At 64.6% G+C, this 45,011-nt stretch carries 50 protein-coding genes and 1 tRNA gene; 19 read left to right on the forward strand and 32 right to left on the reverse strand.

The annotated features are described in order from the left end of the window. The 3 genes from MSZK_RS11735 to MSZK_RS11745 form a co-directional block, all read right to left on the reverse strand. On the reverse strand, positions 1-434 hold a 434-nt coding region (locus tag MSZK_RS11735), incomplete at its 3' end, for an MlaD family protein (RefSeq protein WP_142389912.1). A gap of 2 nt (positions 435-436) precedes the next feature. Continuing rightward, a complete protein-coding gene (locus MSZK_RS11740) occupies positions 437-1,291 on the reverse strand; it encodes an ABC transporter permease (protein ID WP_099247953.1) in 855 nt (284 codons plus the stop codon). A 10-nt stretch (positions 1,292-1,301) separates the two neighbouring features. Then, entirely contained in the window at positions 1,302-2,015 is a 714-nt protein-coding gene (locus tag MSZK_RS11745; protein ID WP_099248019.1) for an ABC transporter permease, read from the reverse strand. Positions 2,016-2,495: 480 nt separating this feature from the next. Here MSZK_RS11745 and MSZK_RS11750 point away from each other — a divergent pair, with 480 nt between their 5' ends. Continuing rightward, positions 2,496-3,626 carry a LuxR C-terminal-related transcriptional regulator gene (locus MSZK_RS11750; protein ID WP_233211243.1) on the forward strand — a complete coding sequence of 377 codons (1,131 nt, stop codon included), beginning with the start codon at positions 2,496-2,498 and terminating at the stop codon, positions 3,624-3,626. Between the two features lie 10 nt (positions 3,627-3,636). On the opposite strand, the gene MSZK_RS11755 is transcribed toward MSZK_RS11750, so the two are convergent. The 8 genes from MSZK_RS11755 to MSZK_RS11790 form a co-directional block, all read right to left on the reverse strand. Continuing rightward, positions 3,637-3,843 carry a ferredoxin gene (locus MSZK_RS11755; protein ID WP_099247954.1) on the reverse strand — a complete coding sequence of 69 codons (207 nt, stop codon included), beginning with the start codon at positions 3,841-3,843 and terminating at the stop codon, positions 3,637-3,639. Continuing rightward, complete coding sequence (locus tag MSZK_RS11760) at positions 3,840-5,192, reverse strand: cytochrome P450 (RefSeq protein WP_099247955.1); 1,353 nt, start codon at positions 5,190-5,192, stop codon at positions 3,840-3,842. The genes MSZK_RS11755 and MSZK_RS11760 overlap by 4 nt, the downstream gene beginning before the upstream one ends. Before the next feature lie 49 nt (positions 5,193-5,241). Next, positions 5,242-6,300, reverse strand: coding sequence for an alcohol dehydrogenase catalytic domain-containing protein (locus tag MSZK_RS11765; protein WP_233211244.1), 1,059 nt, complete (start codon positions 6,298-6,300; stop codon positions 5,242-5,244). Next, a complete protein-coding gene (locus MSZK_RS11770) occupies positions 6,293-6,694 on the reverse strand; it encodes an SCP2 sterol-binding domain-containing protein (protein ID WP_099247957.1) in 402 nt (133 codons plus the stop codon). Before MSZK_RS11770 ends, MSZK_RS11765 begins: the two co-directional genes overlap by 8 nt. Before the next feature lie 118 nt (positions 6,695-6,812). Further along, positions 6,813-7,262, reverse strand: coding sequence for a response regulator (locus MSZK_RS11775; RefSeq protein ID WP_099247959.1), 450 nt, complete (start codon positions 7,260-7,262; stop codon positions 6,813-6,815). Then, the gene (locus tag MSZK_RS11780) at positions 7,259-8,848 is read right to left on the reverse strand and encodes a CHASE3 domain-containing protein (protein ID WP_099247961.1); all 1,590 of its coding nucleotides are present in this window, start codon (positions 8,846-8,848) and stop codon (positions 7,259-7,261) included. The genes MSZK_RS11775 and MSZK_RS11780 overlap by 4 nt, the downstream gene beginning before the upstream one ends. Beyond that, complete coding sequence (locus MSZK_RS11785) at positions 8,845-10,056, reverse strand: PP2C family protein-serine/threonine phosphatase (protein WP_099247963.1); 1,212 nt, start codon at positions 10,054-10,056, stop codon at positions 8,845-8,847. Before MSZK_RS11785 ends, MSZK_RS11780 begins: the two co-directional genes overlap by 4 nt. 116 nt (positions 10,057-10,172) lie before the next feature. Continuing rightward, positions 10,173-10,685 carry a hypothetical protein gene (locus tag MSZK_RS11790; RefSeq protein ID WP_099248023.1) on the reverse strand — a complete coding sequence of 171 codons (513 nt, stop codon included), beginning with the start codon at positions 10,683-10,685 and terminating at the stop codon, positions 10,173-10,175. 48 nt (positions 10,686-10,733) lie between these two features. Between MSZK_RS11790 and MSZK_RS32305 the strand changes: the two genes are divergently transcribed. Then, positions 10,734-11,081, forward strand: coding sequence for a hypothetical protein (locus MSZK_RS32305; RefSeq protein WP_158230570.1), 348 nt, complete (start codon positions 10,734-10,736; stop codon positions 11,079-11,081). 10 nt (positions 11,082-11,091) lie between these two features. On the opposite strand, the gene MSZK_RS11800 is transcribed toward MSZK_RS32305, so the two are convergent. Beyond that, complete coding sequence (locus MSZK_RS11800) at positions 11,092-11,283, reverse strand: hypothetical protein (RefSeq protein ID WP_099247965.1); 192 nt, start codon at positions 11,281-11,283, stop codon at positions 11,092-11,094. A gap of 210 nt (positions 11,284-11,493) precedes the next feature. On the opposite strand from MSZK_RS11800, the gene MSZK_RS11805 reads away from it, so the two are divergent. Both MSZK_RS11805 and MSZK_RS11810 read left to right on the forward strand, forming a co-directional pair. After that, positions 11,494-11,877, forward strand: coding sequence for a hypothetical protein (locus MSZK_RS11805; protein ID WP_371411328.1), 384 nt, complete (start codon positions 11,494-11,496; stop codon positions 11,875-11,877). Between the two features lie 11 nt (positions 11,878-11,888). After that, positions 11,889-12,221 (forward strand): cupin domain-containing protein, encoded by a 333-nt coding sequence (locus MSZK_RS11810; protein WP_099248025.1) that lies wholly within the window; start codon positions 11,889-11,891, stop codon positions 12,219-12,221. Here MSZK_RS11810 and MSZK_RS11815 read toward each other — a convergent pair. The 3 genes from MSZK_RS11815 to crcB (MSZK_RS11825) are packed head-to-tail and all read right to left on the reverse strand — an operon-like array spanning position 12,218 to position 14,042. Next, positions 12,218-13,285 carry a DUF190 domain-containing protein gene (locus MSZK_RS11815; protein WP_099247969.1) on the reverse strand — a complete coding sequence of 356 codons (1,068 nt, stop codon included), beginning with the start codon at positions 13,283-13,285 and terminating at the stop codon, positions 12,218-12,220. The genes MSZK_RS11810 and MSZK_RS11815 overlap by 4 nt on opposite strands. Further along, positions 13,282-13,647, reverse strand: a complete 366-nt coding sequence (crcB, locus tag MSZK_RS11820; protein ID WP_099247971.1) for a fluoride efflux transporter CrcB — start codon at positions 13,645-13,647, stop codon at positions 13,282-13,284. Before crcB (MSZK_RS11820) ends, MSZK_RS11815 begins: the two co-directional genes overlap by 4 nt. Further along, positions 13,644-14,042 (reverse strand): fluoride efflux transporter CrcB, encoded by a 399-nt coding sequence (gene crcB / locus MSZK_RS11825; protein WP_099247973.1) that lies wholly within the window; start codon positions 14,040-14,042, stop codon positions 13,644-13,646. Before crcB (MSZK_RS11825) ends, crcB (MSZK_RS11820) begins: the two co-directional genes overlap by 4 nt. A 68-nt stretch (positions 14,043-14,110) precedes the next feature. Between crcB (MSZK_RS11825) and pgm the strand changes: the two genes are divergently transcribed. The 7 genes from pgm to MSZK_RS32030 all read left to right on the forward strand — a co-directional run bounded on the left by pgm (position 14,111) and on the right by MSZK_RS32030 (position 20,008). After that, positions 14,111-15,745: a phosphoglucomutase (alpha-D-glucose-1,6-bisphosphate-dependent) gene (gene pgm / locus MSZK_RS11830; RefSeq protein ID WP_099247975.1), complete on the forward strand. Its 1,635-nt coding sequence runs from the start codon at positions 14,111-14,113 to the stop codon at positions 15,743-15,745. Beyond that, on the forward strand, positions 15,742-17,004 hold the full coding sequence (locus MSZK_RS11835) for an MFS transporter (RefSeq protein WP_099247977.1): 1,263 nt from the start codon (positions 15,742-15,744) through the stop codon (positions 17,002-17,004). The genes pgm and MSZK_RS11835 overlap by 4 nt, the downstream gene beginning before the upstream one ends. Positions 17,005-17,148: 144 nt before the next feature. Then, positions 17,149-17,224: transfer RNA gene (locus MSZK_RS11840), tRNA-Ala, on the forward strand. Between the two features lie 497 nt (positions 17,225-17,721). Further along, complete coding sequence (locus tag MSZK_RS11845) at positions 17,722-18,720, forward strand: ABC-three component system protein (RefSeq protein ID WP_051659898.1); 999 nt, start codon at positions 17,722-17,724, stop codon at positions 18,718-18,720. Continuing rightward, positions 18,713-19,264, forward strand: a complete 552-nt coding sequence (locus MSZK_RS11850; protein WP_051659897.1) for an ABC-three component system middle component 2 — start codon at positions 18,713-18,715, stop codon at positions 19,262-19,264. Before MSZK_RS11845 ends, MSZK_RS11850 begins: the two co-directional genes overlap by 8 nt. After that, positions 19,248-19,634: an ATP-binding protein gene (locus tag MSZK_RS33575; RefSeq protein WP_036339737.1), complete on the forward strand. Its 387-nt coding sequence runs from the start codon at positions 19,248-19,250 to the stop codon at positions 19,632-19,634. Before MSZK_RS11850 ends, MSZK_RS33575 begins: the two co-directional genes overlap by 17 nt. Then, on the forward strand, positions 19,538-20,008 hold the full coding sequence (locus MSZK_RS32030; RefSeq protein WP_125477408.1) for a hypothetical protein: 471 nt from the start codon (positions 19,538-19,540) through the stop codon (positions 20,006-20,008). Before MSZK_RS33575 ends, MSZK_RS32030 begins: the two co-directional genes overlap by 97 nt. A 128-nt stretch (positions 20,009-20,136) precedes the next feature. Here the strand turns inward: MSZK_RS32030 and MSZK_RS11860 are convergent, their stop codons facing one another. The 5 genes from MSZK_RS11860 to MSZK_RS11875 all read right to left on the reverse strand — a co-directional run bounded on the left by MSZK_RS11860 (position 20,137) and on the right by MSZK_RS11875 (position 25,145). Next, positions 20,137-21,402, reverse strand: coding sequence for a site-specific integrase (locus tag MSZK_RS11860; RefSeq protein WP_036345900.1), 1,266 nt, complete (start codon positions 21,400-21,402; stop codon positions 20,137-20,139). After that, positions 21,402-21,593: an excisionase family DNA-binding protein gene (locus MSZK_RS11865; protein ID WP_036339733.1), complete on the reverse strand. Its 192-nt coding sequence runs from the start codon at positions 21,591-21,593 to the stop codon at positions 21,402-21,404. The genes MSZK_RS11860 and MSZK_RS11865 overlap by 1 nt, the downstream gene beginning before the upstream one ends. 151 nt (positions 21,594-21,744) lie before the next feature. Next, entirely contained in the window at positions 21,745-23,226 is a 1,482-nt protein-coding gene (locus MSZK_RS32035; protein ID WP_047329668.1) for a replication initiator, read from the reverse strand. Next, a complete protein-coding gene (locus tag MSZK_RS11870; protein ID WP_233211245.1) occupies positions 23,223-24,524 on the reverse strand; it encodes an FtsK/SpoIIIE domain-containing protein in 1,302 nt (433 codons plus the stop codon). Before MSZK_RS11870 ends, MSZK_RS32035 begins: the two co-directional genes overlap by 4 nt. A gap of 237 nt (positions 24,525-24,761) precedes the next feature. Beyond that, positions 24,762-25,145, reverse strand: coding sequence for a hypothetical protein (locus MSZK_RS11875; RefSeq protein WP_036339731.1), 384 nt, complete (start codon positions 25,143-25,145; stop codon positions 24,762-24,764). A 243-nt stretch (positions 25,146-25,388) separates the two neighbouring features. Here MSZK_RS11875 and MSZK_RS11880 point away from each other — a divergent pair, with 243 nt between their 5' ends. Both MSZK_RS11880 and MSZK_RS11885 read left to right on the forward strand, forming a co-directional pair. Beyond that, entirely contained in the window at positions 25,389-26,108 is a 720-nt protein-coding gene (locus MSZK_RS11880) for a helix-turn-helix domain-containing protein (RefSeq protein ID WP_047329669.1), read from the forward strand. A gap of 20 nt (positions 26,109-26,128) precedes the next feature. Further along, positions 26,129-26,599 (forward strand): NUDIX hydrolase, encoded by a 471-nt coding sequence (locus MSZK_RS11885; protein ID WP_036339726.1) that lies wholly within the window; start codon positions 26,129-26,131, stop codon positions 26,597-26,599. A 16-nt stretch (positions 26,600-26,615) separates the two neighbouring features. Here MSZK_RS11885 and MSZK_RS11890 read toward each other — a convergent pair whose 3' ends face one another. From MSZK_RS11890 to MSZK_RS11900, 4 genes are all read right to left on the reverse strand, one after another. After that, positions 26,616-27,158 carry an HD domain-containing protein gene (locus MSZK_RS11890; RefSeq protein ID WP_036339723.1) on the reverse strand — a complete coding sequence of 181 codons (543 nt, stop codon included), beginning with the start codon at positions 27,156-27,158 and terminating at the stop codon, positions 26,616-26,618. Positions 27,159-27,323: 165 nt separating this feature from the next. Further along, positions 27,324-27,608, reverse strand: a complete 285-nt coding sequence (locus MSZK_RS32910) for a hypothetical protein (protein ID WP_225509175.1) — start codon at positions 27,606-27,608, stop codon at positions 27,324-27,326. Then, positions 27,544-27,951, reverse strand: a complete 408-nt coding sequence (locus MSZK_RS32915; RefSeq protein ID WP_225933665.1) for a TetR/AcrR family transcriptional regulator — start codon at positions 27,949-27,951, stop codon at positions 27,544-27,546. The genes MSZK_RS32910 and MSZK_RS32915 overlap by 65 nt, the downstream gene beginning before the upstream one ends. 16 nt (positions 27,952-27,967) lie before the next feature. After that, on the reverse strand, positions 27,968-28,489 hold the full coding sequence (locus MSZK_RS11900; RefSeq protein ID WP_047333248.1) for a PaaI family thioesterase: 522 nt from the start codon (positions 28,487-28,489) through the stop codon (positions 27,968-27,970). A 254-nt stretch (positions 28,490-28,743) separates the two neighbouring features. Between MSZK_RS11900 and MSZK_RS11905 the strand changes: the two genes are divergently transcribed. After that, a complete protein-coding gene (locus tag MSZK_RS11905) occupies positions 28,744-29,391 on the forward strand; it encodes a TetR/AcrR family transcriptional regulator (RefSeq protein WP_036339721.1) in 648 nt (215 codons plus the stop codon). 326 nt (positions 29,392-29,717) lie between these two features. Then, positions 29,718-30,875, forward strand: a complete 1,158-nt coding sequence (locus MSZK_RS11910) for an MCE family protein (protein ID WP_230986017.1) — start codon at positions 29,718-29,720, stop codon at positions 30,873-30,875. 127 nt (positions 30,876-31,002) lie between these two features. Here MSZK_RS11910 and MSZK_RS11915 read toward each other — a convergent pair whose 3' ends face one another. Then, positions 31,003-32,184 (reverse strand): cytochrome P450, encoded by a 1,182-nt coding sequence (locus MSZK_RS11915; protein WP_225509173.1) that lies wholly within the window; start codon positions 32,182-32,184, stop codon positions 31,003-31,005. Positions 32,185-32,397: 213 nt separating this feature from the next. On the opposite strand from MSZK_RS11915, the gene MSZK_RS11920 reads away from it, so the two are divergent. Next, positions 32,398-33,444 carry an AraC family transcriptional regulator gene (locus tag MSZK_RS11920; RefSeq protein WP_036339713.1) on the forward strand — a complete coding sequence of 349 codons (1,047 nt, stop codon included), beginning with the start codon at positions 32,398-32,400 and terminating at the stop codon, positions 33,442-33,444. A gap of 20 nt (positions 33,445-33,464) precedes the next feature. Here the strand turns inward: MSZK_RS11920 and MSZK_RS11925 are convergent, their stop codons facing one another. The 6 genes from MSZK_RS11925 to MSZK_RS11950 form a co-directional block, all read right to left on the reverse strand. Beyond that, positions 33,465-36,560, reverse strand: coding sequence for an RND family transporter (locus MSZK_RS11925; RefSeq protein ID WP_225509172.1), 3,096 nt, complete (start codon positions 36,558-36,560; stop codon positions 33,465-33,467). 121 nt (positions 36,561-36,681) lie between these two features. Continuing rightward, a complete protein-coding gene (locus MSZK_RS11930; RefSeq protein ID WP_036339711.1) occupies positions 36,682-37,104 on the reverse strand; it encodes a DUF6188 family protein in 423 nt (140 codons plus the stop codon). A 355-nt stretch (positions 37,105-37,459) separates the two neighbouring features. Then, positions 37,460-38,374, reverse strand: a complete 915-nt coding sequence (locus MSZK_RS11935; protein WP_047329672.1) for an alpha/beta fold hydrolase — start codon at positions 38,372-38,374, stop codon at positions 37,460-37,462. Beyond that, the gene (locus MSZK_RS11940; RefSeq protein WP_036345885.1) at positions 38,374-38,817 is read right to left on the reverse strand and encodes a PaaI family thioesterase; all 444 of its coding nucleotides are present in this window, start codon (positions 38,815-38,817) and stop codon (positions 38,374-38,376) included. The genes MSZK_RS11935 and MSZK_RS11940 overlap by 1 nt, the downstream gene beginning before the upstream one ends. A 58-nt stretch (positions 38,818-38,875) precedes the next feature. Continuing rightward, entirely contained in the window at positions 38,876-39,499 is a 624-nt protein-coding gene (locus MSZK_RS11945; protein ID WP_225509170.1) for a TetR/AcrR family transcriptional regulator, read from the reverse strand. Positions 39,500-39,818: 319 nt separating this feature from the next. Continuing rightward, on the reverse strand, positions 39,819-40,130 hold the full coding sequence (locus MSZK_RS11950; protein WP_225509169.1) for a hypothetical protein: 312 nt from the start codon (positions 40,128-40,130) through the stop codon (positions 39,819-39,821). 700 nt (positions 40,131-40,830) lie between these two features. On the opposite strand from MSZK_RS11950, the gene MSZK_RS11955 reads away from it, so the two are divergent. Continuing rightward, positions 40,831-41,088, forward strand: coding sequence for a DUF3297 family protein (locus MSZK_RS11955; RefSeq protein ID WP_099247979.1), 258 nt, complete (start codon positions 40,831-40,833; stop codon positions 41,086-41,088). A 496-nt stretch (positions 41,089-41,584) separates the two neighbouring features. Further along, positions 41,585-43,102: a hypothetical protein gene (locus MSZK_RS33485; RefSeq protein WP_158230571.1), complete on the forward strand. Its 1,518-nt coding sequence runs from the start codon at positions 41,585-41,587 to the stop codon at positions 43,100-43,102. Positions 43,103-43,184: 82 nt separating this feature from the next. On the opposite strand, the gene MSZK_RS11965 is transcribed toward MSZK_RS33485, so the two are convergent. Continuing rightward, on the reverse strand, positions 43,185-43,583 hold the full coding sequence (locus MSZK_RS11965) for a VOC family protein (protein WP_099247981.1): 399 nt from the start codon (positions 43,581-43,583) through the stop codon (positions 43,185-43,187). 93 nt (positions 43,584-43,676) lie between these two features. Here MSZK_RS11965 and MSZK_RS32315 point away from each other — a divergent pair. After that, positions 43,677-45,011 (forward strand): PGRS repeat-containing protein (locus MSZK_RS32315; protein ID WP_371411326.1); only part of this gene is annotated, 1,335 nt, incomplete at its 3' end.

The following is a 45,011-nucleotide window of genomic DNA, read 5'->3' on the forward strand; positions in this document are numbered from 1 at the left end:
ACGGTGTTGACCTCGGTGGTCACGTTGGCCGACCGCAGCACTGCGCCGGCGGTCAAGCGCTGGGCGCTGGGTTCGGATGGGTAGACCAGGTCGACGAATTTTGCGCCGAACGCGGTGGTCGATCTGATCTGGGCGCCGACATTGGCTGGGATGTAGCGGATTTGGTCCGGATCGATCTCCAGACGCAGACTCGCGTCGCCCTGCCCGCCGCTGATTCCGCCGACCCGCCCGACCTGCACGCCACGCAATTTCACCTTGGCGCCGGTCTCCATCACCAGTCCGGAGCGGTCCGATGCCAGCGTGACCGGGACGTAGGAGCGAAACGTACCGGCGAATGCCGTCGCGGTCACGAAGAAGAACGCGCCTATCGCCAGCAGGAGGATGACCGTCCACCAGCCGTCGGCCAGACGGTTCTCACCACGTAGCTCCGCCATGTTTACCCGGCGAGGTTGAAGTTGCCGGACTGGCCGTAGACGGCGAGCGAGATCATCACGATCTCGACGGCAGCCACCACCATGGACGTGCGCACCGCGCGACCCACCGCCTCACCCACACCCGCCGGGCCGCCCTTGGCGGTGAACCCGTAATAGGTGTGCACCAGCATGATCACGATCGTCATCGCCACCGACTGCATGAACGACCAGATCACGTCGGTCGGGTTCAGGAAGGTGTTGAAGTAATGGTCGTAGACACCGGATCCCTGCCCGTAGATGGCGACCGTGCCGGTGCGGGCGGCGAGGAAGGCCATCATGACTGCGATGCAGTACAGCGGAATCACCACGATGACGCCGGCCAGCACCCGGGTGGACGCCAAGTAGGTGACCGAACGGATCCCGATGACCTCCAACGCGTCGATCTCCTCGTTGATGCGCATCGCGCCGAGCTGTGCGGTCGCGCCTGCGCCGATGGTGGCCGACAGGGCCACCGACACGGTGCCGGGCACGATCAGCCGCACGTTGAAGAACGCCGAGGCGAATCCGGTCAACGCCTCGAAACCGACCGACGACAGCTGGTTGTAGCCCTGGACGGCGACCAGCGCACCGGTGGTCATGGTCAGGAACCCGACGATCGCGACGGTACCGCCGACCACCGCGAGCGCGCCGGAGCCCAGCCCCATCTGGGCGATGAGCCGCAGCAGCTCCTTGCGGTAGCGAGTCACCGCCTCGGGGATCGCCGCCAATGTCTTTGCATAGAAGCGGGTTTGAGCCCCGATCCGATTCCAGCCGCCGATGACACCCTGCAGGCTGTCGGCCAGTCTGGGGTGCAGCTTGCTCGGCGTACTGACGCTCACCGTTCGGTCCTCACGACACGGTGAACTGGATGCCGACGGCTGTCACGATGACGTTGATCGCGAACAGCACCATGAACGTGAACACGACGGTCTCGTTGACGGCGTTGCCGACCCCCGCCGGACCGCCGCCGACGGAAATCCCTTTGTAACAGGCGATAAGCCCGGCCGCCAAGCCGAACAGCGTGGCCTTCGTGAGTGAGACGATGACGTCACCCATCCCGGTCAGCAAGGTCAGCCCCGCGGCGAAGGCGCCGGGTGAGACGTGCTGGATGTAGACGCAAAAAATGTAGGCGCCGGTCAGCCCGGCCAGGATCACGGTCGCCGAAAGCGCCAGTGCCACAGTGGTGGCCGCGAGCACTCGGGGCACGACCAGCGCCTGGATCGGGTTGATGCCCATCACCCGCAGCGCGTCGAGCTCCTCGCGAATGGTGCGGGCGCCGAGGTCGGCGCACATCGCGGTGGCGCCCGCGCCGGAGACCACCAGCACCGTGACGATGGGTCCGATCTGGTTGACCGTGCCGATCGCGGCACCGGTGCCGGAGAAGTCGGTGGCGCCGAACTCGCCGAGCAGGATGTTGAAGGTGAACACCAGCAGCACCGAGTAGGGCAGGGTCAGCATGAGCGCGGGCAGCACCGAGACCCTGGCCACGAACCAGGTCTGCAGCAGGTATTCGCGCCACGCGAACGGCGGGCGGAACATTCCCACCAGGGTGTCCAGCGACATGCCGATGAAGCCGCCGAAGGCGCGCACGGGCTTGGCCAGGGGAGAGGTTGTGGTCACAGCAGCCCGCCAGGCGCCGAATGGGTCGGCAACCCGGACTCGACGATGACGGCCGGCGGCATGGCGGAACGCTATCGTGAGCGTTGCTACGGTTGCTGCTCCTCGATGGGGGCGAATTTCTACCCCCAAAGAGTTAGGCGTGGCCCCTGCCAGGCCGGGTGCGTCGGCCAAGCAGTGGGCAGACAGCCAGTTTTCCTGCATCTTTTCCCGCGCGACCGTGCATGTCGCCGGCGCGGACCAACGGCGAATCGGTGCCGCTCGGCGGATGGGCGGCGGACCGCCAGTGCAGCGCGGAGCCGTGCTGATGGCCTGCCGACATGTTCGCCCTGCTTTGCTGCCACGCGCGGGAGCGGTCGAATCGGACGATCTCCGAGTCGCCGAGAACGTGATGTTTCACTGGTCGCCGCTATGTATCCTTGTGCGATGGATCACACCCGCGCGCAGCCGGCGGTTGCGGCGATGCCCGGCGGTGACGAGCAGCGGGTACAGGCGATTCTCGACGGCTTGCGCGATATCGCGGACACGAATGATCCGAAATGGCAACCCCGTGCGGCTGACGCGCAGTCGATCGTCGACGACGCCTGGTCGGTGCTGGCCGAGTTCCTCGACGACCGGCCGGCGGCGGTCGCGGTACTCGATCTGCTCCGCCGGTTGACGCTCGCCGACGCTGCGTTGACCCGGGCGGCTCGATCGTCCCAGCGGCTCGGCGACGTAATCTCCCGACTGGAGTCTGCGACTCCGACGATGGCCACCCTGGTCAGCCTGGCCCCCCAGCTGACCAGCTACCTCGGCTTTGATCGTGCGATCTTCTCCCGGGTGATCGATGGACTGTGGGTGTCGCGATCGGTGCACATCGCCGACGACCCGCAATGGGCCGATGAGATCAACCGAGTTGGCCAGACCAAGCCGCAGCAGCTGGTTCCGGGGCTGCACGAGACGGAAATCGTGCGGCGCCGGGAGGCGATGATCGTCACCGACGTCCAGACCGATTCGCGAGTACACCGGCCGATCGCCGATGCCTCGCGGTCGCGGTCGTACGCGGCGGCACCGATCCTGTCCGGTAATCAGGTCGTGGGTCTGCTGCACGCCGACTGCTATTTGCAAGGGCGTGATCCGGGCCCCTCGGATTGTGACGCCTTGGCGACCTACGCCCGAGCGTTGCAGTTGGCCTTCAGCAGAGCGCATCTCGCCGACGGCCTGCGCGATGTCGGTGCGCTGATGAGAAGCGCTGCGACCCAGAGTCAGAACAAGGTGGACGGTGTGGGCGAATTCTCGTTGGACCAGCCGTTGTCGGCGGATCCCGAGAGCGCTGAGTTCGCATTGGCCTTCGGGGTCACCAGGCGGGCCGTCCGGTCGGTTCGCGATGTGTTGACCGCGAGGGAGTTTCAGATCCTCGAGCTGATGGCCGAAGGTCGAAGCAATGCCGCAATCGCGACCCATCTGGTGATTTCGGAAGGCACGGTCAAGCAGCACGTCAAGCACATTCTGCGGAAACTGCGGGCCGGAAACCGGGTGGAGGCTGTCGCGATGCTCTACCAGTCGGCCGGCGCGTGAGGGGCTCGCGTCAGTCGATGATCTGAAGCGACAGGGACTGTGTCGGACAGTGCGCCACGATGTCTTCGAGTTCTGCACGGTGTTCTTCGGTGAACTCGGTCGCCCGAAGGTGAAGGTGCCCGTCGTCGTCGACAGAGAAGGCCTCGGGCATGGCGGCCTCGCAGAGCCCGATTCCCGCGCACCGGCTCGCGTCGAGCACAACCCGACAGGTGCTCATCGTCGTGCTCCCGGCTCGAACGGCATGCTGACCACACCGCGAATGAAATTCGTTCGCACCAGAGCTGGCTCGCCGGTGGCGAAATCGGGTGTCTGCGTGTGCAGCTCGCGAAACAGCGATCGCAACATCACCTTGGCCAGCTGGCTGCCCAGGCAGTAGTGGATCCCGCCCCCGCCGAATGCCAAGTGGGGGTTGGGCTTGCGGTCCAACACGAATGCGTTGGGTTGTTCGAACACCGTCTCGTCCCGGTTACCCGAGGCATACATCATCACGACCTTGTCGCCGGGCAGGATCTGCTGGCCGCCCAATTCGTAGGGGCTGACACAGGTGCGGCGGAAGTTCTGCACCACCGAACCCCAGCGCAAGAACTCCTCGACCGCGACATCGATGCGGCCTTCGAAATCCTCCCATAGCCACCGGCGCTGATCGGGAAAGTCGTTGAGTGCCTTGGCTGCCAGGCTCGACGTGTGCCGAGTGGTGTCATTGGCGGCCACCGAGAACAACACCATCGTCGCGCCGATCTCGAACTCCGACAGGCGCTCGCCGTCGACTTCGGCGTGCACCAGTGCGGTCAGAAGATCCTCGGCAGGCTGATCGCGGCGCAAGTCGATGAGACTCTCGGTCATCTCGTGGATGCGAAGTGCCGCCTCAACCTGCACCTCGGCCGGATCGCGACCGGCCAACAACTCGGGATCGGCCCAGGCTTGCGTCTCGTCGGCGGCGTGGACGACGGCGGCCCGCAGTTCCTCGGGGAAGCCGAACATGTCGCCGAACATCTCTGTCGGCAGGTGTCGGGCGATGTCACCGACGAAGTCGACGGATTCTCCGTCGCGTGATTTGGCCACGGCGGCCGCGACGATACGTTTGGCCCGCGAGGCGATATCGCCCTCGATGCGCCGTATCTGGCGCGGGGTGAACACCGAACTGACCAACCTGCGAATCTTGTGGTGCTGGGGGTTGTCCATCGCCAAGAACGACATTGCCATCTCCAGGAACACCGGTGGCAGCATGTCGAACATCACACCGTAACGCGAGACGAATACGTCGTTGTTCTGACTGATTTCGACGATGTCCGAATGACGCACGACGGCCCAGTACCCCGGGTCGTCCGGGTCGGGAGAGACTGCGGTCTCGATCGGAGGTTGCCAGCTCACCGGTCGGCTGCGACGCAGCTCGGCGAACACCGGTTCGCGTTCGGGCAGGTCGAGGTCCCAGAACGCGTCGCTGCTGATGTTGACGGCGTCGTAACTGCGGGTTGCGGCGACCTCGTTGGTGGGCGGGACATCGACGGTGTCGTCGTCGTCCCAGGACAGATCGGCAGCGAAGAGCTCACCGTCGGTAGCGGTCATCGTGGTTCCTAGGTCTGATCGATGTGGTTGGGCGAGAAGAGGAATCAGCTCACGCCTGCGGGTCGAGGACGACCTTGGTGGCTTCGCGGGCCTCGAACATCCGGTAGGCCTCGGCGGCGTCCGAGAGGCCCATTCGATGGGAGATGATCGAGCTCGGACTGAGCTTGCCTGCGTTCGTCAGGGCGATCACCTCGTCGATGTATTCGGTGACATGGCACACCCCCATCTGCATGTGCACACCTTTGAGGTAGAGCTCGCCGAATGGGAGGGTGATCGAGTCCTCGTTGTAGACACCAGGAATCGACAGCGTTCCGCCGGCTCGAACCAGCGAGATCGCCGAACACAGCGCGGACTCGTGGCCGACCGCGTCGACCACGACATCGGCGCCCCGCCAGTCGGTGAGGTCCAGCACGGCGTCGGCTGGGTCGGTTTCGGCGGCGTTGACGGCGACCGCACCAAGGATCTCGGCTTCTTTGAGTCGTTCGCCGACCTTGTCGACGACGATCACCTGGAGTGCGCCCAGGGCGATGGCCGCCATGGCGGCACACAGTCCGACGGGGCCGGCGCCGACGACCGCGACGGTGTCACCGGGGCGCATGGCGCGGGCGACTGCCTCGTAACCGGTCGTCATGATGTCGCCTGCGAAGAGAATGTCTTCGTCGTCGGCGCTGCCGTTGCCGGGGACCAGGCGCGCGGTCAGGTCGGCGTTGGGCACGACGACGTATTCGGCTTGCCCACCGTCGAGGTCACCCAACGCCAATCCCAGCCCGAAGATCCGTGATCCCGCACAGTTTCCGGGCTGATGGCGGCGGCATTGATAACACGCACCACAGCTGACGACACAGGAGCTGACCACACGATCGCCCGGGTGCACCTGCGTCACCGCGGTCCCGGTTGCTTCGACGACGCCCAGGAACTCGTGTCCGAGGATGATGTCGGATTCGACGGTCAAGCGGCCCTCGTAGGGGTGAAGGTCCGTCCCGCAGATTGCCGTCTTTTCGACGCGCACCAGGATGTCGGTGGGCTCGGTGATCACCGGTTTCGGGACGTCGATGACTTCGACCCGGTGCGGCGCGCGCAGCACCGCGGCCCGCATGGTCTCAGGCACGCGATGCGTCTTTCTCGGCGATCTTCTCCCGGTACATCGGGAACAGCGGCTTGGTGAGGGGAACCAGTTTGAGGATCTTGTTGACCGGCCCCTTGGCCTTCACCTGGCCCTTGGCCAGTCCGATGGCAAGGTTGTATTCACCGCGCCAGAACTGGTCGGCGGTATCGCCGCGCATCAACAGTGTCACGTCCGCCTTGGTGTCGGACGGGCCCGAGATGACGCGATAGTCGTCGTGGAACACCATCGTCATCTCGCAGTCGGGGTCGGTGTAGATCACCCGCATCACGAGGTTGGCGGCCTTGAGCTTGGGTCCCGACTCGGGGTGTTCTCCGGCATCTCGGAAAACTCCGCCGATGTACCTGTCGAGGTCGGCGGCGTCGGTGAAGAATCCCATGGTGGTGTGCTCCTGGCTCGGTGGTGACGACCATCACCATGCAAGCACCGTGGAGCCGGTCTGATCAGACCCCCTCGGGAGGGATCGCTATCCCGGAAGGGATAGCCGGTGCCCGCGCCTACCGGGACTGACCGCCCGGCAGGCGCACGACCTGGACGAAGAATTCGTCGATCTGGCGAACCGCGCTCATGAACTGATCGAGGTCGACCGGCTTGGTGACGTAGGCGTTCGCGTGCAGCTTGTAGCTGCGCAGAATGTCCTCCTCGGCCGAGGAGGTGGTGAGCACCACCACCGGGATGGAGCGCAGGTCGTCGTCGGACTTGATCATCTCGAGCAGCTGGCGGCCGTCGTACTTGGGCAGGTTCAGGTCCAGCAGGATGAGATCGGGCCGCGGCGCCTCGGCGAACTGGCCGCGCCGGTACAGGTAGTCCAACCCTTCCTCGCCGTCGTGCACGACATGCAAGGTGTTGTTGAGTTTGTTGTGCTCGAAGGCCTCCCGGGTGATCAGTTCGTCTCCGGGATCGTCCTCGATGAGCAGGACGTCGATCGCGCGACCGGTATCGGTCATGATGCGGTTCCTTCCAATTGCGGCTGGGGTTCGGCGGCGGTCATGGCGGGCAGGGTGAAGCGGAAACAGGTTCCGCCGTCGTAGGAGGTGTCGATCCAGATGTCGCCGCCGTGGTGCTCGACGATCTTCTTGACCAGTGCCAGGCCGATCCCGGTGCCGGCGTACGCATCTCGGCCATGCAGTCGTTGGAAGATCACGAACACCTTGTCGACGAACTCGTCGGCGATACCGATCCCGTTGTCGGAGAAGGTGAACATCCACTGTCCCTCGTGGTCACCCGCGCCGGGTTCACAGGTGATGGCGATGCGGGGGGCCTGGTCGTCACGGCGGAACTTCACGGCGTTGCTCACCAGGTTCTGCCACATCATCGTCAGCAGTGTCGGATCGCCCAGCACCCGTGGCAGGTCGCCGGACCGGGTGATCTCGGCACCGGTCTCCTCGATGGCGGTTGCCACGTTGGCGATCGCGGCATCGAGCACGGTGTCGAGGTTCACCTTGACCTGGGTGGCGTTCAGTCGGCCGACTCGGGAGAACGTCAGCAAGTCGTTGATCAGCACCTGCATCCGCTTGGCGCCGTCGACGGCGAAATCGATGTACTGGATGCCGCGTTCGTCGAGTTGGTCTCCGTAACGCTTCTCCAGCAGCTGGCAGAACGAGGCGACCTTGCGCAGCGGCTCCTGCAGGTCGTGGGAGGCCACGTAGGCGAACTGCTCGAGTTCGGCGTTCGAGCGGCGCAGCTCGTCGGCTTGTTCGTCCAGTTGACTACGCGCGGCGCTGGATGCCTCGAGTTCCTCCACGATGCGCCGCCGCATGTCTTCCACGTCGGCGGCGATGGCGCGGATGTCCTTGGGGCCCTGTGGGTCGATGTGTTCGCCGAAGCTGCCACCGGTGATCCGCCGGCACGCCGCGGCCAGCGACTCCAGCGGGCGGGTGACGGCGTTGCGGATCAGGATCGCGATGGCGAATCCGGTGATCACGAACGCGGCGATGACGGTGGCGAGGACTCGGTCACGCCAGGTCTTGGCCGTGTTGAGTTGATCGAGCGCGTCGGTGCGCGCGCTGGCCAGATGCTCGTTCTGGGTGTCGAACAGTGCTCGCAGGGAATCGAATTGTGTCTTGCCGGCTTCGGCATTCGCCCTCGTCAAGCCGCTGGGCGACCCCGGCGTCACACTGGCGATCAACGGATCGGCATAGCGGCTGCGCCACGCGGCCGCAGCCTGTTCGATTGCGTCCAGATCGCCGATGAGGTCCGGGCGGCCCGCCAGCTGCTGTCGAATGCGTTGCGCAGCCTCCTGTTCGGACTTCTGCCCGTCGTAGTAGGGGGCGAGGAATTGTGCGTCGGCGGCGATCACGTAACCGCGGATCGCGGTCTCCTGGTCGCGCAGGGCTGCCTGGAGCTGGTAGGCGGCGATGCGAGCGGGCTGGATGTCGTCGACGAGTTGGCGGCTCGTGTCGTCGGTGCGGTTCAGCAGCACCGCGGCCAGAAGTGCGCCGCCGAACACGACGACGCCGACCACTACCAGGACCAGGTTGAGCCAGCCCCGCACTGTCATGCCGGACAGCCGGGTGCCCTCGACCTCTTTCATCGGCGGGTCCGCTGGACCCGCACCACCGCGATGTCGTCGGTGATCCCGCCGTTCGACTGGGCACGGGCTTCGGCCCCTTCGATGAGGGACACGACGAACTCGGGGCCGGGCAGTGTGGCGAGCGAACGGGCGAGTTCCAACAGGCCGTCCTCGCCCAGGCGTTGGTTGCCCACGCCGGAATGCCCTTCGAACAGGCCGTCGGTGAGCAACACCAACCCATGCCCGTCGGGCAGCTCCAGCTCGTTCTGCGGCCACTGTTGCGCGCCCAGCCCCAGTGCCGGTCCGGCCGGGGGCTCGAGCCATTCGACGGTGCCCGGCCCGTGCAGCAGCATCCCGGGGTGGCCGGCGCGGACGGCGGTGAACCCCCGCCCGTCCGGCCAGAGCGCCACGCTGAGCACTGTGGCGAAAATTCCGGATCCGGCTCGCTCGGCGCGCAGGATCTGTTCCAGGCGGCGCATGCGTTCGTTGCCGCGCAGTCCGGCAAAAGTCAAGGCGCGCCAGGCGATTCGCAGCGCGGCACCCAGCGCCGCCTCGTCGGGACCATGACCGGACACGTCGCCGACCATCACATGCACGGTGCCGTCGGGGGTTTGGACCACGTCGAAGAAGTCGCCGCCCAGCAGGGCGTTCTCCCGGCTGGGACGGTACTGGGTGACGATCGTGACCCCCGGATCGTCGTCGAGCAGGGGCAATGGCAGCAGCGCTCGTTCCAGCCTGGCGTTCTCCTGAGCGCGCGCCTGACTGGTGTGCAGATCGACGGCGGTGAGCTCGGCGCGCTTACGTTCGATGGCGTAGAGCAGTGAGCGGTGCAACGTCTCGGGTTCGACGTGGCCCTTCACGAGGTAGTCCTGGGCGCCGGAGGCCATCGCGGACATGCCGAAGTGTTCGTCGTTGAGGCCGGTGAGCACGACGATCGGCAGCGTGGCATCGATCTTGGCGATCCGGTCGACGGCCGAGATACCGTTCGCGTCCGGCAGGTTGAGATCCAGCAGCACACAATCGGGCCGACCGGTCGACAGTGTCTCTTCGGCGATGGCGATCGACGCCGCCCACTCGACGGTGATGTCGGCGCCGGCGTCGTCGATCAGCTCCTCGACCAGTAGGGCGTCGCCCCGGTCGTCCTCGATCAGCAGCAGCGAAATAGGCCGCTTGTTGGCGCCGGCGAAGCCGGAGGGGTTGAGCACCTCTGGGTCATACGATGCGCGCATGGGCCATCAGATCCTTGTGTTCAGATCGGCCGCGCTTTGACCTAGGTAGTGGTTAGACAACATACCGACCCTACCGGGCTGGACCCATGACGCCCAATCGAGCCGGTGGCGGTGTGTCATGAGTGGCGGGCCGTGCCGGTCAGCGGCTGCCCGTCGGCGCCCTGCAGCAGGCAGATCACCGTGCTCGGGAACGGGTTGTCCGATGTTCGGTCCTGATCGGAGTCGATGAGGTAGGTGCTGGTGTAGGTCGCGGCGCGGGGAGCCCCGGTGTAGCGCTCGAGCCCGGTGGCGCATTCGGTGGTGGCGACGTCGGCCAGGGCCGCGTTCACCGGAATCGGGGCGCGCAGATACGCCTCGGCCCGATGCGGCCGGGCGCAATCGACGACGTCGACCATCACCACCGCCGGGTCGGCGGGTGGCGGGTCGGCCAGGCAGTCGCCGGCGGTCAGGTCCACCCACTTCACGCTGCGCGCAGACGACGCCGGTGCGGCTGCCGCAGTGGTGGTCGAACTGGTCGATCCGGCGGTGTCTGTGGTGGTCAGCGTGGGTGTGGTGTAACTGCTCTCACCGCAGGCCGTCATCGCGGTGAGGCCGATTCCGGCCACCGCGCCCCAAGCCGTCCCGCGCATGTCCTCGTGTTTACCCGACAGCATCAATCGGGTACAGCACTTCCCACCATGACGATCACGAGCATTGCCAAGCTGACCGTTGCGGGCCTGGCCGCCGCCGTGACCATCGGGGCCGGTCTGGCCCAGGCCGATCCGCCTGGTCCACCCGGTCCACCCGGGCCGCCGTGGGTGCCCGGCGGGCCTGGGGTCAACGCGGGCGGACCTGGAAATCCCCTGCCGCCGGGGCAGGGCTATCTGCCGCCACCCGGCCATCGTGGCGATATCGACGGTGTGGTGCCGGTATGGGCACCGCCGCCGCCGCCACCGCCGCCGTGGGCGCCCTGGCTGCCGGTGGTCTGGAACGCCGACCTACCCGCTTGGGGAGTCTGGTGGAACGGCGGTTTCATCCGGTTGTGAGCCGGCGGGCTCACCAGCTGGTGTCCCGCTCGCGGACATAGGCGAGCAGCGCCGGGTCGGCCGAGCTGAACCGGTCGACCTCCTCGCCGCCGTCACAGCGATACAGGGCGACGGTCACCGAGTGGGCGTGACGATCGAGCACCGCCCAGTGGGCGCCGGCATCCTCCCAACGCTTCAACTGGGCCACCGGGTCATCGCGCATGGGTCCATCATGACGCGATCCCAGGCTCGGACTGTCAGAATCCGTTGGCCACGATAGGAATTCACCCGTCGGTCGTTGCGCTACGCGAACTCCGCCCGGTGGACGTGGCACGTCTGGCACAGTTGGGGTCCGGGGCGCACAGGCAGTGAGGAGTCAACGGTGCAGCACTGGGCAGCGGTCGCGGTGGCTGCGGTGTTCCTCTGGCTCGGGATGGTGCTGGCGATCTCTTTCCTGGAGGCGCCGCTGAAATTCCGGGCTCCCGGCATCACCATCCAGCTCGGATTGGGGATCGGCCGGCTCGTCTTCCGCGCGCTCAATGCCTGCGAAGCGGTGCTGGCCGCGATCGTCGTGGCCGCGTTGGTGGTCGGCACACCCGGTGCCGGTGTCACCGCGGCTGTCCTGGTGGCCATCGGTGCCCTGCTGATCCAAGTGATCGGGGTGCGGCCGGCCCTGAGGCGACGCTCTGACGCGGTGCTGGCCGACGCCGGCCAGGCGGAGGCCGGCCGGTCCCGCGCGCATTACGTCTACGTCGTGTTCGAAGTGATCAAGGTGGCCGCGCTGCTCGTGGGCGGCGTCGAGTTGCTCAACTTCTGATGGAGGAAGTCATGGATTCGGTTTCGTTGTCGGCGCTGGCCGACGAACACCTGGCCGCGGCCCGCTCGTCGAACAGCGGGCGATCGGCGCACACCGTTCACGGGGGCCACGACCATCAGCTGCGGCAGACGGTGATCGCCCTGGCGGGCGGGCGTGACCTCAGCGAGCACCACAGCCCGGGGGAGACCACGCTGCAGGTGCTGCGCGGCACCGTGCGGCTGACCACGGCCGAGGACACCTGGGAGGGGCGCGAAGGCGATCTGCTGGTCGTCCCTCGCGAACGGCACGGCCTGCACGCGGTCGACGACGCGGTGATCCTGCTGACGGTGCTGGCCGACAGCTAGTAGCGGTAGTCGGCCAGGTCGGTGGCCCCGCGGCGCTCGCCGCCGTCGAGCATCACCAAGGCGGGCACCATCTCGCAGGTCACCAGGCCGTGCGAGCCCGTCACCTCATCGATCAGATCGAAACATCCCGCGATCACCTCGGGGGTGTCGACGACGATCGTGGTCACCGGTACCTGACGGCCGTACTGGATGAGCCTGTCTCCGTGCGGTTTGTGGTCACCGTGGAAGCCCCAGATTCCGCGCAATACCGTTGCACCGCTGACTGTTCCGGATTCCCAGAGCTTGCGCACCAGGGCGCGGTGGATCGGCGCGCCGTCGTAGTGGGTGGATTCGGAGGTGTAGATCATCAGCTTCTGGCGCAATTCGCGGCCGTGGGCGTCGACGGCAGGCAGCGCCGGCGGGCGCGCCAGCAATTGGCCGTCGCGTTTGCACACACCGATGCGCTCGACGGTGATCAGCGGCTGGTAGAGCACCTCCTCGAGGCCGGGCAGCACCTGCTGCACCTGGGCTCGGGTGCCGACCGCGATGACCATCACCGGCACGTCGATGTTGCGGCTGAAGAAATGGGCGCGGCGGCGCTGACCGTGTGCGGTGCCGTCGACGCCGAGGAACACGGTGGCCCCGGCGAAGCCATGGCGGTGGAGCAGATCGCACACCGCGTAGTAGCCGGGCAGACCGTTCACCCGGCGGCGCCGGCCGATGTAGATCGTGAGTTTGACGGCGTCGCCGTCGGGCATCGGCGCCTGCGCCAGATCGCTGCCGAGCAGCTGGGCCCTTTCCAGGGTGATCAGGCCGCGCGGGGTCATCTCGACCACGTCGCCGATCAGCGCGCCGATCACCTCCTCGGTGTCGACGGCGGCGATCGCGACCGGCGGGTCCTCCGAGAGAGTCAGCGACTGATCGCTGCGGATCACGTGGCGCGGACCGAAGCTGGCGATCCCGCGCAGCATCACACTGGCGGCCACCTGATGTTCGGCGTAGGTGTCGAGCATGGCCTCGGCCAGGAATCGCGAGCCGGCCCGGGCCCGCTCACCGAAGTAGGTGGTCAGCTTGAGATGGGTCATATCAGGCTCGCGATCCACTGGCCCAGCATGGCGGCGGGCAGACCGAGGGCCACGCTCACGACGACGTTGGCCACGGCCGGCTTGATCTGGCGCTCCTCGGTGAGGCGCTGGGTTTCCAGCATCCAGGTCGAGAAGGTGGTGTAGGCGCCGACGAAGGCGGTGCCGGCCAGCAGTGCGGCCTGGTGGCTCAGTGTCAATCCGGTGATGAAGCCCAGCAGCACCGCACCGGAGATGTTGACCGTCAGCGTGCCGAACGGGAAGGACCGGGCGGCGCGGCGGGCGACGGCCTTGTCGACCATGAAACGGGCCACCGAGCCGAGTCCGCCGATCACGAGCACACCGGCCCATACCGCGACGCTCACGCGCGGATCCTGACCCGGCGGACCATGACGGTCGCGGTGTACACCGCCGCCAGGCCCGCGGCGATACTGGCCACGGTGTAGCCGGCGGCGAGGCCGTAGTGGTGGTGCTCGATCATCCGCACCGTCTCCACCTGCATGGTGGAGAACGTCGTCAACCCGCCACACAGACCGGTGCCCAGCAGCGGCCGACGGTAGCTCGAGACCGGCAGCCGTTCCAGCAGTCGGGTGGTGAAGTAGCCCAGCAGGAACGCCCCGACAATGTTGACCACGAACGTCGCCCAGGGCCACCGGGCCGGATCGGTCACGAGCAGCGTGGCCAGGCCGGCGCGGGCGGCGGTGCCGATGGCGCCGCCGGCGAACACCGCAGCCAATTCACGGTTGTCATGGCCGAACATGGGCAACCCCCTTAACCGTCGATGAATCCGCGAGCAAGTATCGCCCTTGGGAAGGCAGAATTGGCGCCATGGCGGCTAACCCCCGCGCCGGTAAGCCGGCGCTTCCCGAAGACCTCGTCGATCTGCCCCATCTGGTGACCGCGTACTACACGGTGCACCCCGACCCCGACGACGTCGACCAGCAGGTGGTGTTCGGCACCTCGGGACATCGCGGCTCCAGTCTGGACGGGGCGTTCAACGAGGCGCACATCCTGGCCACCACACAGGCGATTGTGGAGTACCGAGCTGGGCAGGGCACCACCGGCCCGCTGTTCATCGGCCGCGACACGCACGGGTTGTCCGAGCCGGCGTGGGTGTCGGCGCTGGAGGTGCTGGCCGCCAACGACGTTGTGGCGATGATCGATTCGGCCGACCGCTACACACCGACGCCGGCGGTCAGCCATGCCATTCTGGCCTACAACCGCGGGCTGAAGTCCGGACCCGCCGACGGGATCGTCGTCACCCCGTCGCACAACCCGCCGCGCGACGGCGGGTTCAAGTACAACCCGCCCAACGGTGGTCCGGCCGACACCGACGCCACCAGTGCGATTGCCAAGCGCGCCAACGAGATTCTGCGCGGTGGCCTGGCCGAGGTGAAGCGAGTACCGCTTTCCCGGGCTCTGCACAGCGCGCAGCGCCACGACTACCTCGACGCCTACGTCTCGGACCTGCCCAATGTCGTCGACATCCACGCGATCCGCGCCGAGAAGATCCGCATCGGCGCCGATCCGCTGGGCGGGGCCAGTGTCGACTACTGGGGGGCCATCGCCGAGCGGCACGGCCTCGACCTGACCGTGGTCAATCCACTGGTCGACGCGACATGGCGGTTCATGACGCTGGATACCGATGGCAAGATCCGGATGGACTGCAGCTCGCCGAACGCGATGGCGTCGCTCATCGCCAACCGTGACTCCTATCAGATCGCCACCGGCAACGACGCCGACTCCGACCGGCACGGCATCGTCACGCCGGATGCCGGGTTGATGAACCCCAACCACTATCTGGCCGTGGCGATCGACTACCTGTACTCGCACCGACCCGACTGGCCGGCCAGCGTCGCCGTCGGCAAGACGGCCGTCAGCTCCTCGATCATCGACCGGGTGGTGGCCGGCCTGGGCCGCAAGCTCATCGAGGTCCCGGTCGGCTTCAAATGGTTCGTCGACGGGTTGATCAGCGGCACAATCGGTTTCGGTGGAGAGGAGTCGGCGGGCGCGTCGTTCCTGCGCCGGGACGGGTCGGTGTGGACCACCGACAAGGACGGGATCATCATGGCCCTGCTGGCCTCGGAGATCCTGGCCGTGACCGGGTCATCGCCGTCGCAGCGCTACGCCGAGCTGGCCGAGAAGTACGGGGCGCCGATCTATGCCCGGGTCGACGCACCGGCCAACCGCGAGCAGAAGGCACGGCTGGCCAAGCTGTCGCCGGAGCAGGTCAGCGCCACCGAGCTGGCCGGTGAGCCGATCACCGCCAAGCTGACCACGGCGCCGGGCAACGGCGCGCCGCTGGGTGGGTTGAAGGTGACCACCGCCGACGGTTGGTTCGCCGCGCGTCCGTCGGGCACCGAGGACGTGTACAAGATCTACGCCGAGTCGTTCAAGGGCCCCGAGCATCTGGCGGAGGTGCAGGACGCCGCCCGTGAGGTGGTGAATACAGTCATCTCGTGAGTTCCGTCGCCGAGGGTGACTGTCCGTCGGAAGCGCAGGCCAAGCTTCCGCGGGAAGTCTGGGTCCTGATCGCCGCCAATGCGGTCATCGCCCTGGGCTACGGCGTGGTGGCGCCGGTGTTGCCGCAGTTCGCCCGCAACTTCGGCGTGAGCATCAGCGCGGCGACGTTTGTGATCACCGCCTTCGCCGTCATGCGGCTGATCTTCGCCCCGGCCTCGGGCATGCTGGTGCAGCGGCTGGGGGAGCGGCGCATCTACGTCAGCGGCCTGCTGATCGTGGCGCTGTCGACCGGGGCGTGCGCATTCGCCCACACCTATTGGCAGCTGTTGCTGTTCCGGTCGCTGGGCGGCATCGGCTCGACGATGTTCTTCGTGTCGGCGCTCGGGCTGATGATCCGGATCAGCCCGCACGACGCCCGCGGCCGGGTGGCCGGGATGTTCTCCAGCGCGTTCCTGGTCGGCTCGGTGGCCGGCCCGCTGATGGGCAGTCTGACTGCCGGGCTGGGCCTGGCCGCGCCGTTCCTCATCTACGGCGCCGCGCTGCTGATCGCGGCCGCGGTGGTGTTCATCAGCCTGCGGCATTCGCATCTGGCCGCGCCGGCCCCGCCGGACGAGCTGACCGTCACGCTGGGGGTGGCGCTGCGCCATCGGGCCTACCGGGCGGCGCTGCTGTCCAATTTTGCGACCGGGTGGTCGGCATTCGGGTTGCGGGTGGCCCTGGTGCCGTTGTTCATCACCGAGGCGCTGCATCGCGGGCCGGGGATCGCGGGTGCCGCGCTGGCCACGTTCGCGGCCGGGAACGTCGCGGCGGTGATCCCGTCGGGCCGCTTCTCCGACCGGACCGGTCGGCGCCCGCTGTTGATCGCGGGTCTGGCGGCCGCCGGGCTGACGACGGCGGTGGTCGGGGCGGCGACATCGCTGCCGGTGTTCCTGGTCGGCGCGTTCGTCGCCGGCGCGGGCACCGGGGTGTTCACCGCGCCGCAGCAGGCCGCGGTGGCCGACATCATCGGCAAGGCCCGAGGCGGGACCGCGGTGGCGACGTTCCAGATGATGTCGGACCTCGGGTCGATCGTCGGTTCCTTCGGGGTCGGGCAGATTGCCCAGCACTTCTCGTTCGAATCGGCGTTCGCGATCAGCGGCGCGATCCTGGTGCTGGCGGCGGTCGGCTGGCTGCTGGCTCCGGAAACCCGCGATGCCCCGCCGTTGGAGCCCACCCCACCGCGGCCGCTGGGCCCCGAGGCCGCGGGCGAGCTGCCGTAGGCCGTAGCGCCTCGCGAGATTGCACTGACGCAGGAAAAGCGCGAGTAGGCGTCTGCGTGGGTTCAATTTCGATGCGGTCTTGCCACATGTGACCAGCGATTTTGAGGCACCGGTGCCGGTGGTGTAACTTCGGTGGGCACACCTGGGGCTATGGCGCAGCTGGTAGCGCACCACACTGGCAGTGTGGGGGTCAGGGGTTCGAATCCCCTTAGCTCCACCAGGCAAAACAGCACTCGATTGAGTGCTCAGAAGGTCGTTTGACGACAGTTCTGACGACAGTTCGGTTCATCTCAGCCGTGAGCAGGAGCGCATCGCCCCCTTCTCATCAGCTCCCGGATGGCCGCCACGGCGCTGTCGGTCAACACAGTCCGCCCCTGCGGCGTGACGGCCCCTGCGGTGTGGCGGGGTGATGGCCATGCCATTGGTCCCAACCAACCAGCGGCGGTCAGCGTCCCCGCTCCGATCGTCGAATTTCCGTCACGCTGCAGCATGATGCCTGCTCGCGAACCGTGAGCCTCCCGGCCGGGGCATGTCGTGTCTCGGCTGGCGATCCTACGACTTGTCGTATCCTGACCGCCGGGAGGCAAGAGTCGGTTGAACGCAGCTCAGAGCGGAGATAGCCAGGCTCCTGGGGGTCCCTCTAGTGGTCTTCGCGACATACCAGAACCCCTACATGGAGAGACTGGTGTCGCGCTGTCCGGGCCACCAATATCGCCCATGGCACGCATTTCCCTGTACGACGACGTCCAATGGGAACTATTCATCCTTGAATGGGTGCATGCCCTGAGATCCGGCTACGTTCAGGTCAAGCGGTTCGGTGGAGCCGGTGACAGGGGCGCGGACATTGCGGCGTTCAAGACTGCAAACGGCCTAGAAGGTGCTTGGGACTGTTTCCAGTGCAAGCACTATGCAGAACCTCTCGCCCTAGGAGACATACTTCCCGAGATTCTGAAGATCTTCGTGGCAACTGTTGTCGGAGAGTGCGTTCTGCCGGACAGCTACCAGATCTTGGCTCCCCGCGGTTGCAGTACAAACTGCGGTCGGATGCTCAGCAGCCCGCAGAAGTTGAGGAAAAAGTTCCTCGACCACTTGGCCGACGACGACAGCACCCTCGCGAGGGGCCTTGAGTCGGACCTCGTCTCTTCGGTTCAGGAACTGGCGTCGGTCACGGATTTCTCGATGTTCCGATCCGTCGAGCTGACTGATGTGCTTGAACTGCATAAGACAACTTGTTGGTACAGCGACCGATTCGCCACAGCGCTTCAGCCGCGACCCGCTCATGTGCCAGCTCCCGGTGACTTGGCGACACACGAACGGAGATACGTACAACAACTGGTTGATGTTTACGCCGAAGCACACCCCGAGGAAAGCCTCCAACCCGAATCAGTGGCATCAAATCCCAGAGTGGGCGAACGCTTTCGCCGCCACCGCGAGAACTTCTACAAGGCGGAGGCGCTACGAGTGTACGCGCGGGATTCAGTGCCGCCGGGGACTTTTGAGCGATTGCAGGATGACATTCATTCGGGTGTTATCGATGTAGTCGAGGACCACCACGCCACGGGCCTGAGACGTTTGACGAGTGTGCTTTCGCTAGTTGGACAGCTGGATCTGAGTCGGCATCGTCTGATTTCGGTGGTCGAGATCGATGATCGACAGGGCATGTGCCACCAGCTGGCGAACGTCGATCGGATTCAATGGATGTCGCGCAATGAATGACTACGACAATCGGGCACCGAACGGTCCAGCGGGCGACCGTCGGAGGCCGCAAAGCATCAATGAATCGCCGCTGAACGGCCCTTTGGAGGTCGGCATCCGCGTGTTGATGATCTTGACCCAGGCCTTCCCAGCTGAACTCGACCTGAATCAGCTTGTCCTGCTTGATCACTTCGTGCTCCACAGCAGGGACGTCGGTGGCCCTGAAAGTCTGCATCCGGCTCTGCCGATCCGTGCAGGCGAGATTGCGGCCAAGCGTGAATCTATCGAGGCAGGAATTGGTCTTCTGCTGAGGCTGCATCTCGCCGAGATTGCGGTTGGAATGAACGGGGTGCGGTTTCTTGCCGGCGACGGCGCCCTGCACTTCGTGGGAGTCTTGGGCTCGTCGTACTCACATCGCTTGCGCGATCGTGTCGGATGGGTGTTGGGAAGTTTTCCCGATCTGGACGAAGCGAATCTGCGACGGCAGACAAAGGCGATATTCGATTCCTGGTCCGAAGAATTTCACTGGCCCGATACGGACGGGAACAATGGCAAACCGCATTAGCCTGACGCATCTGACTTTCGTGGGGCCCGGCAAGGCTCCAGCGACGGTTGATTTCGGGCCACGAACGACTGTCATCCATGGTCCCTCTGACACAGGGAAGTCGTTCATTGTCGACGCCATTGACTTCATGCTTCGTGGTTCCACTCTTCGGGAGATTCCGCAGCGCGCGGGCTACAGCACAGTCCTATTGGGAATTCGGACGCCGACTGGTGAAGACGTCACGCTCACCAGGGGGGTCGAGGGCGGCAGTTTTGGCTTGCTGGAGGGAGTACTGTGCGGCGCTTCTCTAAAGCGATCGGTGAGAGGCTTTCCGCGTGGCAGGTCCCTGATGGTGATGAGGTCCGTTATGACCGGGATGAGCAGGATCTGATAGCGGGCGATCAATTACGCTCTGCTCACGGTAAAGGCGTTCGCGCAATCCTCCACTCCGCCTTCACCATTGGCCTTGCTCAGTATTGCTTTGAAAATGATCTTCCACACCCTGGATTTGTCGTTCTGGATTCACCATTGGTGACCTATCGCCCACCGAAGCCTGGCGAAGCCGTCGATCGTGAGGTTCTCGACATCGGCATTGCTGCGCGGTTCTACGACGACATTCAGCAGTCGGTTGGTGGGCAGGTCATCATCATGGAGAACATGGATCCACCATCTGGACTCCGGAAGGAGTCAACCGACGTATTTTTCACAGGCGTTGCGGGGGAAGGCCGATTCGGCTTTTTTCCGTCTCAGCCGTTGCCGTCGTAACCAGAGACCTTTGATATTTCGACAACGGCAACGTCATCGTCGGCTTGCGGCACTCGATCGCGCGTCGTTGCGGTCGACTTGTACGGACTCGAAGCTGAACGTATCCGCTGAATTCCATCAGGCGAACGCTACCCGGTTTCGTCGCCGAGGCTGTTGGAGGCGAACAGTGAGCCCATCGAGTCCAAAGCATCCCGTTGAACGGCTTCGATGACCTCGACATAGGTTCCCGTCGTCACCGTGATTGAGCTGTGGCGCAGAATCTTCTGAACCGTCGCCGGCTGAACTCCCATTGTGAAGAGCAGGGTGGCGCACGAGTGTCGGAGGTCGTGGACGCGAAGTTGCGGCACCTCCGCCTTCGCGCACAGGCTGTGGAACATTCGGTTGACGTTGCGCGGCTCCAACGCGCCGCCCTTAGGGGTCGTGAAAACCAGTCCCGTGTCGCGCCACGTTGATCCGGCGGCCAGGCGCTCCTCCAGCTGGCGCCGGCGGTGGTTAGTCAGAATCGGCACAAGCGTCCGAGGTACTGGCAGAACTGCGACGGATCCTTCAGTTTTGACGTTCTCAAGCTTCAGCTGGCCGTCCACGCGGTGCAACGCTCGCCTGATTGTAATCCGCTCAGCGTCTAGATCGACGTCGGACCATTGCAGCCCGAGCGCCTCACCACGACGGAGTCCCATCGACAGCGCGACTGCCCACAGTGCATAAAGTCGCGTCGTCTCAGCGGTCTTGAGAAAGCGCATCGCCTCAGCCCGCGTGAAAGAGCGCACCTTCCGGTCATCGGTCACGCGCAACTGAACGAGTCGGGCGACGTTGCGGCTTAACATCTCTTCGTCGACCGCATCCTGCAGAGCAGCCCGCAAAACGCGCAGAATGTGGCGAATCGAGCTGGCAGACAACGCGTCGTTGCAGCACTTGGCAGGCACGAGAGCGCAGCACCGTGCCTGCGACTTGCGCCCTCGCGCTGCGTCCTTCCCTTGGGCGCAGCATTGGCATCGGGTCTGCAATCCGGTCAGCCATGCGCGAATATGCGAGGCCTGCAGTGACTTCAGCTTCCGATTGCCAATTCCCGGGATGATGTGCAGGCGCACGTCGCCCTCATAGGTCGCATACGTCGTGCGCCGAACGCTAGGCTCCGCAATGTGCTCTAGCCAGTAGGTCATGTACTCAGCGACCGTCAACGTCGTTGTTGCAGTGGGTATGCCGCGTCGCTGTTGATCGAGAACCTTGCCGAGTTCGTCCAAGGCGGCACGCTCACTATCGCCGTAGACGCTGATGCGCTTCCGTCGTCCGTCCGGCGTGTCGACGAAGACTTTCGCCTCCCAGCGCCCATCACCTCGTCGGTACACGCCGCCCTGGCCGTTCGCGTTGCGACGTGCTTTCCCACCTGCAGCCATCACGCGGCTCCTTCAATCAAGCCGGATAGGTAGTCGTCGAAAGACTGCCGCACGATCCGCCGGCACCTACCGATCTGTACCGATCTGACACGTCCGTCCCAGATCAGCCGGTACACCATCCATCGACTGACTGCGAGACGATCCGCCGCGGCCTGCACGGTGATCAGCTCAGCACTGAATTCAGTATGCATCCGTTTTCCTCTCCGTGTGGAAGTAATTCGGAATGCCGGCGTACGGCTTGTGGGGGTGAAGTAACACATACGGGTTGTGCTGCGGGCGAGGCAATTTCAGCTATTCGCAGGGTCCCGGGACCGGTCTTCTCGCGATCGAATACGGGCGTAGTCATGTCGACCAGTCTGGTGGCGAGGATTGATCGTGCGTCCAGCGATTCGCACGGACGATGTGGCGATGTTCGATCATTCGGTGCGCCGCAGACACGACCAAAGTGCGTTCACCGAGATTGCCCAGCCCGGCTCGATCGAATGTCCATTCCACTTCTTCTTCGGCACCGTGAAGCGCCCGATCATGTTCGTCGGTCGCGAGGTCTGAGCGGTGGCGTTGCTCCCGAGTCCACTCAGCTCGATGCTCGCGCAGCGCACTCATCGTGGTGGAGAACAGCCGGGATTTGGTGGTGATATGCCCACGAAAGCCGAGAGTGTGCAGCCAGCGGTCTATCTCCGAGTAGGCGCCATGATCGGCTAGATCGAGAATTGTGGTCAGAATCGCCCGGATATGTGTGGGGACGTCTAAATCGGGAACGGCGAGCGGTGACATCCGTCGGACCCCAACGCCGAAGTCGGCGACGGATTTGGTCACGTACTTGGCCAGGTAGGCCGGGACCGACCGACGCGACTGGCGAGGTGTTGCCCCGCCGCAGTCACTACTGTCCGACCGCAATGGCCGCGCATCCGTCTGAGTGCCGAACTGTATTACACGGCTACTGATTTCAGCGCCGTGTGCTGGGGCGGCGACAGTGAGTGCGACGCCGCTTGCGGCCTGATGGATTAGGAGGGCCAGGTCGGTGGCTGTGATTGAGGACTTGGGTGGTGTTGGGGCTTGGCCCGGCTGTGGCGGCTCGTCGAGGCGGATTACGGCGTGGAAGTGCGGGATCGCCCGACGTTGCATCTCGGTCACCTTCACGAAATTGATTCGGGCAGCGGTGGGGGATTCGCCGAGCGCGCGTAAGCGTCTACGCAACAGCCGGCGCAGGGCGATGGTGAAGCGCCGCCACAGTTCAGGGGCATGCCAGGCGAACAGGACATGCCCCATGTAGTCGTAACAGTCCTCGCAGAGCGGCTGACCGACATGAGCATCGCCCTCGTGGTGGATGGAGCTGCACCACAGGGGTCTCCCGTGCTGGCAACGTTGGTGGGCATTCCGGCCCCGGTCGTGGCACCGCCGAGCCTGGCCTCGCTGGCCGTCATCGCGTGTGGTGTGCACGGCCCCGAAACTGGGCGCGGTCAGCGTGACGAACACCTGAGGGTGTTCGGCGACTGTGGGCGGCAGATCGTGATGGCCACCGTGCACGCCGGCGTGTACGAGTTGCCAGGTATCGCGGGCATAGAGATCAGAGCAGGACGGGCAGGCGACAGCGCGTCGGTTGTTGCATCGGGTCCACACCCGAAGCTCGCGACCGAAGCTGTCGGTTCCTGTCAGACGGATCGGATTCGCACAGAACCCAGCATTCTCCGCTTTATTCCACCAGGTCTCGAAGTCGCGGGAGGCGGCGCGACGCACCATCTGCGCCACCACGCCGATGGTGTCGGTACCGGCCGGAAGGCCTGGCAGTGTCGAAACCGCAATGCCCAGCGCAGCAGTGGTCACGACTGGCGACCTTCAGTCTCGGCGGTCCGAGGATGCGCTCTTGTGGGGGCAAAGCGAGCGACGAGATCATCAATGGCGGAATCGGTGACGTGGAAGGCCCGAACTCGCAACGGTTCAGCGTTGCCGTCAGTGCAGACGTAACCGACACCGGGAGTACCGGTGGAGATTCCATCACACAAGGCGCCGGCTTCTCGGGCGGCGGCTCCGAGCACCATCGCGGTCTGGGTGGCTTCACTCATGCGCAGCCCGACCCGGATGGAGAAGAGCTGCCGGATGGGCAAAACATCTTTAGACGGGTCCTGTACCGCGGCGACCACCGAGATACCGACTGCGCGGCCCTGGGACAGCAGCAGCCCCAGCAGCTGCTCAACCTCGGCGCGTGTTCTGCGGTCCCCGAGATAGGCAGTCAGCGAGGCGATTTCGTCGATAATCAATACAATCAGTGGTGCGGAGACACTCGGAGTGTGAAGCCGAGTCTTCCCCCGCAGCCGTTGCGCACGTTTCTGCATCACCGCGACAACCGCCCGCAGCGCAGCGAGTGTCTGTTCACCGTTGTCATGGGCGAGCGAGGTGAACAACACTTGTCCGCGCCCGAACTCCATCCCTCCCTTGGGATCTACGACGACGAGGCGTGCGCAGCCCGCCCGCACGGCGGGGCCGACGGCGGCAATGATTGACCAAAGCACCGAGCCCTTGCCCGAGCCGGTCGCGCCTGCGACCAAGATGTGCTGTCCCAGTAGCGGTAGGCGCCAACGCTCACCGGCCTCGGTGAGCCCCACCCACAGGCGGGACAGGTCCGGTGTGGTGCCCCTGGCCGGACGAGGAAGTTGGATGGGTGTCGTCAGCGGATCGCCGTGATGGGCGGTGATGCGGATCGAGCCCGGTCGGGTCGAGCGAATGGTCACCCGCTGGGCGCTCAGCGCTTCGGCTAACGCGTCACCTCGGGATTGCCAGTCGGCCAACGACTGGCCCGTGAGGATGCGTACCTCGAGAACGTCGCTCGTGACACCGATCGTCACCGAACGCAGAATCGGCACCATGACGTGACCGTCGAGACCGGCGGTCAGGCCACACAGCGTGCAGACCGTGGCCCATCGGCCTCGATAGATACCCCATGTGCGCCACTGGACCCGCAGACGTACCGTCACCCACTGACGGAACGTTTGGGGGGATAACAGAAACCAGCTGAACAATGCGAGAGCCGACCAGATCGCCGCCAAGAGGCCGACCAAGGGACCGCAAGTGACGGCCATCCAGACGCTTGTGATGGCCGGAATGCTGATCATCGGAAACAACACCGACGCCCATACCAGCGCAGCAGTCGCTTTGCCAAGCGCCGTGGCTGCACGGAGGGCAATGTCATCGGAGTCCGAGTGGTTCGGAAGAGAGCGGTTGGAGCGGTGAGCTCGTGGGTGGCCAGGCATGGCAGACCTTCCGGCAGGCTTGCGGGATCGGGGTAAGGAGAGGCTTCGGCCGAGCGGGCGCAGCACCACCGTCTCTTGGTGTTGCGGTGCTGCGCCCACTCGACGAAAGGGTCAGGCGGCCGGCTTGCTCGTGCCGCCGGGTACGCCGCTCGGTGACGCATTCCGAGGTGCGGCAACGACTCCCGCCAGTGGTGCACCTGAAGCGCGGATCGCTTCAGCGCGGAACGCGACTCCGCTGCGACTGTCCTGGCTCCACGGCAGGGCAACCAAGCCCTCGATGTGGATCGGCTGCCCGACCGTCACATTCGGGTCGCCGGCAACCGTCACGGTGATGACGTCGCCGCCCGTGGAGTCCAGCGCCATCACCTGGACCTGCCACAGCGGCAGACCCGTCTCGCGATCCAGCTTCGGCTGGCCGGTGTCAAACGCGATCCGCTGTTCGGGTGCCCGCGTGCACACAAATGACACACCGCCGGTGTTAATACGTAGTTTCATTCCAACTGTCCTTCCTGCTGTTTTCTCGCGACCGCTCGGCCGCGACCACCAGTTCAGGCGGACAACTCGGACATTCCCAGGGCATCAGTTAGACAAAGCGGACAGACGCCTGGACAACGCGGACACTCGGACGACAATCGCGCGCCAACTTTTGTGCTTTGGGCGTCGCTAACGCTGGCACCGCGCTCCTAGCATGAGCAGATCGAGAAGCTACCTGTTCCTAACCACGCACTGACGACGCGAATGAGTGAAAAGGGTTTCAGCGAAGCCAGACTCGCAACAGCCGCCGGTGTCGACGTCAAGACGGTGGGCCGCTGGGTCAGGGGTGAATCACTGCCCCAGGCGGTCAACGCGCGCGCCACCGCCGACGCACTGGGCTGTGATCCGCAGACGCTGTGGCCAGACATCTTTCCCACCCTGCGCCCACCTGGTACCGGCACGGTCGCGGTCAGTGTGTACCGAAGCCGCGCGGACGTCCCTGTCGCCGTGTGGACCCAACTGTTCGGCGGCGCCGCCGAGCAGATCGACATCCTGGTCTACGGGGGCACCTTCCTCTTCGACGGCATTCCCAGGTTCTGCTCAACGCTCGCAGTCGCGGCCGAACGCGGAGTCGCCATTCGCTTCATCGTGGGTGATCCCGATTGCGCTGCGGTAAGCCAACGCGGGGAAGAGGAGACGATTGGCTCAGTTCTAGCAGCTCGCTGCCAGATCACACTCGCACGATTGGCTTCACTCGCCGACGCCCCAGGCTTGGAGGTGCGCACACACGCCACACCGCTGTACACGTCGATGTTCCGCGCGGACAACACCCTGATTGCCAACCCGCACCTATACGGTGCTCCCGCCAGCGACAATCCCGTCCTCTTTATTCGACGTGACGACGCGCCCGAGCTGTGGCGCGATCACCAACTCTCTTTCGAACGGGTGTGGAACACCGCCCAACCATTACCCACGCACGCCTGACCTGCCGATTGGAGAACCGTATGGCCCGGACCGACTACTACAACGATCCCCACGCGCCAGCCGCAAACAGTGTGGTGCCCTCCACTACCGCCGTCGTCACCGATTCACATGATCGCATCGTGCTAATTCGCCGCCGCGACAATAACCTTTGGGCATTGCCGGGTGGCGCAATGGAATTGGGCGAATCCATCGTCGACGCGGCGGTTCGTGAAGTGAAAGAGGAAACCGGTCTCGACGTCGAGATCAGCGGACTCATCGGCGTCTACACCAATCCTCGCCACGTTATGGCCTACGCCGACGGTGAAGTCCGTCAACAGTTCTCGCTGTGCTTCACCACCCGGCTGCTCGGTGGACAGTTGCGAGTCGACTCGGAAAGCACCGACATCGCCTGGACGTCACCAGGCGAACTTGCATCTTTGGACGTCCACCCCTCGATGCGGCTGCGCATTCAGCACTACCTTCAACGCCGCGACAGCCCATACCTCGGGTAGCCCGGCAAGGTCGTCTCTAGCCGGCGGAGGCACTAACTCGTGCTGCCGCCGCCAACAGGCTCGGCGCCGCCCGCTCGATCGCACGATGCACAGGATCCCCATCGGGGTAACGCGACAGGATCTCCGTGACTCGATCTTCAGCTCGCACAGGCGAGCCCTGCGGGCCAGTGGTCAAGTCCGCGCACGTCAGCACGTCTAGTAACAACGACGGAGGTGCCGTGAACTCGGCCAGCGCGTCTAAGAGGCCGCGCTCCCGCGCCTCGAACACCGCGCCCGTGTGATAGGCCACCAGCGAGACCACCACTGCGGGAAAGCCCTCGTCGCGGACGAACACTGCGCCGTCGACGGGGTGGAAACCAGTCGATCGAACTGACGGCGCATAGCCAACATCGTGAAGCCACGCGGCAGCCACCACCGCGTCGGCATCCATGGCGCCCAAGCCGACGACCAATCGCTCCGCCGTCGCCGCGACTCCGCAGACATGGGCCCACCGATGCGGCAGATCGGCCAGTCGCTCCTCGGCGATCGCCCGTGCACGTGCCGCGTCCGTCACCACGATGCAAGTCTACGAATGTGCCCGACACAGCACCGACGCGATTTGGGCGAAAGATCCACGCCGCGGCGGCTCCCGTCCGCTGGCGCTCCCGTCCGCCACCACGGACCGAAAAATGCCTATCGGATCGAGGCTGTGAGAACTTTCTCTACTGTTATCAAGAACAGGTTCTCAGCCCACTTCGGGATCGCCATGAGTGGCGTCCACAAAGCGGTCGATGGCCCTATCGATTCGATCCCGAGCGACTTCACCCGATATTCGCCCACTGCTGAACGCCGCCAAATTGGCAAGCCACACATCAGCGATCAGCCCCGCTAGTCGCTGGTCTCTGACCGTGGGCTCGCCGCCGCTCAAAGTCCTTGCCAGCAGACCTTCAATGACGTCGATCGCTTCATCGGTGGCTGCGGCGGCGGTGTGGTCGGCGAGGACGAAGGCGCGCGTCACCGCCTCGGTCAAGCGCGGGTCTTGGTTGCCATTCGGTGTGCAGGCAGTCGACGAGCAAGCGAAGGCGTTCGCGCGGTGTCGACGCGGTGACGGTCCAATCGCGGCTGTTTCCAAACTCTTGGAACTCGCGGGTCAACGCCGACACCAAGAGGTGGATCTTGGAGGGGAAGTACCGGTACAGCGTGCTGACGCCGATTCCGACCTGCGCGGCCACCGCGCGAACGTGCACAGCCTCGTAACCGCCGCTAACTGCCAGCATCATCGCGGCATCTACTGCACTGTTACGGCGGTACGTGTCGACACCGCCAAGGTCGGCCGCCCTATCGGGGCGATGCTGCCTCAACTTCGAAGCCATGCTGCCAACGCCACGCTCAGACGCTGTGATCACCAATTGGTTGGTGAAGCGCGCCGGCTAGCCGATCAAACAGGTCCTCGAATCCGCTCACGTCGCCGTGCGCAGCGAAATGATCGACACCCACCGTCACGAAGACTGCGCTGGCGGTGAACCGGGTGATGCCATCGTGACTGACTCCCGTTCCGCTGACGTGAAGAGCACGTCCTTGGCGGCCGGTGATCTGGGCAGTAATCCTGTGCGGTTCGTGCAACGGGACAGGTCGCAGATACTCCACTGTCAGACTGCGTGTCACCGCGGGCGTGCCGGCCACCCACAACGTGAAGCCCAGTACGTCGTCACAGGCTGTCGCTACTGCGCCGCCGTGCGCCAGTCCTGGGGCGCCGATATGGCGCTCATCGAACGTCACATCGCTGTAGACCTCGTCACCGTCGCGATAGACAACCAGCTGCAATCCATGCGAATTCGCGGGCCCGCACCCGGTACACGTCGAGGTATGCGGAGGCAGTAGATATGGCCCCGGATGTGCTGTGTCACCCATCGTCATCCCCTTGTTTCGCACTGATTCGCGATATCGTCGGGCCCGCACCGCAACTGCAACGAGCCTTCGTTTGGCAGCTTCTGGACGCACCAAGACCCTCCCGCGTAGACACGACGGCCATGCCTACCGACCAGGGTGTTCTCCGTAACCGCGGACAAACCTACGAACAGTTTCGCTACGCTACTCTTGGTACCATACCTTGACGCCTGCTGGAAACGCCGCCCGCAGGTCCCATTTTCCGAAGGGACAACGCAGTGAGCACTCAACCGGCGGCATACGCAGACGACGATGATGACATCGACCCCCGCCGGATCAGGTCGCGTAACCGACTGCTCGACGCGGCGGCGGCACTCCTCACCACCGGGGGAATCGAAGCCGTCACGATCGACGCGGTGACCAAAGCCTCCAAGGTGGCTCGCACCACCCTCTATCGGCATTTCGCAAGCTCATCACAGTTGCTGGCGGCCACATTCGAGCGCCTGCTGCCGCACGTCACTACACCGACACCCGACGAGGGGTCGCTGCGGCAGAGGCTGATTGAAATCCTCAGCCGGCAGGCCGCACTCTTTGCCGATGCCCCGATCCAGGTCACCACGCTGGCTTGGGTCGCCCTTGGGCCCACCGATCCTGCTGCTGACGGCACCGCAGATGAGGACAGCCCGGCTGGCAGCCTGCGTTCTAGGGTCGTCGAGCAATACCGCAAACCGTTCGACGAAATCCTGTCGAGCGACCAGGCTCGCGAAGAACTTGACGAATTCGACCTCGAATTGGCTGAGTGCCAGCTCGTCGGTCCGCTGGTCTTCGCACGCATGACCGGACTCTGCACCATCAGCCGTGACCAGTGCGTCCGCATCGTCGACGACTTTCTGGCCGCACACTCACGCACCCGAACCGAGGCGTGACGGCGAATTGGTAGGTGCGCCGGCGGTTCGCCTGCGGCTTGTCGTCGCTGGGACCGGGCGGCTCGCACTGGGCCTGGCTGAAACTTCCTGGTGACCCTGCGTCATCGCCATCCGCCAGCCGCGCTGAGAAAACGCTACTAACAGTTTCAAAACGCTATGTAGCGTTGTGCTACTATAGGTACACTTATGAGGTTCAGTCGACCACGATCCAGTGAGCCCGTCATATGAAAACCCCTGTCCGCGTGAGTCGTTCGTCGAATCGCGCCGCTGTTGGTCGCACGCTGAATCACTGGCGGCACCATCCACCGTTACGAACGGCCGGGACCGTGGCGCTGGCCCTGGTCGTAGTAGTGGTATCGACGGTCTACCTGCAATTTCACGGTGAGTTCACTCCGGCCATGCACTTGACCCTGGTGTCGGATCGCGCTGGGCTGGTCATGGAGCCCGGGGCAAAAGTGACCTACAACGGCGTCGAAATCGGCCGGGTCGCCGCGGTGCGCGCGATCCAGCAAGATGACACCACCAAGGCGAAACTGTCCCTGGACGTCGCTCCAAAGTACATCGAGCTGATCCCGGCCAACGTGACCGCCGAGATCAAGGCCAGCACGGTATTCGGCAACAAGTATGTAGCCTTCCGTAGCCCGTCGAGACCGGCATCTGCGCGCGTGTCGAGCTCGCAGGTGATCGACGTCTCGCACGTGACGACCGAATTCAACACCCTGTTCGAAACCTTGATGTCGATCGCGCAGAAAGTCGATCCCGTCAAACTCAACCTGACTCTTGCGGCCACCGCCGAGGCACTGGACGGGCACGGCCTCGACTTCGGCCGATCAATCATCGCGGGCAATGCTGTCCTCGACGACATCAACCCTGAAATGCCGCAGATCCGCGAAGACATCAAACGCCTTACCGACCTCGCCGACGTCTATGCCCAATCCTCACCCGATTTCTGGAAATTCCTCAACAATGCAGCGACCACGGCAGGCACCGTCAATGAGCAGCGAGCCGATCTCGATGCGGCGCTGCTGGCTGCCGCGGGCTTCGGCAACGCTGGCGCTGACATCGTGGGGCGGGGAAGTCCCTACCTGGTGCGAGGTCTGGCTGACCTGGTGACGACCACCGGCACCTTGAACACCTACAGTCCCGAATTCCTGTGCAGCATAAGAAATTATGCTGCGATCCTGCCGCAGACTGTTGAATCCGCAGGCGGCAACGGCTACTCGATCGACTTCCGTATCGGGCTCACCGGTGCGCCGAATCCGTACGTCTATCCGGATAACCTGCCCCGTTCCAATGCGCGAGGCGGCCCGGGCGGCGCCCCTGGATGTTGGCAGACAGTCACCAAGGATTTCTGGCCCGCCCCTTACCTGGTAGCCGACACCGGCGCATCACTGGCTCCCTACAACCACCTCGAACTCGGGCAGCCATTGCTTACCGAATATGTGTGGGGACGCCAGGTCGGTGAAAACACCATCAATCCCTAGGACGAGCAGGCCTGCGGACCCACCGGTCCACGACTACGTCGAAGCGGCGCTCAGCGGCCTCGATACATAGAATCGTCATATTCCGATGGAACTGGGAGACAGCGACATTGGGGCGGCATGCAGTCGCTCAGGAAGCGCTTCCTCGCCGGACGCGTAAGGGAATCGAAACAGGTCCTCGCAGTGAAGGATTGGTACCCCAGCGCACGGGTCCAGCAAGCTCCAGGCCGTCGAGTTCGTCCAGCAGATGGTCCACCGCTGTGATCACTTCGAGTCGTGCGAGATGAGCGCCCAGACAAAAGTGAAGTCCATGGCCGAATGCCAGGTGCCCGGTCGTGTCGCGATGAGGGTCGAACCGATCGGGGTCGCTGAACTTCGCCGGGTCTCGGTTCGCCGAGGCATAGAAGAGCAACGCCTTTGCGCCCTTAGGGATTACCGTGTCGCCGATCCGATAGGGCGCGGTAGCGGTTCTGGTGACCCACTGCACCGGCGAGCCCCAACGCGCGGTCTCCTCGACCGCCGGGCGAAGCAGGCTGCGGTCGGCTTTCAACGTCAGGAAGAACTCGCGGTCCTCGGCGAGCCTGACGAGCAGCATGCCCAACAGGTTTGTAGTGGTCTCGTTGCCGGCGACCAGAAGGATGAGCGCGTAGAAGAAAGCTTCCTGATCGCTGAGCTCGCCGGATTCTTTGGCTGCCTGCAACCAACCCAAGAGATCGTCTGCCGACGTGCTGGACCGCCGGCCCATCTCGACGTCTATGAAGCTGCGCATCTGCACGTAGGACTGAAGTAGCGAACCGACGTATCGCATGACCTCGTGCACCGACCGCGGTCCGAATAGTCTCGCGAACTTGTTGGATACGGTGCGAAAGGCCGGCCACTGAGGATGGGGAATACCCAAGATTGTGGCAATGACGTTGATGGGCATGGGGATCGTCAGCGCCGCGACCATGTCAATGACGTCGCCGTCTCGCAGTGGCCTGATCGCCTCATCGGACAACGCGCGAATATCTGTGGCCAGAGTCTGTACCGAACGCTTGCTGAACATGGGCGCGGTCAGATGCCGCAGGCGGGTGTGATCGGGTGGGTCTGTGGTGAGTACAGCACTGGTGACAAACGACCGCAGCATGATGCCGTCCCTCGACGAGAACACCTCATTGTTGCGAACGGCCTTGTGCACGTCCTCGTAGCGCCCCATCATCCAGACGCCGAGCCGCTCGTTGACGACCACCGGATGCTCACGAATGCGCAGCAGCTCGGGATAGGGGTCGGCGATGTTCTCGGCGAGCGTCGGATCGAATGTGGTTCGTGGCACCGACTTCGGCGCCGATGCAGTGCGTGGGCGCCGTAGATCGCGGTAAGCCCCTGTCGCAACCGGACGCCACAGATCAGTGACGGAGCTGCGAGTTGCAGAAAGCACCGCGCGTGGTGGGGGCCGTAGAAGATCCGTCGACATAACATGACGTTAGGCCGGTCGCAATGGCTCGATAATGACAGAATCAGACAGACATTTGATATTTTCAGACACATGCCTAGTCCGATGGCCCCGGTGTGGGACGTGGCGCGCTCCTCGGCGCCGGGTCGACACATCTTGGAGACCGCGGTACACCACGGCCTCAATCCTGAAATCTGTTTGTCTGGAACAGGACTCACGTCGCAGGGGTTGAGGGACCCGACCAGCGAGATGCATGCGAGTCAGGAACTGACGATGATTCGCAACCTGATCGGCCGACTCGGCGATCAACCGGGACTGGGTACGGAAACCGGTGCGCGCTACACCTTCGCCGACATGGGCATTCTGGGTTATGCACTGATTTCGAGTCCAACCGTTGGGGACGCGATAGACGTCGCCTGCCGGTACGCCGCACTCAGTACCGTCTACCTGAGTCTGGCCGCACCAGAACTCAACAACACCGAAGCGGTCATCGGTCTTGATAACGCCCAGGTTCCTCCCGATGTGCGGAGGTTTCTGCTCGAACGCGATTTTGCAATGTTCCTGCAGATCTTGCCGCCGCTCATGCGTGGCGTTGACGCGCCGATCGCGATGCGACTGGAGGTGGCGGATCTGCAGCTGCCGGCAAGTCTGGTGGAGATCGACAACGTGACGGTCACTGTGGAGAACGCGGTGCGCAACGCCCTGATTGTCCCCGCTGATCTGGTGAGCCAACCGATGCCCGCGCCAGATCCCCAGACTGCGGCGATCTGTATCCGCCAGTGCGAGGAGTTATTGAACCGTCGACGAACCCGTCGTGGCATATCAGCCTGGGTGCGGATGCGGATGATCCAAGATTCGACCCAGATCCCATCCATGGCGACCATCGCGAGGGAACTCTGCATCACCGATCGCACGTTGCACCGTCACTTGGCGGGAGAGGGAACCAGCTACCGCGCACTCGCAGACGAGGTTCGCGCAGCGCTGGCCGCCGAGCTGTTGAGTTCGGGACTCACTGTCGAGGAAACTGCACGCCGACTTGGCTATTCGGAGACGGCCGCATTCACTCGAGCCCATATTCGGTGGAATGGGCGCCCACCCAGTGAGTCCAAGCGCCGTGGGCGGTCAACGGCTCAAACGTGATGTGAGGGCAAGCTGCATGCTCACGCGCCGACGTCGACTGTCGGGCGGTATCGCGACGGTGCCGCAGTCCTTGGTCTAGTGGCGAGACGTTGTGGCCACCAGCTCCGTTCGCGCAGCAAAGTAGCGATGGCGGGTACGGTCAGCGTCCGGACCAGGAAAGTATCCAACAGCAGTCCGCAGCCAATGATGAGGCCGGTCTCGATCATGATCGCGACCGAGCCGATCATCAAGCCGAACATGCTCGCGGCGAAGATCAGGCCGGCGGAGGTGATGACCGAGCCTGTGGTGGCGACCGTCCGTAGAACGCCGATACGCAGATTGCTGCCGCTCTCCTCCCGCAGTCGCGATACCAGTAACATGTTGTAGTCGGCACCGACTGCCACCAGAATGATGAAGGCTAATAGCGGTACAGGCCAGGCGATTTCATGACCGAGTATCCATTGGAAAACGATGACTCCGATGCCGAGTGAGGCGAGGTAGTTCAGCACCACGGTGCCAAGGAGATACAGCGGTGCCACGAGCGCGCGCAGTAGCACCACCAGGATGAGTCCAACGATGACCAGGGTGGCGATGGCAAGTTGGATGAAGTCGGACGAGAGCAGACGCTGGATATCAGAATTGACCGCGGGGAAGCCGGCGACAGAGATCGTGGCGTTCGCCAGCGAGGTGTTCGGCCTGGCTCCATCGGCGACTTGGGTCATCTGGCGGGCAAGGTCCATCGCTTCGACGCTGTAGGGATCGTTGCTGGTCTCCACTGCGAATCGCGCCGTTTTCCCATCGGGTGACAGGAACTGCTTTGCGACGTCGGCGAATTGGCGGTTCGCAAAGGCGTCTGCGGGCAGGTAGAAGCCGGACGCGGCATCCGAACCCGCGGACGCGCGAGACGAGTTCTGAAGCTGGGTGGCGATTTGGCTCATACCGGATAGCATCTCAATATTGCTGTCCGCCAGCGTCTTTACCCCATCGGCCAGCGCGCGGGAACCGGAGGCGAGCTGGCTGATGCCGTCTTGTAGCCGGGTGATGTTGGCCGCGAGATCGGCGGGCTTTCCCAGCGCGCCGAATGCCTTGTTCATGGCATTGACGGCAGTCTGAACGTCGGCGATGGTGCCGGTTACGGTGGCGTTGGTGGCGGGGTCGTAGCGGTCACCCAGCGCGGCGACCTGGGAGAAGAATCCGTTGTTTCTCAGAGCAACCAGGATCTGGACCTGGTCGCGGATTTGAGCGCATTGGGGAGTTGTGACGCACCAGGGTGACCCATTGAGCAGGTCGACGAGCGGGTTCAAGGTGTCGATGGCGCCTTGTGTGCGTTCGGCCAGCGGGCGGATGCCTGGGCCGGCTTGTATTGCGTTGTCGATACTGGGGCTGGTCGCTGAGAGTTGGTGCAGAAGTGGGGCAAACCGTTGGAAGTCCTGGCCGGCGGACTGTGCTTGGGTGAGCACTGGGCCTAATGGTTTCAGTGCGGTCCGTACAGATGTGTCGAGCTGCGCGAGTCCGTTGGCCAGTTGGTTGGCTCCATCGGTGAGCTTGGCGAGGTCATCGCGGCGGGAATTGCCATCGGCGACGGCACCGGCCATCTTGTCGCCGATTTGCCTGTTCTGCCACGATAATTGCGCTTGGTCAAGGCGGGTGCCTGCCGGACGGGTGACTCCGGATATCTTGACCACGCCGGGGATCTGGGAGATGCGCGATGCCATTTCGTCGAGGTCGGCCAGCCCTTTCCCGGTGCGCATGTCGACGGGGTTTTCGACCACTAGGAACTCGGTGATGACGACGTCTTTGCGAAAGTGTCGGTCGAGGAGCTGGTAGCCCTCATTGCTAGCCGTGGTGGGAGGTTGTCCTTTTCGGTCGTCGTAGCTGATCTTCATCGTGGCAGCTGCACCGGAAAGAGCCAGGAGGATCATCAAGCTAGCAACGAGCAACGGCCGAGGGTGACGCACGACCGCCACAGCGACGCTGTTCCAGTACCGGCGGGTGCGGTCGGGCTTGGGTTCACCGATACCGCGTCGGGCCGCCAACGCCAACACTGGCGGCAACAGTGTCACCGTAGCCAGGAAGCCCACAAGTACGGCAACCGCGCACGCTGGTCCCAATCCGGCGAACACGCTCAGCGTGGCGAAGACCATGGCCAGAAAAGCCAGGGCGACAGTAGCTGCCGACGCGAAGATCACTCGTCCGATGCTGGCCGTCGCGTGAATGACAGCGAGATCGGCAGGGGTACCGGCGCGCCGCTGTTCGTGGTACCGGCTGATCAAAAAGACTGTGTAATCGGTTCCTGCGCCGAGAAGGATCGCGGTCATGAATGCCACGGTGAACTGCGAAACCGGCATGCCCAGCTGCCCGAATGCGGACAAGACACCACGGCCGACGGCCAGACTCAGCCCGATGACTAGCAAGGGCAATAACGCGGTAAACAACGACCGGTAGACCATCAGCAGGATCAACGCGATCAACCCGGCCGTTGCGATCGAGATGAACAGCAAATCGTGTTCGGCAGAAGCGATTTGGTCACTGAAGGTTGCCGGGGGACCGGTCACGCGGACGGTGATGTCCGACCCGTCGAAGGCGCGTTGGGCGGTGGCGCGGACTGCCTGCACCGATTCCGCTGCAGTGGGATCACCCAGAGTCCCGGCCACCCCCACCGGTAGGAACCACGCTTTGCCGTCTGCGCTGACGGCTTGTGCCTTCATCACGGGATCGGCCAGCAAGTCCTGCACCAGCAGCACGTGGGCGTGATCGGCTCGAAGGCGCTCGACGAGCCTCGAGTATCGATCCCGCGCCTGCTGCGTCAGCCCAGCGGGGCTTTCCATGGCGACGAACAGCATCGTCTTCGACCCTTGCTCGCCGAACGCAGCGCTCATGCGGTCAACAGTCTGAAATGACGGCACGTCCCGGGGAATGAGGTCGACCGACTGTCGCCGCACAACGGTTTCGAGCTGTGGGAACAACAGCGCTAGCACCACTGCAATGGCGAGCCACCCACCGATCACGAGCGCCTTGTGGTGAACCGTGAAGGCGGCAAGCCTGGCCAGCCGCGCACTGTATTCCGGCGACGCTGCGGGGTCGGCAAGACGGACGCGTCGAGAAACGGTCCCGACACCGTGGACATCATCAGCCACCGTCACGCCCCCTCAAGAGTGGAACTATCGGTATAGCACCGATACTAACGGTTTCCTATTTGCCCGCGCGACCCCCGGGCAAACGGCGGCTATCTCGGCAACCCGGCTCCGAATCATCGAATCAATTTGCAGCACCGTCAGTTTCGTCATCGACCAGGTCATGGCGAACGACGCGCACACGTCCATGCGGGAGGCAAGCCATGTAGCCATGCCGTTTGCCGTACAGCTCCCACGCCGTCTCGTGGCTGTCGGGATCGACATCGATGCAATGCCCGCGGGAGAAGCCCAAATGCAGCGCCCCCTCGTCATCGCACCAGGCCCGTGTGCACACTGCGCCGGCCAAATCGAGTAGTGGACGCTCCTGAGCCGACACCCGGGCGGGATCGATAAGCACTTCTTCGGACGGATGCGACCCGATCGCCGGCAAGGTCAGCCTCATGGGCCGCGCGATGACGAGTTCGTTGTAGTCGTCGAGACTCAGAACCAGGCCTTCTCGCAACGAAACTCGCTGGACGGTGCGCTGTTCGATCCACTGCGTATGCATGTCGGTCTCCTGTTCAACACTCCGATGTGTTGTATTTATGGTACTGCTAGTATCGGAGCGATACCAGAAGGTCCTATTTTGCAGCTCGTGGGTGCGGCGGTGGTGCTGTGCATTTTGCTGCGACGGGCACGGCGGGCAACTTCGAGCAAACGAGTCGTTGGGGACCATTCGTCAAGGGGTGCGTTCCTTGTCGGATCCCGCAGCGACCGCGCTATTGGCGTTCGGCATTCTCGTGACCTGGCCGACCGTCGCTTACATCAGCACGCGCCCCTGGGCGTCGCGTGTCCTGGTGACTGCATGCCACGACCCGGCCGAGCTTGAACGTGCCCGGGACAAGCTCTCCCTCTAGCTCGATTTAGACAACCTCGTCGAGGAAATCGATGACGGCTTCGGAGAACGCGTCGTTGTCGTCTCCAGCGATCATGTGACCAGCGTCGGTCACGTCCACCGTGCGCGCGTGCGGCACGAGGTCGACGAAGTCGTTCACTGTCTCCTCCGACACCACGTCCGACAACAGCCCCCGCACAAGAAGCGTAGGAGCAGATACCTGCCGTGCGCCGTCGATCAACACCATGCTCATCCGGTCGAACTCCGCTGCGCCCTCATCTGGATTACCTTGCAGGAAGCCAAAATTCGACGCCACAAAGGCCGGATCCCACCGCCATACCCAACGGTCGTCGGCGCGCTGCTGCAAGACCTTCCGTAGTCCGTCGAGGCTGCTTGGCTTCGATCTGTGTGGGTTGTACGCGGCGATAACCTCGGCGGCAGACTCAAGATCGGCGAAACCGTCGGGGTGCGCCGCCATGAATGCGACGACGCGCCGTGCGCCCTGCATCTCCATGCGTGGAGTGATGTCCACCAGCACCACGGCGTCCCACAGGTCAGGTGATGCGAGTAGGTGAGTGCCCAGGATCGTCAGACCGCCGAGGGAAGCTCCAATGGCCACAACAGGGTGCCCACCTGCCGCGTGCGAACGCACCGCGAGCAGGTCGCCGCCGAGTCGATCAAGGTCATAGCGGCCATCCGGGTCCCAGTCACTATCCCCGTGTCCGCGCGCATCGTAGGCCGCCGCGAGGTAGCCGCGTGCGTGTAAGCGCTGCGCTGTCGCATCCCACGCATGACGGCTTTGGCCTCCTCCGTGTAGCAGCAATACGGCTGCCCGCGGCTTCGCGCACGGATACAGGTCGACCGCCAAGGAGACTCCGTCGGTGGTGGGCACTCGCTGGAGGACAGGTCTTACCCTGCGCCGCCTGCCGAGCCCGGGGGACATCACGAGGCCGCCTTCTGGCCCACAACAGTCACAGTGCCCTGGGCAGCGCACACAGCCCGCCCGTCGTTGGTAATATCGATTCTCGCGACACCGCTGCTCTTCCCGAGCGAGATGATCTCGGCTACCGCGACGCACGTGCCGCTGGACACCGGTCGGAGTAGGTTCAGCTTGAATTCGGTGGTCGCAACCCAGGATCCGGCAGGAATGACGGGATAGAACACGACGCCGAGACAGTGGTCAACGAGCGCCGACAGACAGCCACCGTGCAACGAGCCGAAGGGCGTCTTTAAGTCGTCCCGGGCGTCCATCTCGACGACGAGGCGTCCCGCTAAGAAATCGGTATGACGAAATCCTAAGTAGCCAGCCAGGCCGCCGGCCGTCAACGCCGCCCCTTTTAACTGGTTGGCGACCTGCGCGTCGAATGCGGCGAAGTTCGCGGACATGTTCACCTCTCCTCGGTGTGGGGGCTGGTGTTTGAGACACTACGCCTGACTTGTTACATCACGTTGCGTCTTGGCCAGAGACGATTGCGGGTAGAAGAAGACGTTGCAGATAGGTGCGCAGTCCGTCTCTGCTTCGATCCCTTGGGCCACGAACGGTGAGCAGACTCAGCACGGTGCGAAGTATCCATTCCGCGGCGTCATCAACGGAGACCCCGGGCGCCAACTGGTTCCAGTGCGTCGCGAAGAGAGGCCGAAGAAACTCGGTGACGAGTTCGAAAAGCATGGTCGATGTTCCCTCGGCAAGGCCCACACCCGCGAGTTCACGATCGCTGCCGAATAGGACGCCGATGATGGGCCTTCGGCGGGCCGCAATCACAGTGTGATCGATGAAATCAACGATCGCAGAACCTAAGTCACTATGGCCGGACAACCGCGGTTCCATCCGGCGTAGGTATTCTTCGGTGGCGCGAATGATGACCCCAGAGATCACGGCCTCGCGACTCGCGAAGTACCGGTAAACCGTCGCCCGTGACACACCGGCATTTCTGGCGATGTCCTCCATAGTGGTGCCTGCGAGACCCTGCACCTCAAGGCAGCGCTCAGCGGCGTCGAGCAATCGGTCGCGCCCTGATCTCCCATCCGCCGCAGCGGACGCGCCCCAGCGCAATGACTTTGTCGCCACGTGATCAGTATGCACACGACTCAGCACTACGCGATCAACTATGCAACAGAGTTTCTAATCTGTCTCAGATAAAGGCACTCCTGGGCCCCTGAGAGGGGCCCCGCCTGACCACGAGCGTGGTTGTTCGCGGCACCGTTCTCTGCTGGGACCACTTTGGGGCCAAACGGCTTGCGCGATGCCGAACGGCGTGCGCGTCCGTCAATGTCACGAGCTGCCCTGAAACCATTACAACTGCTGCTGAACTGCGAAAACGTGCCACCGCCGCTTCCCGGGGGTCGCGTGGTCCTACGTAACACGGGCCGCTTAGATGCGACCTCGCCTAGCCGTCGGTGTCGGTAACCTGTTCAGCGGAAACAACTTTCAGCAGTTTGTCGCGGGCGGCGCAAAGCCCATCTAATGCTGAATTGAAGTCAAGCGCGGCATCGGCCAGCGAGGCGCGGCCGGCTGGATGACCGTGTGCCGCCAGCACCCGTGCTGCATATCGGAGATCGGTCGTGTAATGAATGAGGTCCACGATGTAGCGGGTGGTCGCGGTCGGCGCCGCGCCTTGAGGGCGCTGGAGGTTGCTGGACATCAGGCTTGTCCAGTCTGCGATTGCGCGGCGGTCGAAACTGTACAGCCCCTCGAGCATCCAACGTCGCCACCGGGCTGGACGGCCGCTACGAGCACCGGAAGGAAGCGGTGAGGAAGCCATCAATCGAGCCTAAGAGCTCACCCAGCGTTTTTCTGGGCCCATAAGCAGCGGTCTGAAGCGGCAATCGCCCCGTAAGCCGACCTTTGCCCACCGACGCCGAGACGCCTGTTGTCACGAGACCCCGGCGGCGGTCGCGACGCGCAGCTGGTCGGCTGCCACCCTCCATTTCCGAAGTGTCTGGCCCGCTGATCGGCCGAGTAAAGAGCGCCTTCGGCGCGACTTCGTCGTGGCTTCGCCACCCTTGACACAACCGATCGCAGCGACAGGACGGCCGCATGGGGAGCGGCCCGTTAGTGGCACCGCTTTTACGAGGCGAGTGACGACAGTTTTGACGACAACGCTGACGACAGTTGCTGCCTCAACGACGTCCCCTACACGACAACTTGCGACCTATCGTGCCTGGTCACGGACTCTGCCCGCTCCTGGCAGTGTGGGGGTCAGGGGTTCGAGTCCCCTTAGCTCCACTTGTAGGAAACCCGAAGTCAGATGACTTCGGGTTTTTTGCTGGGTGGGTGTAGTAGCGGGAGAGATCGCCGAGTGGCTCGGCACGCCCTACGCGCACCCCGCTACGGCACGGCGCGTAGATTTCTTGACAGTCAAACCCAGGAGCCCAGCGCAGCCTTCAACGAAAGCGATCATGTCCGAGGATCAGACCCCAGACGTCCCGCCGAATCATCTCTCGATCGATCCGCGTAGCCCCTTCTACAACGAAGAGGTGCTGCTGCGCGACGTGGGTATTCGCTTCAATGGCGCCGAGAAGACCAACGTTCACGAATACGACGTGGCCGAGGGCTGGGTGCGCGTCGAAGTCCCCACTGCGAAGGATCGTCGCGGCAACCCGATGGTGGTCAAGCTCAGCGGCACGGTGGAGCCCTATTTCCGCACAGCGGAATAGCTTCTGAGAGTTGGTGTTTGGCATTACCCGGCGGGTGGTTCCCCGCACGTGTGTCGTCGCCGCCGATCCGCCGGGAACCCTCATCGAGCCCGTCCGGGTGCGCTCGGGCCGACGTCGTCTCGACGGTGAGCCTTCGCTGTTGCGAAGTTAATTAATGCCGCAAAGATCTCTTTATTAACGATTCAAGCAAACGACGCTGAAATAGTTCATGCGCGTCAATTAATGGCTGAAAATCTTTGACGAATTTCAACTATATTTTTCTCAGCTAACTGTTACGGTCATTGCTGTCCGCTTCAGCAGCGCTAGGCGGGTGTCATGGGTCGGGGGTGGGCCTGAGTTCGTGGGGTTTCTTTACTGATCACAGTGGTTGAGGCGCAGGCACTGTGGCCGGGGGTCCAATCTGCTTGGCCGAGGTCCTTTGTGTCCTCAGCTACCTCATATCCACCAGTAGATCAATCACCGGATCGGGGGATCCGGGCTCCGAAGGGAATGAACCATGTCCGAATTAATTGCGATGGGCAAACACCGTAAAGAAATCTTCGCCCGCGCGACGGTGGCCAAGCGTGCCGCCGGGGGCGTCATGGTCGGTGCTGCCTTGACGGCCGGGGTCTCCGGTGCGATCGGCGCGGCGACCGCATCCGCGGCGCCCGCCTCGCCGGAGTCGCCGGCATGCGCACTCGCCACGATGTGCAGCGGGGCACCGACCACCTCGGTGATCGGTGACTCCGGGGCCGGCGCTGTCACCCGGGCCCTGGTGCAAGCGAACGCCGCGCCCGGCGTTCCCGGCCTGGATCCGATCACGATCATCAACGCGTTCGCCGAGCCGATCCTGGCCAATCCGCTCACGTTGGTCTTCACCGGCGGGATGATCGGCGACGGTGTTCTGCCGGGTCAGAACGGCGGATTCCTGATCGGAAACGGTGCGGCCGGAGTGCTGCCCGGCCAGGCCGGCGGCAACGGCGGATTGTTCTACGGCTCCGGCGGTAACAGCGCACTCGGCAACGGTGGTCATGCCGGGCTGATCGGCAACGGTGGCAACAGCCTCGCCGGTGGCAACGGTGGCAACGGCGGGCTGTTCGCAGGCAACGGTGGCACGGCCGGTGCGGGCAACGGCGGCAACGCCGGAATGTTCGGTAACGGCGGCAGCAGCGTCACCGGAGGCAATGGCGGCAACGGCGGCCTGATCTACGGCAATGGTGGCGACGGTGGCGCGGGCAATCCGCTGACCGTTGCAGACGGCGGCCGGGGCGGTAACGGCGGCTTCTACGGAAACGGCGGAAACGGCGGCAACGGAAGCATTCTCGGCGGCAAGGGCGGTAACGGCGGTGACTCCGGCGGTATCGGAAACGGCGGTAACGGCGGCAACGGCACCACCGACGCCGTGCTCGGCACACCCAACGACGGCGGAAACGGCGGAAACGGCGGTCAGTTCGGCGGCAATGGCGGTGGTGGCGGCGACGGCAGCTCCAACCTGGCTCTGACCGGCGACGGCACCGGCGGCAACGGCGGTCGCGGAGGCGCGTCCGGAGCCTTCGGCGACGGCGGAAACGGGGGCAAGGGTGGCTCGGTGGTCTCGACGACCGGCACCGCCACCGGCGGCACCGGCGGTCGGGGTGGACATTCCGGCCTGGCCGGCACTGGCGGGAACGGCGGCACCGGTGGCAATGGCACGTCGGTGGCAGGTGACGGCGTCGGCGGCGACGGCGGCAACGCCGGCCGCGGCGGTACCTTCGCCGGGAACGGCGGCAAGGGTGGCACCGGTGGTACCGGCACCGCCACCATCGGCAACGGCCGTGGCGGCACTGGCGGCAACGGCGGCGGCGGCGGTGCGTACACCGGCTCCGGCGGCGACGGTGGTAACGGCGGCAACGGCGTTGCGACCACCGGAGTCGGCAAGGGCGGCAACGGCGGCAACGGCGGCACCGGTGGTGGTCTGGCCGGCAGTCGTCCGGGACACGGCGGCAAGGGTGGCACCGGTACCACCAGCAACGGCTCCGCCGGACAGGACGGCTAGAGCGCAGCAGGCGAATCGGTGGCTTCGGCCTTCGGGCCGGAGTCACCGAATTCGGTTGTGCTCCTGAGCTATCGAAGCGTGGTCACTCGCGATCGTGATGACAGACGGCCTCGAGCAGCACGCCGAACGGGTCGAGCCAGAAGGTCGCGAAGTACGGCGGCGGGTACTGCGGGAAGTGCTGGGGTTCGTGCACGACCTCCCCGCCTGTTTGCTGCACGAACCGGTGGACGTTCCTGACCGCCGAGCGGGTCCTGACCATGAACGCCAGGTGCTGCAGTCCGGGCCGTTGAGGCGAATAGGGCTCCGGCTCGCCGGCGGGGTAGAAGAACAGGTAGGTGCCGGGCTTGCCCGCCGCCGGACGGTAGGCGAACTGGTCGTGATCGTCGAGGAACGGCTCGAACCCAACCAGGGGCAGCAGCGCGTCGTAATAAGTCTTGGCCGCCGCCAGATCCGCGACATTGATTCCCAGATGCCCGAGCATGAGTCATCGTGCACCGTGTCCCGCAACTCCGGCAAATAGGACGGTTGCCGCAAATCGGCTCCGGCACAGGCGCAGTCCCGTATACACAAATCCATGAAGGCTTCTGCTCATATCGGCCGGGTCGGTGGTTTGGCAATCGCGCTGGGCATCGGCGCCGCACTGGCCTCCGCCAACGCGGTGGCGTGGGCCGACACCGGCAGCGCCGCCCCGAGCCACTCCGCCGCCTCGGCCGGTCATGCGGGCCCGCGAGCGGTCAAACCCACCGCGGTTCGCAAACGATCGACGCAAAAAGTGACCACCACGCCGCGGGCCACGGCGTCGGCATCCCCGGCACGTCGAAACCCTGCGAGGGGCGCCGAAGCGATCTCGGGCTTGGCCGCGGCACTGGAAGGCTCGTACGCGGCCAACCGCTCCGGAAGCGGTGTGACATCGGCGTCGGCGGTCGCCGGCCGGCTTGCGCCGCCGCCCAACCTGACCGCCGTGGTCCACCAGGTGGTCTACACCCCGCTGCATGTGGTCGCGCAGGCGTGGATCACCAGCGACGTCGGTCGGCGGGTCGACGAGGTCATCAACACCGTGGCGGGTTCCTATGTGATCGGCAACGGCACGGCCGGAACCCAGAGCCATCCCGACGGTGGCGCCGGCGGGTGGCTGCTCGGTGACGGCGGTGCCGGCTGGACCAGCACCCAGGCTGGGGTCGCCGGCGGTGCGGGCGGAGCGGCCGGGGTGTTCGGCAACGGCGGCGCCGGGGGAGCCGGTGGCGCCGGTGCCGCGGGAGGGGCTGGAGGAAACGGCGGGTCGCTCATGGGGATCGGTGGGATCGGCGGTGCCGGGGGCGCCGGTAATACCGGCGAGGCAGGCGGGTTCGGTGGCGCCGGCGGCGACGGGACAGGGCTGGTCTTCGGCATCGGCGGTGTCGGCGGCGCCGGCGGCGACGGAACCGACGGTGGCCGCGGTGGCAACGGCGGCAACGGTGCCGCATTCCTGGGCAGCGGGGGAGACGGCGGCGCCGCGGGCCGCAGTGGCGTCGGCGGCGGCGCGACCGGGCTGCCCGCACTCGGTGGTGCTGGTGGCACCGCCGGATGGCTGGGCAGTCATGGGGCGGTCGGCAATTCCGGCGCCGCCGCCGTCGCACAACCGGACACCGGACCGCTGCCGCCGCTGTCGACCACCGGCACCTGGCTGACCACCAGTGACGGGCAGGTCGTGATCGTGCACGGGCTCAACGAAGTCTACAAGCTCGCCCCCTACCTGCCGTCGGCCAGCGGCTTCGACGAACAGGACGCACAGTTCCTGGCGGACAACGGTTTCACCGTTGTGCGGCTGGGAGTCATCTGGGCCGGCGTGCAGCCCCAGCCGGGGGGCGTCGACACCGCGTACCTCGACTCGATCAACCAGACCGTGCAGATGTTGGCCGACCACGGGATC

Source organism: Mycobacterium sp. shizuoka-1 (genome assembly GCF_002723835.1).
Classification (GTDB): domain Bacteria; phylum Actinomycetota; class Actinomycetes; order Mycobacteriales; family Mycobacteriaceae; genus Mycobacterium.

Bases quoted from the DNA above. Each gene is read 5' to 3' on its own strand.
- MSZK_RS11955 (WP_099247979.1), top strand. From the start codon at position 40,831: ATGTCCGAGGATCAGACCCCAGACGTCCCGCCGAATCATCTCTCGATC.
- MSZK_RS33575 (WP_036339737.1), top strand. From the start codon at position 19,248: ATGGCAAACCGCATTAGCCTGACGCATCTGACTTTCGTGGGGCCCGGC.
- MSZK_RS11810 (WP_099248025.1), top strand. From the start codon at position 11,889: ATGGATTCGGTTTCGTTGTCGGCGCTGGCCGACGAACACCTGGCCGCG.
- MSZK_RS11875 (WP_036339731.1), bottom strand. From the start codon at position 25,145: ATGAAACTACGTATTAACACCGGCGGTGTGTCATTTGTGTGCACGCGG.
- MSZK_RS32915 (WP_225933665.1), bottom strand. From the start codon at position 27,951: ATGGCTTCGAAGTTGAGGCAGCATCGCCCCGATAGGGCGGCCGACCTT.
- MSZK_RS11805 (WP_371411328.1), top strand. From the start codon at position 11,494: ATGGTGCTGGCGATCTCTTTCCTGGAGGCGCCGCTGAAATTCCGGGCT.
- MSZK_RS11800 (WP_099247965.1), bottom strand. From the start codon at position 11,283: ATGCGCGATGACCCGGTGGCCCAGTTGAAGCGTTGGGAGGATGCCGGC.
- MSZK_RS11935 (WP_047329672.1), bottom strand. From the start codon at position 38,374: ATGTCCCCCGGGCTCGGCAGGCGGCGCAGGGTAAGACCTGTCCTCCAG.
- pgm (WP_099247975.1), top strand. From the start codon at position 14,111: ATGGCGGCTAACCCCCGCGCCGGTAAGCCGGCGCTTCCCGAAGACCTC.
- MSZK_RS11930 (WP_036339711.1), bottom strand. From the start codon at position 37,104: ATGCATACGCAGTGGATCGAACAGCGCACCGTCCAGCGAGTTTCGTTG.
- MSZK_RS11755 (WP_099247954.1), bottom strand. From the start codon at position 3,843: ATGAGCACCTGTCGGGTTGTGCTCGACGCGAGCCGGTGCGCGGGAATC.
- MSZK_RS32305 (WP_158230570.1), top strand. From the start codon at position 10,734: ATGACGATCACGAGCATTGCCAAGCTGACCGTTGCGGGCCTGGCCGCC.
- MSZK_RS11920 (WP_036339713.1), top strand. From the start codon at position 32,398: ATGCCTAGTCCGATGGCCCCGGTGTGGGACGTGGCGCGCTCCTCGGCG.
- MSZK_RS11760 (WP_099247955.1), bottom strand. From the start codon at position 5,192: ATGACCGCTACCGACGGTGAGCTCTTCGCTGCCGATCTGTCCTGGGAC.
- MSZK_RS11750 (WP_233211243.1), top strand. From the start codon at position 2,496: ATGGATCACACCCGCGCGCAGCCGGCGGTTGCGGCGATGCCCGGCGGT.
- MSZK_RS11845 (WP_051659898.1), top strand. From the start codon at position 17,722: ATGGCACGCATTTCCCTGTACGACGACGTCCAATGGGAACTATTCATC.
- MSZK_RS11885 (WP_036339726.1), top strand. From the start codon at position 26,129: ATGGCCCGGACCGACTACTACAACGATCCCCACGCGCCAGCCGCAAAC.
- MSZK_RS33485 (WP_158230571.1), top strand. From the start codon at position 41,585: ATGTCCGAATTAATTGCGATGGGCAAACACCGTAAAGAAATCTTCGCC.
- MSZK_RS11775 (WP_099247959.1), bottom strand. From the start codon at position 7,262: ATGACCGATACCGGTCGCGCGATCGACGTCCTGCTCATCGAGGACGAT.
- MSZK_RS11815 (WP_099247969.1), bottom strand. From the start codon at position 13,285: ATGACCCATCTCAAGCTGACCACCTACTTCGGTGAGCGGGCCCGGGCC.
- MSZK_RS11965 (WP_099247981.1), bottom strand. From the start codon at position 43,583: ATGCTCGGGCATCTGGGAATCAATGTCGCGGATCTGGCGGCGGCCAAG.
- MSZK_RS11770 (WP_099247957.1), bottom strand. From the start codon at position 6,694: ATGGGATTCTTCACCGACGCCGCCGACCTCGACAGGTACATCGGCGGA.
- MSZK_RS11745 (WP_099248019.1), bottom strand. From the start codon at position 2,015: ATGTCGCTGGACACCCTGGTGGGAATGTTCCGCCCGCCGTTCGCGTGG.
- MSZK_RS11790 (WP_099248023.1), bottom strand. From the start codon at position 10,685: ATGCGCGGGACGGCTTGGGGCGCGGTGGCCGGAATCGGCCTCACCGCG.
- MSZK_RS11940 (WP_036345885.1), bottom strand. From the start codon at position 38,817: ATGTCCGCGAACTTCGCCGCATTCGACGCGCAGGTCGCCAACCAGTTA.
- MSZK_RS11950 (WP_225509169.1), bottom strand. From the start codon at position 40,130: ATGCTCGAGGGGCTGTACAGTTTCGACCGCCGCGCAATCGCAGACTGG.
- MSZK_RS11850 (WP_051659897.1), top strand. From the start codon at position 18,713: ATGAATGACTACGACAATCGGGCACCGAACGGTCCAGCGGGCGACCGT.
- crcB (WP_099247973.1), bottom strand. From the start codon at position 14,042: ATGTTCGGCCATGACAACCGTGAATTGGCTGCGGTGTTCGCCGGCGGC.
- MSZK_RS11880 (WP_047329669.1), top strand. From the start codon at position 25,389: ATGAGTGAAAAGGGTTTCAGCGAAGCCAGACTCGCAACAGCCGCCGGT.
- MSZK_RS11860 (WP_036345900.1), bottom strand. From the start codon at position 21,402: ATGGCTGCAGGTGGGAAAGCACGTCGCAACGCGAACGGCCAGGGCGGC.
- MSZK_RS11900 (WP_047333248.1), bottom strand. From the start codon at position 28,489: ATGGGTGACACAGCACATCCGGGGCCATATCTACTGCCTCCGCATACC.
- MSZK_RS11780 (WP_099247961.1), bottom strand. From the start codon at position 8,848: ATGAAAGAGGTCGAGGGCACCCGGCTGTCCGGCATGACAGTGCGGGGC.
- MSZK_RS11785 (WP_099247963.1), bottom strand. From the start codon at position 10,056: ATGCGCGCATCGTATGACCCAGAGGTGCTCAACCCCTCCGGCTTCGCC.
- MSZK_RS11865 (WP_036339733.1), bottom strand. From the start codon at position 21,593: ATGCATACTGAATTCAGTGCTGAGCTGATCACCGTGCAGGCCGCGGCG.